Consider the following 44,028-nt stretch of genomic DNA (forward strand, 5'->3'; position numbering starts at 1 on the left):
ATGGCACGAGGGATCCACCTCTTCCCATTCCGAACAGAGAAGTTAAGCCTCGTCACGCCGATGGTACTGCGTAACAGTGGGAGAGTAGGTAGCCGCCGTCTTGAGTGAAGGCGATAGCCGGAAGAGAGGGGAGTCAATCCGAAAGGGTTGACTCCCTTTTTGGGTATATATCCTCTCTGTCTTTTTCTATTTTTAAGTGTACTTCGTTGTTCGGATGGATAAGAAATTGTAATTTTGCGCCATTTGTAATAGCTAAGAACCTCATATGGATACTGAAAAGAAAGAGAATAAAGAAGTAAATAAACTTTCGCTGCTTATCGTAGCGGTTGTAGTATTAGTACTGATTATTGCTGGCGCTGGTTATTATATTTATCATCAAAAGCAGCAAATGACTGATTTGGTGGAAGCTTTTGATCTGGAGAAAGAATCTTTGGAGGATGAATATAATGAGTTGTCTCTTCAATATGAAGGTTATAAGTTTAGCGTAGGCAATGATTCTCTCGTCGCTCTATTATCTACGGAGCAAGCGAAGGTGCAGCGTTTATTGGAAGAGTTGCGTACGGTAAAGGCCACGAATGCCAAGGAAATAGCTCGCTTGAAAAAGGAATTGGATACTTTACGTAAAATCATGCGTAACTATGTTGTCCAGATTGATTCCTTGAATCGTGAGAATGAGCAATTGAAGGTTGAGAAGAAGGAAGCTGTCCAGAAATATCAGAGGGCTACTTCACAGGCAGCTACCTTGAAAAAGGAAAAAGAGAAATTGACGGAAAGAGTAACGTTAGCGAGTCGTTTGGATGCGACGGATATTAACGTGACTCCTGTTAACTCCCGTGGTAAATTGGCTAAGCGTATTAAGAAGATGCAGCAATTCGTCGTGACGTTCAAGATCGCGAAGAATATTACCGCCCCTGTCGGTGAAAAGATGGTATATGTACGGATCATGAAACCAGATGACGATATACTGGTGAAAAGCCGTGCGGATGTATTCGCTTTTGAGGGAAAGGAAATCAATTATTCTATGAAGAAAATGATAGAATATGAAGGTGAGGAGGTAGCTGTGACCCTGTACTGGAATATCGAGGAATTCTTATCTCCGGGTACTTACCGCGTGGATATTTTCTCAGACGGTAATTTGATTGGGCAGAAGAAATTCACCTTGGATGATTAACCCTGAAATTATCTCCCTTTGATTTGTACGGGCGAGTCGTGCCGTAAGTTGAGGAAACGCACCCTTTATTGAATGAGTTCAATTTTATAGTTGCTTTAAACCTATACTTTTGTGTGGGTTTTTATATTTTTGTCGCATAGGGAATAGGATGGCAGTATATAGGTAGGTTAAAACGATATAAAGATGAAGAGAACGATCTTACTATTAACATTTGTAGTCACGGTGAGCTGCATGCACGCTCAGCGAATGTTGACCTTGGAAGAGTGTCGGAATCTGGCGATCCGGAACAATAAGGAGCTACAAATCTCTGGCGAAAAGATTAAGATGGCGGATAATGAGAAAAAAGCCGCTTTTACCAAGTACTTTCCCCAATTATCGGCAAACGGTGCCTATATGTGGAACCAGAAGGATATAAACTTACTGGATATGGGCGCTTTATCCTCATCCTTGAGTTCTTCTTTAGGAGGCTTGGCTCAATTACCGATGATCCAACATTTGATGAGTGGGGTGAACGATATGCAACATTTGGATGTACAGAATATCTGGGTGGGCAATATATTGTTGGTACAGCCTGTATTCATGGGAGGGAAGATCGTTAATTATAATCAGATCACGAAGTTCGCCAAGCAGCTAGCGGAGTCAATGAATAATTTGCGGTTGCAGGACCTGATTTATAAGACAGACGAGACTTATTGGCAAGTCATATCTTTGGTGAATAAGAAGAAATTGGCAGATGCTTATGTGGATTTGCTCCGTAAGATGGATAGTGATGTGACCGCTATGATCCAAGAGGGAATCTTAACCGAGGCGGATGGTCTTTCCGTCAAGGTGAAACTGAATGAGGCGGAGATGGCGCAGACTAAGGTTGAGAATGGCCTGGCGTTAACCCGAATGCTTTTAGCGCAAATTTGTGGCTTGTCCTTGGAGGAGGATTTATCGCTCGCGGACGAGAAACTGGATAATTTCCCGGTAGAGACAACACAAGCCTCGGCCGATTTGAATGAGGCCCTCATGAATCGGAATGAACTGAGAAGTCTGGATCTGGCGGCGAAAATCTATAAGCGAAAAGAACGTATCGTTTTGGCGGAAATGTTGCCCAATGTCGCTTTAGCGGCGAATTACTTCGTCACGAATCCGAATGTCTTTAATGGCTTTAAAAATGATTTCGCGGGTATGTTTAATGTTGGAGTTCTGGTAAAGGTCCCCTTGTCCGGTTGGTGGGAAGGTACTTATAAGCGTAACTCGGCGAAAGCGGAAACTCGCATAAAAACATTGGAATGGCAGGATGCCCGTGAGAAGATTGAGTTGCAGGTTCATCAATCCGTTTATAAGGTGAATGAGGCGGGTAAAAAATGGATCGCTTCTTCCCGTAATATGGAAAAAGCGGAAGAGAACTTGCGGCGTGCGAATCTCGGTTTTGAGGAAGGGGTTATTCCGGCTTTGAACTTGATGGAGGCACAGGCTGCGTGGGTCTCTGCTCGCTCTGGTTTGATTGACGCTCAGATCGAGGTGAAATTGGCAGAGGTTTACCTGAGCAAGGCTTTGGGTAAACTGTCCGTGAAAGAGAAAGAGTAATAACAAATAAAAATATACACAGAGATGAACGAGAACAAGAAGTTTTCTATCAGTAACATGATGTTAGCTTTTATCACGGTATTGGTCGTGATCGGATTGGTAGCCTTGGCGGGTTTCTTCCTGCTTACACCGCCGGATGATATTATAATGGGGCAGGCCGAGGCCACCCAAGTTCGTATCTCCGGTAAGGTTCCCGGACGTATCGCTTCCTATCGTTTTGGCGAGGGTGATCGGGTAAAAGCAGGGGATACGTTAGTCTTTTTAGATACGCCCGAGGTCCTGGCGAAACTGAAACAAGCGGAGGCGGCTCGCACGGCGGCGGAAGCACAGAACGCGAAAGCGATTAAAGGTGCCCGTGAGCAGGAAATCACGGCCGCGTATGAGATGTGGCAAAAGGCGCGAGCCGGATTGATTATCGCCAAGAAATCGTTCGATCGTATCCAGAATTTATATGAGAAAGGGGTGATGTCCGCTCAAAAGAGAGACGAGGTGGAGGCCAATTATAATGCGATGGTGGCGACGGAGAAGGCTGCCCGTTCTCAATATGAGATGGCAAAGGAGGGTGCCCGTAAGGAAGATAAGGCCGCTGCGGCCGCTATGGTCCAACGTGCGGAGGGCGCTATCGCCGAAGTGGAGTCGTATGTGGGCGAGAGCGCCTTGGTGGCTCCGATTGACGGGGAGGTCTCCGAAAAGTTTCCGGAAGTCGGCGAGTTGGTGGGTACAGGTGCCCCGATCATGAGTATCTCTGATTTAGATGATATGTGGATAACTTTCAGTATTCGAGAGGATCTGTTGAGAGACATCCGGATTGGCTCGGAAGTGAATGCTTTCATTCCGGCGTTGGGGGATCAACCGGTGAGACTGAAAGTGTATTATATGAAGGATATGGGCTCGTATGCCGCATGGAAGGCGACAAAGACAAACGGGCAATATGACTCGAAAACTTTCGAGGTGCGTGCCCGTCCGTTAGAGAAAGTCGCTGATCTTCGTCCGGGGATGTCTGTGATCTTAAAGAAAAAAGGAAAAGAGATCTATGACCGATAAAGGCAGTTTGCGTAGAATCTGGCTTATTGCGAGGCGTGAGGCGCACCGGCTGGCGGCTCAGCCGATTTACCTCTTTTGTATGCTGATCGCTCCGGCTATCTGTGTCATTTTCTTTGTGTCGTTGATGCGTGAGGGATTGCCGACCGATCTGCCGATCGCGGTGGTAGATAGAGACAACTCCACTGCTTCACGCGATTTGATTCGCCAGCTGGATGCCTTTGAGCAGACGAAGGTATCTATGAAAACCCGTTCGTTTACCGAGGCTCGCCAGGAAATGCAGAAGGGGAATGTATATGGAATCTTTTACATCCCGTCCGATTTCGCCGCGGACGCCACGTCGGGAAAGCAACCTCGGTTGTCTTTCTATACGAATGGTAGCTATTTGATCGCCGCTTCCCTGCTGTTCCGGGATCTGAAAACGATGTCGGTATTGGCGGGAGCCGCCGTGGGTTTACGGACCGGACAAGCGAAAGGATATACCGAGGCGCAGATCATGGGGCAGCTGCAACCGATCGTGATCGATACGCATCCGATTGGCAATCCGTGGTTGAATTACTCGGTTTATTTGAATAATACGCTTTTGCCGGGTATCATCCAGCTGATGGTGTTTTTGGTGACCGTATTCAGTATCGGTACGGAAATTAAGTATTCGACCTCCCGTAAATGGTTGGAGATGGGAGGAAACTCCATCGCTGTCAGTCTGTTGGGAAAGTTATTGCCACAGACGGCTGTTTTTACGGTCGTAGGCTTTATGTATTGCGCGGTGTTGTACGGATTTAATTCTTTCCCATTAAATAGCGGTTGGTTCCCGATGCTTTGGGCGATGTTCTTGCTGATTATCTCCTCCCAGGCGGTAGGCGTATTCATGATTGGCGTATTACCGACGCTCCGTTTGGGGCTTAGCTTCGCCAGCCTGTTCGGGATGATCTCGTTCTCGATTGTCGGATTCTCGTTTCCGGTACAAGGCATGGATCCTACGTTGCGAGCGTTGGCTTGTTTGTTTCCCCTGCGGCATTATTTCTTGATTTATGTCGATCAAGCCTTGAACGGGCGGGCGCTGTTTTATACGTTGGGCGAGTACGCTTGGTTGTCGGGATTCCTGATCTTGCCGTTCCTTATCGGGCGGAACTTGAAGAGGGCGTTGTCGGATTTCGAATATCTACCGTAAAAACTGTGTGTGATGAGAAGAGAACATCGTTTAAGATATATCCTGAAGGAGGGCCTTCCAGATCTGTTTTATATTTGGAGGGATGAGTTGGAAAACGTGTTTAAAGACGCGGGGGTCCTGATTTTCTTTTTCCTGGTGCCTCTTGTCTATCCGTTGCTTTACTCGTTTATATATACGAACGAGGTCGTGCGCGAGGCGAGGATGGTGGTGGTAGACCCCTGTGATTCCTATTTGAGCCGCGAGTTTACCCGACGTGTTAACGCCACGCCGGACGTGGAAGTAGTGGCTGTTTGCCCGGATATGGCGGAAGCCAAGAAGATGCTGGACGAGAAGAGGGCCTATGGAATTTTGCTCTTTCCTCCGGATTATAGCAAGGACTTGCATGAAGGGCGACAGACCACCGTCTCGTTGTATTGCGATATGAGCGCCTTGTTGTTCTATAAGGCTTTCCTTTTGGCGGCGACAGAGGTGTCGTTGGAGATGGGCAAAGAGCTTCGGGTGCGTAATCACCCGTCGTCTACGGATAAAATGGATCAGATCACGGTAGACCCGATCCCGTATGAATCGGTAGCGTTGTTTAATTCCCAGAATGGCTTTGCCGGTTTCTTGGTGCCGGCTATCTTGATCTTGGTATTGCAACAGACCTTGCTATTGGGTATCGGGATGTTGGGCGGAACGGCACGGGAACGGAACCGTTTCCATAGCCTGGTGCCTGTCTGCCGGCGTTTTAACGGGATCTTGCCTATCGTGTTCGGTAAGTCGCTGACCTATCTTTCGCTGTATGCGGTGGTTTGCGTCTGGGTATTGGCGATTGTTCCCCGATTGTTCTCCTTGCCCCAGGTTGGTGAGCCGCTGACCCTTCTAGGGTTCTTGCTGCCTTACCTGTTCGCCTGTATTTTTATGTCTATGACGCTGTCGGGATTTATGACGAGTCGCGAGTCGCCTATGTTGGTGTTCGTTTTCACCTCTGTCGTCTTGTTGTTTATCTCGGGTGTCTCCTGGCCGGAGGCGGCGATTCCTCCGTTTTGGAAAGCGGTAGGTTATTTGTTTCCCTCCACTCCGGGTATCCAGGGATTTATCCGTATCAATACGTCCGGCGCTTCCTTGCGTGAGGTGGCGCATGAATACGGGGTGTTATGGGCGCAAGCGGGCGTCTATTTTATCTTGGCTTGTATCGTATACCGTTATCAGATCCTGCGCAGCCGTAAGATGATCCTGCGGCGATACCGGTCTATGAAGGTGCGCCGGATGTCGCGATAAAGTGGATAACCGCTCTGTTACGGGTGTCGTAACAGAGCGGTTATGCGGAGAGGGTAGACGCATGATCAGATCTTAACCTTCGGTTTGTACATGTCCTCGGCGGTCAGGCCGCATTCTTTCATCATGCGGATACTGTAAGACAGATCGCTGACGTTGGGTGTCACGTTGTTGCTCCCAAACGTGAATTTAACGCCGGCGGCTTTCGCTTTCAGGATGATCGCTTTATTGGGGATATTGTATAGTTCGTTGATCTCCAGTGCTTTCCCGCTTTTTGCCAATGCCTCGACGAAACGATTCATGCGAGCCTCGGTCCAGAACTCATCAAAACGCTTATCCATCGGAGATGGCAAGAAGCAAGGATTTACGTAGATATCTACCGGCTCTTCCAGCACGGAGCAGATACGATCCACGATCATGTCCATATACTGCTCCTCATTCTCGATCCAAGTCTCTTCCGGAATCCATAGGCGGGTACGGCGGCCTTTATGGTCATTGAACGTCAAAGCGTCCGTAAACACATAGTCGAACTCCTTAATTGTCTCGGGAGAGAACGTGCTGAGCCATTCGCGTCCTTCCGCTTGCATACCCAGGATGAAAGGCTGTGAGCGCATCTCGTTCAGGTAATCCATGACTTGACGGTCGTTCGTGATCGGGAAACCGATGCCGCAGTTGGGCGCGATCGTATAATTGATACCGGTCTTGCGTGATTGCTTGGCGGCGACTTCCTTGGTTAACCCACCCTTTAAGTGCACGTGATAATCCAATACAGGGAAATCCGATTGGTGCAATTTAATGATCTCGTCATTTTGCTCATCGTTCGCCTCCGCCAGTTGCGCATTGATATCGATCGCGGATTCCTCGATTACGTTCACGGCGATATGCTTGACCTGGATCTCACCGCTACCCTCACTCTCCAGGGCGAATGTCCCTTCCGATAATAAGGCATGGGCGTTGGCGTCCGTACGATATGGTGCGGCCGGCTGGATATACTCCACGACTGGCTCGCCGTTTATAGTTACGTCGATCTCCTGACCGGCCACCCGGATATTCATCGTGAACCATTGATCTTCTTTCACGAAGCTTTTGGTCAAATTCCGCACGGAGACAAGACTGCCTGTCATTTTCCACCACACCTTATCCGTCCAGTCGTTATTGATAGCGATACGATATCCTTTCTTCAGCGCCGGGTCGGTATGAAACCAGACGGCTCCTTTGCCTCCCGGAGTAGTACGTAGCTCGAGGGCCAAGTCGAAGTTCTTGTATTTACCATTTTTCAGTACGGCCAGCGCGTCCGCACCTTTCAAGGTCATCATCTCCTCTTGAACGGAGACATCGCCGGTCGTTTTCCATTTGTTACTATCTTTGCCATCGAATAAAGTGCCACTGCCGGAAACACTACAGGCTGTGGTCAGGACAAAGAGAAGGCCCATCGCCAGAATTGATAATTTTTTCATGAGATAAATGATTTAAGTAATAATACATCCCCCAAAGATAACGAAAATTAAAATACGATGTTATTTTTGAAGATTTTAACTTCCATGACGATATAAACCTAAGAATATAGTCTTACTTTTGTAAAAATTCTCAATCAAACTTAATTAATAGTATTATGCAGAACAGACGTAATTTTTTGAAGCAAGCCTCTTTGATGCTTGCGGGTGGGTTGGTAGCCCCGCAGTTATTATCCTCTTGTGGCGGTAAGTCAGGACAAGCTGCCGCTGGGACTGAAGCGGCTAAGAAACATATCGGACTTCAGTTATATTCCTTGCGCGATGATATCAATGATTTGGGTATCCAAAAGGTATTGGATATTGTATCAAAGATGGGATATGTAAACTTGGAGACCGCTGGATATAGTGATGACGGAAAGATTTACGGCGTTGATCCTTCTGAGTTCAAGAAGATGTGTAACGACTTGGGTATGAAACCGACAAGTGCTCACCTCTCTCATTTTATGAGCGATGATATGAACAAGGACTTGTCTTGGTGGAATACAGCCATCGAAGCTCATAAGAAAGCGGGTATGAAATATATGGTTATGCCGGTATCTCCGATTAACGAGAAGGCATCCTTGGATGATTTGAAGAAATACTTTGGTGATTATTTCTATCAGATTGGCTTGGCGGCCGCTGGAGCTGGTATCAAGTTTGGCTATCATAACCATGACTATGAGTTCAAGCAGATAGGAGGACAGACTATTTATGACTTGATGTTGGAAAACTCCAGCCCGGATCATGTGATGTTCGAGATGGACGTATATTGGGTAATGCGCGGAGGCCAGAATCCTGTTGAATACTTGAAGAAATATCCGAACCGTTTCCCGATTCTTCATATCAAGGACGAGAAAGCTATCGGCGCGAGCGGCCAAATGGATTTCAAGCCTATCTTCGAGCAGGCTTATGCGAATGGAATGAAAGATTGGTACGTGGAGGTTGAGCGTTATGATGGCACTCCTCAGGAAGATGTCCAAAAGAGCTATGATTTCTTGAATAAGGCTGATTATGTGAAATAATCCGTCCGGTGATAAAAGAGAGAGGCTACTTGATTATCGGGTAGCCTCTCTTTTATTCTCTTAGTCGGCATACTCCTTTAATCGGGTGGATTTCGCGAGCGCCATGATTCGTCTCCAATCGTTCGCCAGGCTTTTCATATCCGGATATAGTAAATCCGCTCCGGCATCCAATAATATCTGATCGGGGAGAGGTCCGGTGTTTACAGCTATCGTAAAGATCTCGGCCGCCACGGCGGCTTCTACTCCCAGGGGAGCGTTTTCCACGACAAAAGCCTCGTTGGGCTTTGCGTCCGCTTTTCGAAGTCCCATCAAATAAGGTTCGGGATGGGGCTTGCCGTATCTCACGTCGAAAGCCGTAACCATCTTCTCCCGGTTGAAATGTCCCGGATAGGTATGGTTTAGCTTATCGATCAAGCTATGTTGGCCGGAACCGGTCACAACCAATCGCCGCAGCTGGGATGCTTCCACTTCTTTTAGCACCTCCGCGGCACCGGTCATAGGGGTACCGTCATTATAGGTGTTGAATAGATCTGCCTTCTCTTTATAGATCGCTTGTCGCTCTTCGACGGTAGCGTCTCGTTGGAGAGTGCGTTGGTAGAGCTCGTTGATCGTACTTTCTCCGGTACGTCCTTCAAACATATAAAAGTCTTCCAGCCGAGAGGTTAGCTGATGGAGGGTGGCTACCTCATACCATGCCTGTGCATGAAAACGCATAGAGTCATATAATACACCATCCATATCAAAAAGAACCGCTTTAGGAGAAAGGGATTCCTGCCTGTGTTTACGCAAATATCGGATAATCGCTTCTTGAATCATGTTATTACCTCCTTAAAAACCAATAACTACTCCGCGTGTCTCGATCTGATACAAGGCCGGGAGCGATTTACTCAAAGAATGAAATGAGTAATAAAAAAACAATTCAAACAAAAAAACGGTTCTCTCGCAATGAGAAAACCGTTCTTTTAGAGATCATACGTATTATAAACGTACTTTGATCGCCTCGCTTTCTTTTTCGTATCCCGGCTTATTCAACAGGGCGAACATATTCTTCTTATAAGCCTCAACACCCGGTTGATTGAAAGGATTCACACCTAGCATATAACCGCTTATACCGCAAGCTTTCTCGAAGAAATAGAACAACTGACCGATATAGAACGCGCTTACTTTCGGCATCGTAACCTTGATATTCGGAACGCCACCGTCCACGTGAGCCAACTGAGTACCTAATTCAGCCATCTTGTTTACCTCGTCTACGTGCTTGCCTGCCAAGAAGTTCAATCCATCCAAATCGGCCTCGTCTGTAGGAACCAACACGCTGTGATCTGTAGCTTCCACGGAGATAACCGTTTCGAAAATCGTACGTTCACCGTCTTGAATCCATTGCCCCATGGAATGCAAATCGGTTGTCAAATCTACGGATGCGGGGAAAATACCCTTACCGTCTTTCCCTTCGCTCTCTCCGTAAAGCTGTTTCCACCATTCCGCGATATAGTGCAACCTCGGATGGAAGTTGGCCAAGATCTCAATCTTTTTACCGCTCTTATATAGCTCATTACGAGTAGCGGCATAGATAGCGGCCATATTGTCAGCGAAAGGAACGCTTGCGTCTGTGGCTTTTTCCATGGAAACTGCTCCGGCAACTAAGTCGCGGATACTGATACCTGCTACGGCGATCGGAAGCAAACCTACCGGGGTCAAGACAGAGAAACGTCCGCCCACGTTATCCGGGATGATGAACGTCTTGTAACCTTCTTGATCTGCCAAGGTACGCAAAGCGCCTCTCTTGGCGTCCGTGATCGCTACGATACGATGTTTCGCCTCTTCCTTGCCAACCGCGTCTTCCAATTGTTTCTTCAAGATACGGAAAGCCAAGGCAGGCTCTGTAGTCGTACCCGACTTGGAGATATTGATAATACCGAATTGCTTACCTTTCAAGACTTCGCTTAGCTCATAAAGATAATCCTCTCCGATATTGTGTCCGGCGTATACCATAACCGGGTTTTTACGGTCGTTTTGCAACCAGTCGAAGCTATTGTTTAACGCCTCTACTACCGCTTTGGTGCCCAAATAGCTACCACCGATACCAATGGCTACGACTACCTCACATGTGGAACGAAGCACATTCGCCGTATTCTCGATGTCGGCCAACTCCGCGTCCGTAATAGAAGAGGGGAGATGCAACCAACCCAAGAAGTCGTTACCTGCTCCGTTACCGTTGTGCAATGTGGCAATACATTCCATTGCCTTGGCCTCTTGAGCGTAAACCTGTTCTTTAGATACAGCGCCCAGTGCCTTGTCGATGTTTAAACTGATGTTTTTCATATGCGATTTTATTTAAACGTTTCCGTTAATTGACGAATGACCGTTATCGGCGATTTTTTCTCGTACAATATATCATAAACAGCGTCCAATATCGGCATGTTCACTTTATAGTTCTCGTTGATCTCGTGCATACACTTGGTCCCATAATATCCCTCGGCGATCATTTCCATCTCCAGTTGCGCTGTCTTCACGGAATATCCCTTACCGATCATGGTTCCGAAGGTACGGTTACGGCTGAACCGGGAATAAGCGGTAACCAGCAGATCGCCCAGATAGACAGAGTCGGTGATATCCCGCTCCAGCCCGTGTACGGCATCCACGAAATTACGCATCTCCTCGATAGCGTTCGAGATAAATACGGCTTGGAAGTTATCGCCATATTTCATTCCATGGCAAATACCGGCGGCGATAGCGTATACGTTCTTCAGTACGGCGGCGTATTCGATACCGGTCACATCCTTACAGAAGGAATTCTTTAAGTATTGATTCTTGAAAACGGGGGATATCGTACGGACCTTCTCAATGTCGGAACAAGCCAACGTAATGTATGAGAGCCGTTCCAGAGCGATCTCTTCCGCATGACAGGGACCCCCGATAACCGCTATGTTTTCTGTCGGGACCTTGTAATACTCCGCGAAGTAATCCGTGATCAACATATTCTCATCCGGTACGATACCCTTGATCGCCGAGATGATAAACTTGCCTTTCAAAGAGGTCTTCACCTTCTTCAAGTGTTGTTTCAAGAAAGGGGAAGGCGTAGCGAAGATCAGGGTATCCGAGTCCTTGATCGCTTGGTTGATATTGGAGTAAAAGTTTATCTTGTTCGTGTCGAATTTCACGGCGGTGAGGTAACACGGGTTGTGTCCCAACTGCTTGAACTCCTCGATACGATCGGGCCTACGCATGTACCAGTTGATACTGTCTTGAGTTGAAAGTACGATCTTGGCCAAGGCGGTAGCCCAGCTACCACCTCCCATTATCGCGATTTTTCCGGGCAAATCCATCGTATCACGCTTTTATTCTCCTACATGGGCTATCCAAGCTTCTATTTCCTGGGCCGTAGGATTTTGCAGTTCCAACTTATATTTCTTATTAAGCTCACAGAGATCTTGTCTTAATTTGTTCGCGTTCGCGTCTTTCAGCGAGTCAACCGTCAGGTAGCCGGCTTTCTGCAAAGCGGGAACCCACTCCTCTGAAATACCCAAGGCTATGTATTTGTCGGCGTTATCTCTCTTTACGGTTTTCTCCGGACGCATTTGCGGGAAAAGCAATACCTCTTGGATCGTTGTCTGTCCGGTCATCAACATAACCAGACGGTCGATACCGATACCGATACCCGACGTAGGAGGCATACCGAATTGAAGGGCGCGTAAGAAATCCTGGTCGATGAACATCGCCTCGTCATCCCCTTTCTCGCTTAAGCGCAATTGCTCCTTGAAACGTTCCTCTTGGTCGATCGGATCGTTCAACTCGCTGTAAGCGTTCGCTAATTCCTTTCCGTTTACCATCAACTCGAAGCGTTCGGTCAGTCCCGGTTTGCTACGGTGCATCTTGGTCAGCGGACTCATCTCAACCGGATAGTCGATGATGAAGGTCGGCTGGATAAACGTACCCTCGCAAAACTCCCCGAAGATCTCGTCGATCAATTTACCTTTACCCATCGTCTCGTCGATCTCCATCTTCAATTCCTCGCAGATCGCACGGATCTCGTCCTCGCTCTTACCTTCCAGATCGTACCCTGTCTTTTCCTTGATCGCCTCTAGGATCGGCAAACGGCGGAAAGGGGCCTTGAAACTGATTGTCTTACCATCGATCGTGCTCTCGCTCGTACCGTTCACGGCGATGCAGATACGTTCCAGCAGTTTTTCGGTGAAGCTCATCATCCAATTATAGTCCTTGTATTGAACATAAAGCTCCATACAGGTGAACTCCGGGTTGTGCGTACGGTCCATACCCTCGTTGCGGAAGTTCTTACCGATCTCGTATACACCCTCGAATCCACCGACGATCAACCGTTTCAGATACAACTCGGTAGCGATACGTAAATACAGATCGATATCCAAGGAGTTATGATGTGTGATGAACGGACGCGCGCTGGCTCCTCCGGCGATAGATTGCAGGATCGGAGTCTCCACCTCCGTGTATCCGGCCTCATCCAAAGCGGTACGCATGGTCTTGATGATAGCCGCACGTTTCATGAAAATATCTTTTACACCCTCGTTGACTATCAAATCCACGTAACGCTGGCGATAGCGAAGCTCCGGGTCATTGAAACCGTCATAAGCGACACCGTCCTTATATTTGACGACCGGTAGCGGACGAAGTGATTTAGACAGAACTGTCAATTCTTGCGCATGAACGGAAATCTCTCCCATCTGAGTACGGAAAACGAATCCCTTGATCCCGACGAAATCACCGATATCCAGTAATTTCTTGAAAACGACATTGTATGTGTCTTTATTCTCGTCCGGACAGATATCGTCACGAGAGATATAGACCTGTATTCTGCCCTCAGAATCCTGCAGCTCCATGAAAGAGGCCTTTCCCATGATACGACGGCTCATGATACGGCCGGCGATACGTACCGGGCGTGGCTCCGCGTCGTCTTTGAATGTCTCTTTTATTTCTTTGGAAAATGCGTTCGTTACATACTCAGCTGCGGGATAAGGCTCTATCCCCATCTGACGCAACTGCTCCATGCTATTACGTCTTATTATTTCCTGTTCACTCAGTTCTAATAGATTCATTATGCTATTATTTTGTATAATACGGCGCAAAACTACAAAATATTTCTGATTTATGCTGACTTATGTGGTAAAAGGTTGAGGCAAGCCATGCAAAAAGGACAACTGAAATATTTTCGAATGAAAGCCGTGAATATTTTTTGAATATTTTGTGATTTTAATTTGGTTTATAAAATAAACTTATCTACATTCGCGACGTGCAAAGAGGAGTGCGCAGCTTCTTTGCTTTTTTTATCCACAGACAGTTTACAAAATAAACTTGTTTGTGATAGTAGTAACAATAAAAGGAGGATACTAAAATGAGACGAGTTCTATTCACATTGTTTTTATTTATGTTGGTATGTGTTGTTTTTATTTATGTTGGTATGTGGTTGCGTAAAGGCACGTACTATTATCGTAGAGGTTGGTAATATACGCAGTAATCAAGGAAATATCCTGGTCATGGCTCAGGCCGGGAAAGATACGAAGCCTGTTTATGGCATGGCGAAGTCTGAGAAAGGGAAGGTCACGATCCGGTTGGAAAACGTGGATTGGGAAAAAATTTGACTTATCCGTATGCCATGACGAGAACGAGAATTGGCAAATGGATATGCTGGAAGGAAGAGGAAGCGACTTTCAAATTAAAGCTGCATTATCATCCGGTAAATCAATAGAGCCACGGTACGGGTTTTACTACCACCGCTTTGGATTTTGGCGATAGGCTGGGGTAGTATCCAAAAGATATCGGGACAAACGGTCGTCTATAAAGCCCATGTTTCCGATGCGGGAGGAAATATCTGGATATTTTCCCGAGATAAGTAAATATAACAAATAAATAATTAAGTTTATGGAAGACAAGAATTTAACAGAGAAGGAGAGTCTGGAGCTTATAGCCCGGATGATTAAGGAGACGCAAAATAACGTGGCCCGCTATGCGGCGTATCCGCTTTTGATATGGGGATATCTGACAACGTTTATCGCTGTAGTCGTTTGGTTCGCTATTTTTAAATACGAATTTTATCAAATACAATATTTGTGGTGGTCACTGCCGGTCATCGCTTTTCCGTTAACCATTTATTTCAGCAGGAAGAGCGGAAAGAGAGGGGCACAAACGTATATGGATCGGATCACAAATAGGGTTTGGGGCATCTTTGGATGTGTCGGGTTTCTATTATCGTTTTTTGCTTTTTTCCAAGCGGTCGATATCTATTTCTTGATTCCGCTTTTGATGGGAATGGGAGTGGCGATTAGTGGATGTGTAACCAAATACAACCCGATGATCGTATTGGGGATTGTTGGTATTGCCTTGTCCTTTTCGCTTCTGTTTATACACGGTTTGGATCGTTTGTTGATTTTTGCCGCTATCTTTGTGGTCATGATGATTATTCCCGGTCATCTGCTAAATGAAAAAATGAAACAAGAATGTTTAAAGAGCTAGATCCCTTATTGCACTCCCAGCTCCGGTTAGCGGTGATGTCCATTTTACTATCGGTGGAGGAGGCGGAGTTTGTCTATATCAAGGAGAAGACGAACGCTACGGCGGGAAATCTGAGCGTCCAACTGGACAAACTTAGTGAAGCGGGTTATATCGAGATCGAGAAGGGCTTTGTCGGGAAGAAGCCCCGGACGGTTTGCCGGATCACAGACAAAGGATGCTTGGCGATGGAGGAGTATGTGAATACATTAAGGCAATATATCCATATTTAGCTTGTGCCATCGTGATGGCACAAGTCTTCCGCGATCCTATATCCCGGGGGACGGCGAGTAATTCCAATGACTCCAAACCGGCGCTTAAGCCCGGAATTGGATGAGCAACAACCCCAATCCGACAGCGACCCCGGTCGCTATCAATCCCGGCATCATGAAAGAATGGTTCAAGATGTATTTACCGATGCGGGTCGTACCGGTACGGTCGAAGTTGATGGCGGCTACGACGGTCGGGTAGTTGGGGATGAAGAAATAACCGTTTACGGCGGGGAATAAGGCGATCAACATATAGGGCGAGATTCCCAACGCGATCCCTAGCGGCAACAACGAACGAACGGTAGCCGCCTGGCTGAACAATAAAATGGACATTACGAAAAGGGCCAACCCGAATAACCAAGGCATCTGCGTAACCACATGTTCGATCGATCCCTTTAACTCGGTCATATTACCGGAGATAAAAGTATCTCCCATCCAAGCGATACCGAAGATCGCTACCACCGCTTGCATGCCCGCGGAGAAAACAGAACCCTGCGCGGCCTTGATTCCATCCGTTTTGGTGAATAATAGGATGAAAGCGGAGGCTGTCAACATCAAGGCCTCGATGATATGTGACATCTGCATCGGTACCTTTTCCATGTTGACGTCAAAGACCGGACGTAGGGACTCCATCGAACCAAAAATAACGATCGCTATCGTGGCGAGAACAAATATAGCGACCGACAAAGCCGCTTTCACTTGGTTTTCCACGCCTTTTGCCTCGTAATGCTTCGTGCCGAACTCACGGCTCTCGATCCGCTTTAAATACTCCGGATCTTGATCCAATTCTTTACCGACCCTTAACGAATAGATCGCTCCCGCCAATACCCCCGATAAGGTACAAGGAACAGCTATCATAAGGATATCCATCAAGGAAATATGATATCCGGATAACATACTGAGCATCGCTACCGTAGCCGCCGATATCGGACTGGCCGTAATCGCTTGCTGGGAAGCGATCACGGCGATCGCCATCGGACGTTCGGGGCGGATCCTCGTCTCCGTAGCTACCTCGGCGATTACCGGAAGTACCGAGTAAGCCACATGCCCCGTTCCGGCTATGAAGGTAAACAGATAAGTGACGAACGGGCTTAACAGGGTGATTCGTTGGGGATGCTTGCGAAGCAATTTCTCCGCCCACTTAATCATCAGATCAAGTCCGCCGGCGGCTTGCATACAACTGGCCGCCGCTATTACGGCAACGATCATAAGCATGACATCGATAGGAGGGGAAGTGGGCTGGAGCCCGAATCCAAAAGTGAGTATACCGAGTCCGAGACCTCCCAACACGCCCAATCCGATACCCCCGATACGGGCACCTATAATGATGGCGATTAAAACGAACGCTAATTGTAACAACATGCCGCGCGATTCTTTTGATTTAGTTTGTATTGGGAGCAAAAATACTTATTTTTGTTCCGCTATGAATAACAAAAACGCAAAAAACGAATGAAAAGAACAAGTATCTCTATTTTGATCGGTTTGTTTTGCCTTTTCCCCGCATTGTTTTCTCAAGTACGCGGAGAGTTCCTGCTGGAAAAGAATTGGAAGTTCACCCGGGAAGACAGCCCGGAGTTTATCAATCCCGGTTTTGACGACAGCCAATGGCAATCCGTGACCGTTCCGCATGATTGGGCGATTTACGGCCCGTTCAGCGCGCAGAATGATAAGCAAGAGGTCGCCATCGCCCAAGACGGACAAACGGAGGCGATGGAACATGCCGGCCGGACCGGAGGTCTGCCTTTCGTGGGAGTCGGCTGGTACCGGACCGAGTTTGAGGTTCCTCTATTTACGGAGGGGAAGCGTGCCGCGATCCTGTTTGACGGCGCGATGAGCCATGCCCGGGTCTACGTGAACGGGCAGGAGGTGGGTTATTGGCCGTATGGCTATAACGCGTTCCATTTCGATATCACGAGGCAGCTCATCCCGGGGAAAAAGAACACCTTGGCGGTCCGCCTCGAGAACCTGCCGGAATCCTCCCGCTGGTATCCGGGGGCGGGACTCTATCGGAACGTACATGTAATCGTGACGGAAAGCGCCTATATCCCGGTCTGGGGAACTTACGTTACGACCCCGACCGCCACGAAGGCGTTCGCGAAAGTCGACGTACGGACGAAAATCGTACTGCCGGAAGGCGCCGATGCCGGCAAGTATAGCGTGAAAACCAGTGTGTGGAACCCCAACGGGCAAAAGTTGACGGAGCAGACTACGTCCCTCTCGCAGATCAAGTACAATGACAATAGCCTCTCTCAATCGTTTGTCATCCGGACCCCGACGTTATGGTCGCCGGATACGCCCGCCCTGTATTCCGCCGAGACTCGCCTGTATGAGGGCGATCGGCTGAAAGATATCTATACGACCCCGTTCGGTATCCGTTCGATCGAGATCATCCCGGATAAAGGCTTCTTCCTGAATGGTGAGAAGACGGTATTCAAGGGCGTCTGCAATCACCACGACCTGGGCCCGCTGGGCGCCGCCGTCAACGACGCCGCTATCCGCCGTCAGATCCGGATCTTGAAGGATATGGGATGCAACGCGATCCGTACCTCTCATAATATGCCGGCTCCCGAGTTGGTAAAGGCCTGCGACGAGATGGGGATGATGTTGATGGCGGAGAGCTTCGACGAATGGAACAAGGCGAAATGCGCGAACGGCTATCACCTGATTTTCGACGAATGGGTGGAGAAAGACCTCGTGAACCTGATACACCATTACCGGAATAACCCGAGCGTCGTGATGTGGTGCGTCGGTAACGAGGTGCCGAACCAATGGGATGAGAGCGGTTGCAAGATCTCCAAGTCCCTGCAGGATATCTGCCATCGGGAGGACCCGACTCGTCCGGTGACGCAAGGCATGGATGCCCCGGATGCCGTCGTCAATAACAATATGGCGGCGGTCATGGATGTGGCGGGGTTCAATTATCGCCCGTTCCGTTATCAAGTGAATTACAAGAAACTGCCTCAGCGGATAATCCTGGGAAGCGAGACGGCTTCCACGGTCAGCTCGCGCGGGGTGTATAAATTCCCGGTAGAGCGTAAGGCGATGGCCGTCTACGCGGATCACCAAAGCTCCTCGTACGACGTGGAGCATTGCAACTGGTCCAATCTGCCGGAAGATGATTTTATCCAGCATGAGGATCTCCCGTATTGTATCGGGGAATTCGTATGGACAGGCTTTGATTACCTGGGCGAGCCTACTCCTTATTATACGAACTGGCCCAGCCATAGCTCCCTGTTCGGGATTGTCGACCTGGCGGGTATCCCCAAGGATCGTTATTACCTATACCGTAGCCATTGGAACAAAAGCGCCGAGACCTTGCATATCCTGCCGCATTGGACATGGCCGGGACGCGAGGGCGAGGTGACCCCCGTATTCGTCTACACCAATTATCCCTCCGCCGAGTTGTTTATCAACGGAAAGAGCCAGGGCAAACGTACGAAAGACCTGAGCGTCGGCATCGACAGCAGCTATACCGAAGCGGCCCGGAAGCGTTTCGAGCGGCAGAAGCGCTATCGCCTGATGTGGATGGATACCAAATACGAACCGGGGACCTTGAAGGTGATCGCTTACGATGAGGCGGGCAACGCCGTGGCCGAGAAAGAGGTACATACGGCCGGGAAGCCGCATCACATCGAGCTATCCGCCGATCGTAGCCAATTGGCGGCAGACGGGAAAGACCTTTCCTTCATCCAGGTCAGGGTGGTCGACAAGAACGGTAACCTTTGTCCGGACGACACCCGACAGATCCGGTTTCAGGTACGCGGTGCCGGAACCTACCGCGCGGCGGCAAATGGAAACAGCGCCAGTTTGGAGCTCTTCCATCTTCCGGAAATGAAACTGTTTAGCGGCCGACTCACCGCGATCGTGCAGACCGCCGAGGAGCCGGGAACGATCTATTTCGAGGCTTCCGCGCCGGGAGTGAAAGGGGCGACCCTTGAATTGATCAGCAAGTAAGCTCGATGATCCATATAACGCAAGCTGCGCGATTCAAGTCCGGAGACGGCTGCGAATCGCGCGGCCTTTTTTATGCCCGCGAGAGATTCGCCTCGCTGATGCCCTTGTTCTCGCACGAAAACGGACACCGTGTCCGAAATCGGACAGCGCTGGGGGATAGATATTTCCTGAGAATCAGTTGCTTGTATTTTTGGCACGGGGTTTGCCTTTTGGAGGGTAGAGAAATAAAAGCAAACGAAATATGGATAGAGAGATATCGAAAGAGGTCCGGCGGAAGGAGCGGCGGAGGCGGTTGTTGAAGTGGGGGGCGGGGATCGGTATCGCCGTTGTCTTGATAGGCGGGGCGATCGGTTCCATGCAGACCAGCCTGCAACGGAAGGAGCTGGTTTTTTCAACGGTGGATAAAGGGGTGATCGAGGTCTCCGTCAGCGCGTCCGGCAAGGTGGTTCCCGCTTTCGAGGAGATCATCAACTCGCCGATTCACTCCCGTATCGTCGAGGTTTATAAAAAGGGAGGCGATTCCGTGGAGGTAGGTACCCCGATCTTGAAACTGGACTTGCTGAGCGCCGAGACGGATTACAAGAAGCTGCTGGACGAGGAGCAAATGAAACGCCTCCAATTGGATCAACTCCGTATCCGGAACCGCAATAAGCTTTCCGAGATGGAGATGCAATTGAAGGTCTCCCGCATGGAGCTGAGCCGGAAGGAGGTGGAGCTGCGCAACGAGCGTTATCTGGACAGCCTGGGGGCCGGGACGACCGACAAGGTCCGGCAAGTGGAACTGGACTATCGCGTCAGCCTCTTGAAACTGAAAGAGGATGAGCAGAAATATGAGAACGAGAAGTCCCTGACCGCCGCCGATTACAAGGTGAGAGAGCTCGACCTGAACATCTTCCGCAAGAGCCTGGCCGAGACGAGGCGTACCCTGGAAGAGGCCCGGATACGCTCTCCCCGAAAGGCGATCCTGACCTACGTGAACAACGAGGTAGGCGCCCGGGTCTCTCAAGGCAGCCGTGTCGCGATCGTCTCCGACCTCTCCCGTTTCAAGGTAGCGGGAGAGATCGCCGATACGTATGCCGACCGCGTCGCCGCCGGCAGCAAGGCGGTCGTGAAGATCGGCAACGACAAGCTGGACGGGGTGGTCAGCGATGTCACCCCCTTGTCGAAGAACGGCGTGATCTCCTTCACGGTACAATTGGAGGAGGACAACCACCGCCGCCTGCGCTCCGGCCTGAAGACCGACGTATACGTGACGAACGCCGTGAAGGACGACGTGCTGCGCATCGCCAACGCCTCGTTCTACGTCGGGAGAGGCGCGTATGAGCTGTTTGTCGTCGACGGCGACCGGCTGGTCAAGCGGAAGGTGCGGCTGGGCGACAGCAACTTTGAGTACGTGGAGGCCGTCGAGGGCCTGGAGGCGGGCGACGAGGTGGTCGTCTCCGACATGACAAGCTTCAAGGAAAAGAATACACTGAAATTGAGATGAGCTATGTTCAAGCAATATGTTAAGCAAGCCCTCCATACGCTGGGAGAGAACCGTCTGACAAGCGCGGTCTCCATCTTGGGCACGATGCTGTCGGTAGCCATGATCTTGGTCGTCGTGCTACAGTTCCAAATCAACCTGGTCGGTTATAGCCCCGTGTCGAGGCGAGACCGGATGCTCTATCTCTACTCCGTGCACACGCGGTCGAAGGATGGGGGCGAGGATAACAACACGGGCCTTTCCGCCGAGGCGGTACGCGCGTGCCTCTACTCGCTGAAGACACCCGAGGCCGTGACCGCGACGGCGTGGAACAGCCACGTGATCTCCATCCCGGGCAGGCGATTGTTCGAGGAATATACCGTCTGTTACACCGATCCCGCCTTCTGGGAGGTGTTTGACTTCCGGTTCCTGTCCGGCCGGCCTTTTACGGAGGCCGATCTCAACTCCGGCCTGCCCCGCGCGGTCATCTCCGATCAGTTGGCGGGGATCCTGTTCGGCAGCCGGGAGGTGGTCGGTCGCGATATCCTGGTGAACAACGTGATGCCCTGCACGATCGCGGGCGTGGTGGAGCGACCGTCGAGAGCGGCCGGCGAGGCGTTCGCCGATGTATGGATGCCTTATACGGCGAATGCCCTGTACACCCGTTGGGGCGGTTGCGACGGGATCTGCGGCCCTTTCGGGGCGACGATCTTGGCGCGTGAGCGCTCCGACGTCGATGCCCTGTACGCGGAGATCCGGCAAGCGGTAGCCCGCTACAACGCCGGCAAGGCGGATTACCGCCTGACGCCTCCCCGGCCCTTCACCCACCTGGAGCGGGCCTTGGGCTCCGGCAGCCACCGGGTCGGCTGGGGCGAGTACCTGCGAACGACCGGCTGGGTGCTCCTGTTCCTGCTGCTGTTGCCGACCTTGAACCTGACCGGGATCGTGCAGTCCGCCGTACAGAAGCGGCGGGCGGAGATGGGGCTTCGCAAGGCGTTCGGCGCCACCGGCGGGCGCCTGTTCGCGCAGGTGGTCTGCGAGAACCTGATCATCACGTGGATAGGAGGCCTGCTGGGCATCGGCCTGTCGGTCGTGCTGCTCTACGCGGGCCGGTCGTTCTTGCTGACGAGCGATACGGTGATCACGCCGGGCATGCTTTTCCGCCCCTTGCTGTTCGCGGCGGCCCTGTTCTTCACGTTGGTGTTGAACCTGCTGAGCGCGGGATTGCCCGCGCTCCGGATCGCGAGGGAGCGGATCGTGGAATCGCTGAGAGACGCGGATGAGTGAGAACTAACGATTGAAAGGGAATGATATGATTAAGCATCTATTGAGAATCTTATGGAACCAGCGCCGGAGTAACGGCTGGATATTCGCGGAGTTGCTGGTGGTAGCCGGTGTCTTCTGGCTGATGGCCGACCGGTTTTACGTGGATCTGCGGACCTATCGCTCGCCGCTCGGGTTCGATATCGCGAACGTATGGCGTTTCAAGCTGAGCGAGTCGGAAGGGCTCCGCGCCGACTCGCTTCCCGGGCTATCCGGGCCGGAGAAGCTGACCCGCCTGATGACGCGGATACGCGAGTGGCCCGAGGTGGAGGAGGTCTGCGCCACGTATTACTCCTGCCCCTACTCGCGGGGGAATTCCTGGCGGGAGATCGTGCCGCTGGACGGCGACACGAGCCTGACCGCCGGGACGCATTTCCAGATCCGGAACGTCACCCCGGAGTATTTCAGGCTTTTCCGGATCCGGACGCCGGAGGGCCGGCCCGTCGCGGACGAGATCGCCGGCCAGCGCGCCGCGCTGGTCTTGTCCGAGGGGATGGCGGAGCTGTTGTATCACGGCCGGCCGGCCCGCGGGCGGGAGGTGCGGCATAGCCAGATGGCGCGTACCTTCACGGTCGCCTCCGTGTCGACCGCCATCCGCGCCAGCGAGTATGAGGCTCCGGAGCCCTGTTTCTTCCAGTGCCTGGAGGGGGAGTTGTTCAACGAGACGGTCGACCGGCACGGGGCCCGGAACGCGGAGCTTTGCGTCCGGATGAAGAGGCGCTATACGCGAGACGACATGAACCGCTTCCTGAACGAGATGGGAGACCGCCTGGCGGTGGACGGCCTGTTTGTCTATGGCATCAGCGACATCCGCGACTTCCGGGATCACCTCCTGGAGGGCAAGCGGCGCGAGATGAGCCGTACGTCCGCCCTGATGGCCTTCATGCTGGCGAACGTCTTCTTCGGCGTCATCGGCACGTTCTGGCTCCGCGCGCGGAACCGCCGGGGCGAGATCGGCCTGCGGATGGCGCTGGGCGCCTCCGCCGCCGCGACGCGGCGGCACCTCTACCTGGAGGGCCTCTGCCTGTTGGCGCTGACCCTCCCCTGGGTGGCCCTCCTGGCGGTCAACGTGGCGGCGGCCGACCTGCTGGATACCTATCGCCTGCCGCTTACGGCGGGGCGCCTGGCCATCGCCTTCGGCGCGACCTATGCCACGCTGGGCGGCATGATCTGCCTCGGCATCTGGCTGCCGGTGCGCGCCGCGGCGCGGATGTCCCCGGCGGAGGCGTTGCGTTACGAGTAATCAAACAATCAGGCAATCAAACAATCAAACGAATAGAGTCATGATCAAGCTAACGAATTTACAGAAGATCTACCGCACGCGGGAGATCGAGACCGTCGCGCTGGAGAACGTGAACCTGGAGGTGCGGCGCGGCGAGTTCCTCAGCGTCATGGGCCCCTCCGGTTGCGGGAAGTCCACCCTGCTGAACCTCATGGGCCTGCTGGACCTGCCCACCTCCGGCACGGTCGAGATCGACGGGGTGAACACGGCGGGCATGCGCGACAAGGAGCTGGCCGCCTTCCGGAACCGGCGGCTGGGCTTCGTCTTCCAGAGCTTCCACCTGATCAGTTCCCTGAACGTGCTGGACAACGTGGAGCTGCCCCTGCTCTACCGCAAGGTCTCCGCCTCGGAGCGCAGGAAGCGGGCCGAGGCCGTGCTGGAGCAGGTGGGCCTCTCGCACCGCGCGCGCCACTTCCCGACGCAGCTCTCCGGCGGCCAGTGCCAGCGCGTGGCCATCGCCCGCGCCATCGCGGGCGACCCGGAGATCCTCCTCGCCGACGAGCCGACCGGCAACCTGGATTCCAAGATGGGCATCGAGATCATGGAGCTGCTCCACCGCCTCAACCGAGAGGAGGGCCGCACCATCGTGATGGTGACCCACAACGAGGCGCAAGCCCGGCAGACCAGCCGCGTCGTGCGCTTCTTCGACGGCAGGCAGGTACAGTAGGCGGGGATGGGGGAGGGCCCCGCCTCTTGGCATACGCATCATAGCTATGAGGTGTTACTCCTCATAGCTACGATGTGTTACTCCTCATAGCTACGAGGTGTTGCTCCTCATAGCTATGATGCGTGTGCCCGGAGGCGGCGTGTCGCCTTAGGTCGATACCGTGAAGCCGAGCGTGCCGTAGCGGGGCGTCTTGTAATGATGGCCGCTCGGGTTGTATTGCGTCACCACCTCCGCCACCCACTCGCCGGCGGTGAAGGCGAAGCCGGGCGTGAGGCAGAGGCGCTTGCCGGTATTGACGATCACCTCGGAGGGCGGGTAGAAGCGGCTCTCCGAGCCGTCGGGGCGGCGCAGGTAGAGGCCCACGCGGGGGTCGTCGCCCGCCAGCTTCAGCCGCTCGCCGTAGAGGGAGATGGAGTGGTGCTCGCCCGGCGGGAGCTGGTTGTAGGGCTCGTCGCTGTCGGGCGTGCGCGGCACGATGCGGAGGCTCACGTAGGCGGGGTGGGGCTGGGCGCCGCGGTCCAGCTGGAAGGTCTCGTTCTCGGCCCTGAGGTTGGCCACACGCTGCCTCAGCCGCGGCGAGGGGCGCAGGCGCGGGGCGAGGGTGTGTCGCCTGGGGTCGAACTTCTCGTAGAGGCTCTCGAAGGGGCCGTTCACGGTCAGCTCCGTGCGGCCGAAGCCGAAGTCCACGTTATAGCCCTCCTCGATGGCGTCGTAGATCTCCCGCTTGAGGAGGTTGAAGGTGGTGACGAGCGTCTCGGGGCGGTACTCGCACCGTTTCTCCACCACGCGGCGGGCGATGTCGTCGATGTCGAGCGTGCGCTGCCACACGACGCTGCCCTTGCAGCTCTTGTTGCCGGGCAGGTGGCTCTCGTTGACGCGGATGCTTAGCTTGCGGAGCGGCCGGGGCAGTTCCGACTTCGGTAATTCTTTATCCATGGTCTTCTGTCTTTCTTTATGTCTCTTTACTTGAAAAGGGCCATGATCTTGGGCAGGAAGATCATCGACCCGACGATCGCCGCCGTTATCGCCGTCAGCAACACGGCGCCCGCCGCCAGGTCTTTCGTTCGCTTGATCGCCTCGTCGTATCCCGGCGAGACGCGGTCCGCCAGGGCCTCGATCGAGCTGTTCACGGCCTCGGCGGCCAATACCGCCCCGCTCACGATCGCGACGGCGATCCACTCCGCGCGGGAAAGCCCGAGCGCCCCCCCGGCGATAAGCACGCAGACCGCCGCGAGGCAGTGGATCCGCGCGTTAGGCTCCCCCGCGATCAATAGCTTGATCCCGTTGAGCGCGAATTTAAAGCTCTCGGCCCTCCCCCGAGATGTGAAACCCTTCTTCTTCATCTGTTTTGCATAGTCTTGTGATATCTCTTGTCGAGGGGGCAAATATAGCGATTTCCCGCCAATATCCGAAAACGGACACCCTGTCCGTTATCGGACAGGGCGGGCAACGCTATGCGTCGGATTATCAGGTGGATAGGTTTTTGGCATGCCTTTTGCCCGAGGCCGGGTAAACAAACGCATACCGAAATGAGAAGGATCTATATGGCGATAGGCTGCCTGTGGGCGGTCGTCTCGGGCGTATCCGCCCAAGCAGGCACGGACAAGGTCCGCGTCACCCTGCGGGAGGCGATCCGGATCGCCCGGCTTCAATCCGTAGACGCGGCCGTGGCGCTCAATGAGCTGCGCACGGCCTATTGGGAGTATCGTACGCACCGGGCGGATCAGCTGCCGGAGGTGATACTTACGGGGGCCCTGCCCTCCTACAGCAAGCGATACACGAAGTACCAGCAACCGGACGGCTCCTATACCTACGTGCCGGACAACGCCCTGGGCCTGCGAGGCGCGATCTCCATCACCCAGAACATCGCCCTGACCGGAGGCAAGATCGCCCTCAACACCTCCCTGGATTTTACCCGTCAGCTGGGCCGTGGCGCCTACAACGCGTTCATGAGCGTGCCGGTCAGCCTGACGTTGACGCAGCCGATCTTCGGCGTGAACGAGCAGAAATGGAGGCGCCGCGTCGAGCCGGTCCGCTACCAAGAGGCCAAAGCCGCCTATATGGAGCGCGTGGAGGAGGTGACGATCGCTACCATCGCGAACTACTTCGACCTGCTGCTGGCGGAGGATCGCCGCGACATCTGCCGCCAGAACCTGCTGAACGCCCGCAAGCTCTACGACATAGCGGTCGCGAAGCGCGCGATCGGGCACATCTCGGAGAGCGAGCTGATGCGCCTGAGGCAGTCGGCCCTGCAGGCGAAAGGCAAGCTGACCGAGGCTCAGTCCGATTACAACGCGATGATGTTCAAGCTCCGCTCCTTCCTGGGGATGAGCGAGCGGGAGGTGATCGAGCCGGTCCTTCCCGAGGCGCTGGAAGGGATCCGTATGGATTACCGGGCGGTGTTGGAGAAGGCCCTGGAGAACAACTCGTTCTCCAAGAATATCGCGCGCCGCCGGTTGGAAGCGGACCAGGAGGTGGCGACCGCCAAGGGAAACCGCCGCAGCGTGAACCTGTTCGCCTCCGTGGGGTATACCGGCAAGGGCCCCTCCGCGCGAGGCGCCTACCACCCGTTGAAAGACAACCAGATCGTGGAGGTCGGGCTTTCGATCCCTCTCCTGGACTGGGGGAAACGGAAAGGGAAGGTGAAAGTAGCCGAGTCGAACCGGGATGTCGTGCTTTCCAAGATCCGCCGGGAGCAGATGGACTTTAACCAAGATATCTTCCTCTTGGTGGAGCGATTCAATAACCAAGCCGCGCAATTGGAGATAGCCGCCGAGGTGGACGCGTTGGCGGAGAAGCGCTACCGGGCCTCGATCGAGACCTTCATGATCGGGAAGATCGATATCCTGGACCTGAACGACGCCCAGAGCTCGAAGGACGACGCGAGGCAAAAGCATATCCGGGAGCTCTATTACTATTGGCGTTATTTTTACGACATCCGTAGCGTAACGTTGTATGATTTCTTGAATAATCGTACATTAGACGCCGATTTCGAGGAAATCGTGAAACGATAAATGGAGAGAGGTTATATGATACTGATAATCGATGACGACGCGGCGGTCCGTTCCTCGCTTACGTTCCTGCTCAAACGCGCGGGCTTCCGGCCGGAGGCGGTCCCGGGGCCGAGGGAGGCCCTGGCGGTGGTCCGCGCCGCGGCGCCGGAGCTGATCCTGATGGATATGAACTTCACGCGGACCACCGCGGGCGAGGAGGGGATCCAATTGTTGAGGCAGGTGAAGATCTTCCGCCCCGATATCCCCGTGATCCTGATGACCGCCTGGGGATCGATCGCCCTGGCCGTGCAGGGGATGCGGGCCGGCGCCTTCGATTTCATCACGAAGCCTTGGAATAACCTGGTGCTGTTGAAGTCGATCCGGACCGCCTTGGAACTGAGCGAGCAGAGGCGGGAGGCAAACGCGCCCTTGAACCGTTCGGATGCCGACCGCAAATTCCATTTTGACAAGATCGTGGGGCAGAGCGCCGCTTTGATGGAGGTGCTGGGGACGGTCTCGCGTATCGCCCCGACAAACGCCTCGGTCTTGATTACCGGCGAGAGCGGCACGGGTAAGGAGCTGGTCGCGGAAGCGATCCACGCGAACAGTCCCCGGTCGGGAGAGGCTTTCGTGAAGGTAAACCTGGGCGGACTTTCCCAGAGCCTTTTCGAGAGCGAGATGTTCGGGCACAGGAAGGGGGCCTTCACGGACGCGTACATGGATCGGACAGGACGTTTCGAGATGGCGGACAAAGGTACCGTCTTCTTGGATGAGATCGGCGATCTGGAACTCTCCTGCCAGGTAAAGCTGCTTCGGGTGCTGCAAGACCAGACCTTTGAGGTCTTGGGGGATAGCCGCCCCCGGAAGGTGGATGTACGGGTCGTGAGCGCCACGAACCGGGATTTACGCGCGATGGTGGCGGACCGCACGTTCCGCGAGGATCTGTTTTACCGGATCAATCTGATCACGGTGCATCTGCCCGCCCTGCGCGAGCGAAGGGAGGATATCCCGTCGCTGGCCCGGTATTTCGCGGACAGGCAATCGGAGATCAACGGGCTCGCGCGGGTTGAGTTCTCTTCGGATGCCCGGACCTATTTGAGCCGTCTCCCTTTCCCCGGCAATATCCGCGAGTTGAAGAACTTGGTGGAGCGGACGATCCTCGTATCGGGCAAGAGGTTTCTGGATGCCGCCGACTTCGAGGCGCATCGCATGGATACGTCTGCCCCCGGACCGGCGATCCCGCCCTCTTTGGAGGGCCTCACCTTGGATGAACTGGAGAAACGAACCATCTTACGCGCCCTGGAGGCGCATGGGGGTAACTTGTCGCGTGTAGCCGCGGCGCTGGGGATCAGCCGCGCCGCGTTGTACCGGAGGCTGGAGAAATACGGAATCCCGGTCGATAAATAAGAAGAGGCAGGGATGAGGCTGAAAGGACTGTTCTGGATATTGACGACGCTGCTGCTGACGCTATGGGCGGTGGTGACTTACTGGGTCTTCTATACCTCTTCCCTCCGGATGTTTTTCGCGGTAGAGGCCTTGGTCTTGCTTACGGTCATCTATTTGTTTGCCTTTTACCGCCGTATCATGAAGCCCTTGCATATCATCGGCAACGGCATGGAGCTATTGAGGGAGCAAGACTTTGGTTCCCGCCTGGGAAAGGTCGGGCAAGCGGAGGCGGACCGGGTGGTCGACGTGTTTAACAAAATGATGGAGCAGTTGAAGAATGAGCGTTTGCGCCTCCGGGAACAGAATCATTTCCTGGACCTGCTGGTCAACGCCTCCCCGATGGGAGTGATCATCTTGAACCTGGACGAGGAGATCCTGTCCGTGAACCCGGCCGCCTGCAAATTGTTTGGCGCGCGAAGCCCGGAGGATCTGGTGGGGAAACGTTTTCTCCAGCTGGATTCTCCCTTGGCGGAAGAATTGGTGCGGCTCCCGATGTATCAGGCGCAGACCGTCCGGCTGAACGACGCCACCATTTACAAATGTACGCATTCCTCATTCGTGGACCGCGGCTTTCACCACCCGTTTTATTTGATAGAGACATTGACCCAAGAGGTGTTCAAGGCCGAGAAGAAAGCGTACGAGAAGGTGATACGCATGATCTCTCATGAGGTGAATAATACGACCGCGGGTATCACCTCTACCTTGGATACGCTGGAATCCGCTTTCGGCGGGATGGAGGGTATGGAGGAGGTCCGCGAGGTCTTGCGGGTCTCCATGGAACGCTGCTATAGCATGAGCCGGTTTATCACCCATTTCGCCGACGTGGTGCGTATACCCGAACCTCAAAGCCGTCCATGCGAGTTGAACCAAGTGGTGTTCGCCTGCAAACGCTTTATGGAGACGGTCTGCCGGAACCGGGATATCGAGATCGTCATGGATCTGAGCGAGGAATCCCCGGTCGTGAACTTGGATAGTTCCCTGTTCGAGCAGGTCTTGGTCAATATAATCAAGAATGCCGCCGAATCCATCGATCGGGATGGGAAGATCTATATCCGGACGACCGTGCGTCCCACCTGCCTGGAGATCGCCGATACGGGCAAGGGCATCGACAAGGAAACGGAGACGAAGCTGTTCAGCCCGTTCTTCTCCACGAAACCGAACGGGCAGGGCATCGGCCTGATCTTTGTCCGTGAAGTGCTGTTAAAACAGGGTTGCCGATTCTCTCTTCGCTCTTATCCGGATGGATTGACAAGGTTTAAGATTTGGTTCGCTTGAACGTTTCCCCGTTCCCTCGGTCGCTTTATATCATAACCATTGATTCATGAACTCATCCATCTCCCCCGCGTGGGCTTCCAGGCTTTGAAGCAGCTTGAACTGGGCTTTCGTACGGATCAAGTTATGTTTCGGGCTATGGATCTTGTAATAGGTATCGCCGTTGATATAATCGGTTAAGAACCGGACGGTCTGCATATAAGTCAACAGACGGCCGCCGTAAGGCAGCAACTTGATCTCGGTAGGCGTCAAGAACGCCTTGGCCTTTTCCATGTATCCGCGGGTATAGGCTTTGAAGATTTCCATATCGACGTTTACGTTATCCAGGTTCTCATCGTCCTCGGCGCCCGTATTGGCCCCGGTTCGGATAAAGTCGCCGATATCGGAAAGGACGAAGCCCGGCATGACGGTATCCAGGTCGATCACGCAAAGCACCTTGCCGCTGTCAGCGTCGAACATCATATTATTTACTTTCGTATCGCAGTGGTTCGTGCGTTTCTTCAATCGACCTTCCCGGTATAGGCGCTCTTGGACGCACATCGCCTCGGCCCGTTTCTCGATCTCCTCGACCAAATCTTTCACCTCTTCCAACCGGCCTGCCGGATTGGCGGCTACAGCCTCATGGAATTGTCGCAGGCGAAACTCCATATTGTGGAAATCCGGGATGGTCTCGCCCAGCGTACCCTCGGGTATATCGGACAACAGGGTCTGGAAATCACCGAACGCCTTGCCGGCCTCATAAGAAAGCGCAGGGGTCACCTCCTCATAGCTTTTGCTGCGAGGGATGAACAGGCATACCCGCCAATAGCTATCTCCGTCGAAATAATATTTTTTCCCGTCTTTAGTCGGCAGGAAGGTCAGTACCTTACGGTCGATATCCGTTTCCCCTCTTTCCTCCAGCTTCCTGCGGATATGGGTGGTAACCACATGGATGTTATTTTGCAGCATCTCCACATTGGTGAAGATCAAATGGTTGATACGCTGCAGCACGTATTTGATCTCCCCCTTCTCGTTGGTCACCTTCAATGTATCATTAATGTGTCCGTTTCCGAATGGTTCGGCGGAAACTACTTTCTCGTCCAACTGGAATCGATCCAAGATGTTTAGTAATTGTTCGTTCGTTTTTGCCATGATATTTCGTTACGTTAACTCCCGCGAAGATACAAAAAAAGGCCACGACACACATCGCGACCTTTTTTTATTTCTTAAAGAGAGAATGCTTACTTCTTGTTACGGTTACCATAACGGCTCATGAACTTATCAACGCGTCCGGCTGTATCGACCAGCTTGGCCTTACCGGTGTAGAACGGGTGAGACGTGTTGGAGATCTCGACCTTTACCAACGGATAAGTTACGCCGTCAATCTCGATCGTCTCTTTCGCGCTAATGGTAGAACGAGTGATGAATACATCATCGTTTGACATGTCCTTAAATACTACAGGACGATAGTTTCCAGGATGAATACCTTTTTTCATTGTTTTATTATCTATTTTAATTTATACTCTGTATATATTGGGTAACCGGTATTTTGGCTTGCAAAGGTAAGGGTTTGCCACAAACAAACAAACAAAATCGTATTATTTTTTTCAAGCGCGTTGATTTTGTGTTATTTTATATGCTTTGAAGCGTCGTTTGTCGTGAATCTTGATTATCTTTGCGCAAGTTTTTAATCATTAACGTAATAACATAATAACGACTATGGTAAATTACAAAGATTTGGGCTTGGTGAACACAAAGGAAATGTTTGCCAAGGCTATCAAGGGCGGGTATGCTATCCCTGCTTTCAACTTCAATAACATGGAGCAGATGCAGGCTATCATCAAGGCTGCTGTAGAGACGAAATCTCCGGTTATTTTGCAAGTTTCCAAGGGCGCTCGCCAGTACGCAAACGCTACTTTGCTTCGTTACATGGCACAGGGTGCCGTTGAATATGCTAAGGAATTGGGTTGCCCGAATCCTCAGATCGTTCTTCACTTAGACCATGGCGATACGTTTGAGACTTGCAAGAGCTGTATCGACTCCGGCTTCTCTTCCGTAATGATCGACGGTTCTCACCTTCCTTACGAGGAGAACATCGCCTTGACGAAGAAAGTTGTTGAGTACGCCCATCAGTTCGATGTAACTGTGGAAGGCGAGCTGGGTGTATTGGCAGGTGTTGAGGATGAGGTTTCCTCAGACCATCACACGTATACCAATCCTGAGGAAGTTATCGACTTCGCTACTCGTACGGGCTGCGATTCTTTGGCTATCTCGATCGGTACCTCTCACGGCGCTTATAAGTTCACTCCGGCGCAATGTACGATCGACCCGGTTACAGGCAAGATGGTTCCTCCTCCATTGGCATTCGACGTTCTGGACGCTGTTATGGAGAAACTTCCGGGATTCCCCATCGTTCTTCACGGTTCTTCTTCTGTTCCTCAGGAAGAGGTTGAGACTATCAACCAATATGGTGGCGCTTTGAAGGCGGCTATCGGTATTCCTGAAGAGTGGTTGCGTAAGGCAGCTGAGTCTTCTGTATGTAAGATCAATATCGACTCAGACTCTCGCTTGGCGATGACTGCCGCTATCCGCAAGACTTTCGTTGAGAAACCGGCTGAGTTCGATCCTCGCAAATATCTGGGCCCGGCTCGTGATAACATGGAGAAACTTTACAAACACAAGATCATCAACGTTCTTGGTTCTAACGACAAGTTGTAATCGGAACATAAATCTCTGTTTCTATAAAAGAAGGCCATCTCGGGAACGGGATGGCCTTCCTTGCGGTTAGGGGGGAGTCATTGTTAATCTTTTTTGCCTTTCCTCGCGGGCTCAACGCTTTTTGACGCGGATAAATTACTGAAGTTCTTGAGCAGCGTATCCTTTTCCTTTTTAGGAAGAGATTGATATACGATATCGTAGGATTGTTTTACAAGCTCTTTGATCTTGTTGTCGGGTACATCTTGATTAAAGTGAACACTAATCCAGTACTTTTTGTTCATATGCCAACCGGGTGTTATGCCGGAGTATCGAGCCCGTAACTCTCCCGACTCATTGGGGTCGCATTTAATACAACAAAAATCAAATACTTCGATATTCACGAAGCAAAACCATTTACTTCCTACATAAAAGCAAAGAATGTCCCGGCTATATTTATCCGGGATATTTGTAAAGGGCATCTTTTCATAGACACCCTTCAGCGAAAGGCAATAGTCTCTAAATTCTTCAATATTCATGACTTGCGTATGTATGGTCGGTTATAACGATATCCGATAGACGAAGAAACTCAATGGTTGGACGGAGACTTCAGCAACGGGAGCCTCCAGTTCCACCGCTGATTCAATGGGCCTGACTGTTTCCGGTTTGCCCAATGTATTCTTCGCTTCTAAGTCTGAGGCATGTAAGACTGTCAACTTTCCTTTATGCCTTCCGGATGAGATTCCGTTTAGGCTTAACTTGATCTGTTTGCTCTGGATGCCGGTATTGACGATTTTGATGATGAGCTCGTTTGTGCCTTTGTCGAAAGCGGCTGTAGCGAATAGCTCACTTTGCCCGGTAACGGCTTCCTTGTTCATCGTCAGGGGCAGTACGTTTGTTCCGGCATTGTGCCCGTATAATTGTTGTACATAGTAGTTGGGCGTTCTCACGATGTCTAGGTTGTCGAACCAGATTAAGTCCGGACGCCATTGCCACGCATCGACGTGTGCGAGTAAAGGGGCGTATGTGCATAATTCGACCACGTCGGCATTCCGCTCGAGACCGGTCATAAACGCAGCCTCGCATAACGCGGCCAGGAAGCTGTTCTCCCGGTTAGTCGGGTGGCAAGCATATTCTCCGGCGAATACTTTGGGGCCTTGCCGATCATACGAATCATATCGTTTGGCACTATTTAGGAACCATTCCGGCGAGCGATAGAAATGTTCATCCACCAGATCTACCTTTAAGCGTTTCATCTCCGGCCATAGATATTCGAAATCTTTTCCTTCCGAGTTAGGTCCGGAGCTGCCGATGATTTTGATCTCCGGATATCTGGCTCGGATGGCTTTCACGAACGGTTCGAGGCGTTCGGGATATAACGGTCCCCATTGCTCGTTACCGATAGCGATAAATTTCAGGTTAAAAGAAGCCGGATGCCCCATATCTGCACGTACTTTGCCCCATTGGGAGGTAACCGGGCCATTGGCGAATTCGATTAAGTCCAAGGCATCGTCTATATAGGGTTGTAATTTATCTACCGGTACATGTTGGTCCATCCCCTCATTCTCAAACTGGCATGACAGTCCGCAATTCAATACGGGCAGGGGCTCGGCTCCGATATCTTCGCTTAATTGGAAATACTCAAAGAATCCCAAACCGTAAGATTGATAATAGTCAGGGAATTTCTTGTAAGGAAATGTATAATTCCACCGGTTGATATTGATCGGCCGGTTTTCTACGGGGCCTACCGTGTTTTTCCATTGGTAGCGTGTGGCGATGGTTGTCCCTTCAACGATACATCCCCCCGGGAAACGAAAAAAACCCGGCTTTAGATCTTTCAACGCTTGTGCCAGATCGCGGCGTAGGCCGTTCGTGCGATTGTTGAATGTCTTTTCCGGAAAAAGGGAGATATGTTCCAGGTCCAAGGTGCCTGCCGTTTCCATCGTGATGCGTAGGCGTGATTGAGCCTCGGTAGCTTTGGGAGACAAGATAACGGAATATTTCTTCCAGTCTTTTCCGGTTATCTCCAGGTGCCGTGTCTCATAAATATCGTTGTCTCTATTTACCAATTCGATACGTAATTTGATCGGGTTATGGGTCTCGGTACGGGCATATAAGGAAAAGTCGTAATTTTCATCAGCCTTTATACCGATACCTTTGAAGCCTTCGTTCTCCAGACCGGTTCCGGTGATTTGCCCGGCATAAGTCAGGCGCGCGTAATGGGGGTTCTTGTCGAAACAGGGATTCTTTTCAACTATACTTACATCGCCGAAAGGTTCCCAACCTCCCCATGGATTCTCAAACTCGAAGGAGCGGTTCTTGATTAGCTCCGCGTACAATCCTCCATCTGCCCCGAAATTGATATCCTCGAAGAAGATTCCATACATGGTTGACTGGATAGGCGAACCTATTTTCTGTACATCGATGTCAAACTCATGGACAGGTACGATGTCTTGCGCGGCCATACAATTTACTCCTGCACTGAAGAGGAATAAAGCCGCGGTTTTTTTCAGGTTCCTTCTTTTCATAATTCTGCTTTTCAGTAAATAAAGATTTAAACAATCAAATTCGCTATCATCTGTATAAACAAGATCAGGAATACCATCGCTATCGGATAAACTGTCGCGTAAGCCACGCTTGGGGCCGGGCTGTCTGTCATGGAATCCGCGGCGGCAAGTCCCGGAGTACTGGTCATACCGCCGGCGATTGTCCCGACTAAATCAAGAATGTTGATCTTAAAGAAATAATATCCGGCTGACACAGCTACGATCATAGGGATTATCGTTATAGCGATACCGACTCCGAATAAAGTTAAACCGCTCGATTGGAAAGTGGAAACTAGGTTTACACCGGCCGATGTCCCTACCTCGGAGAGGAATAGCAATAATCCCAATTGGCGAAGTAAGTTATTGGCGGAACCGGACATAGACCAGATGATCGGGCCTGTTTTCCCGATGGCGCTTAATACCAAGGCAACGATAAGGATACCGCCGGTCAGTCCCGGAGAGAATGAGAAGGAATCCGAGAAGGATATATTTAATTTCCCAAACAATACGCCTAATACGATACCCATGGCGATCGGGAGAAAGTCCGTATCCGAAAGACGTTTCTCATCATTGCCGATGAATTGGGCGAGTTCGTTTACGCTTTCTTTCTCGCCGGCGACCATCAATTTATCTCCAAACTTCAACACTAAATTAGGCTCCGGGGAAAGGTCGATTCCGCTTCGGCGTACACGGGTTACCGTACAGCCGAAAGTTCCTTGTAAATTTAAATGTCCCAGCGATTTATTGATAATGCCCTTATTGGTCAGTAACAAGGATTGCAAAGTCTGTCCGCCACTTAACGGCAAATCGCCCTCGATACGCTCTCCCAACAATAATGTCAGTTGCTCCAGGGCCTTGTCATTACCCACGGCCTTCAATAAATCACCCTCGTGAAGCGTGGTATGGGGAGTCGGCATAGAAATGAGATTATCGTGCTTGATACGGGAGACTACCGCCCCGGTCATGGCCCGTACCTGCAATTGTGCCAAACTCTTTCCGCAGATATTTTTATTCGTGATTTTAAACGCGGCGGTATGTAACGTGGGATATTGGCTTTTCCGTTGGACTTCCAGTGTTTTAGCCTCAGTTATCAGATCCTTGCGAAGCATCTTGGGCAATAGTTTCACGAAAAGGATCACGCCGATTACGCCGAACGGATAAGCGATACCATAGGCGATGGATGCGGCGGAGGATTGCGTGGAGTCGATCGCTACCGCCAAACCGGGCGTACTCGTCAATGCCCCGGCGATCAGACCGACGATACTCGGGGTATCGATATCCAAGATATACTTGAATAAGACGCCTGTCAGGCATGCCGAACCGACAATTAATAACGTCAGGATAATGAGCGTCTTGCCTTTGGAACGGAAGGAATCGAAAAATCCGGGACCCGCCTGGATACCAATGGTGAAGATAAATAATACCAGCCCCATATTTCCTAATTCCTTCGGTATGATAACCCCGAAATGGCCGAATAGCAAGGCGATGAAAATAACTGCCGATACGTCTAGCGAAAGGCCCTTGATCTGTATCCGGCCTAGCATGAATCCAAATGCTATGATCAGAAACAGGGCAAAATAAGAAGACTGAAGTAATGTCTCAAACATGTTAGATCGTTTTGATGTGAAGTTACCGGAAGCGCGAAGTTAAACTTTTTAGTCCATTCGGGCAATGGCTTGGCCGGATTTCTGTACCTTTGTGCCGCATTTTAGAAAAAAGATAAAACAAAGCGTATAAGCGTGAGACGATATTTTATATATCTGGGATATAACGGAAAGAATTTTCAAGGTTGGCAGATCCAGCCGAATGGTATGACGGTGCAGCAATCGGTGGAGGAGGCCTTAGCCATCTTGATGCGTAAGCCTGTGCCTATCGTGGGGGCTGGCCGTACCGATTCCGGGGTGCATGCCCGCTTAATGATCGCCCACTTTGATTGGGAGGAACCGATTGAGGATTTGGCTTTCCTCACGGAGAAATTAAATAGGCTTCTACCGAAGGATATCGCGGTCTATAAGATCGTGCCGGTCGTACCGGAAGCGCATGCTCGTTTCGACGCCACTTCACGGACCTATAAGTATTATATCACGACAAAGAAAGACCCGTTTAATTATGAGTTGGTCTATAAGATTCCCGGTCGTCTGGATTTCGAAGCGATGAACGAGGCGTGTAAGGTTTTATTCGATTATATTGATTTTACGAGTTTCAGTAAGTTGCATACGGATGTAAAGACGAATAATTGCCAGATCCAACATGCGGGTTGGACGCAAGAAGGGGAGGTCTGGGTGTTTACGATCCGTGCCGACCGTTTCTTGCGCAATATGGTACGTGCGATCGTGGGTACTTTACTGGAAGTAGGAAAAGGACGTTTGACGATAGACGGCTTCCGAGACGTGATTGAGGCAAAGGATCGTTGCAAGGCCGGAACCTCCGTGCCGGGACACGCCCTCTTCTTGGTAGATGTTACCTATCCGGAGGAACTTTTCCGGATTCTTCCATGAAAAAAACTTAAAGAACAAGTTGATCGATTTATCCCTTGTGTTGTTAGGAATGATATTCCTATATTTGGGGGCGAAATAGAAAATTAGAGAATGAGACGAGTTATAGTTACGTTGTTGATCTGTGTCTTCGCGTTGGGAATGAACGCGCAGGATATGGCAAATGTGTTCACGGCGATGCCGGACCAATACATCCCTCAATTGGAGCACGCTTGGCGAAAGGATTTGGTGGATCTTTATACTTCGGGAAAAGAATCCCGGCTGAAAAATACGATGAATGGCTTCTCTACCTTGCAAAAGCTAACGAACGATTACCTTTTGCTACAGACTACGGAGCGTAGCACGGTAGAGATGAAATTACTCCCTTTAGTGAACAATACCTACGTGGTTTGTATGATCTCTACGGTAAACGGCCCGGTTCCGGATAGCCGCATCGAGTTTTTTACGACCGATTGGGAGCCTTTGGAAACATCCGATCTGTTCACGCGGCCAACATCCGATTGGTACATCAAGCAAGGAATGGATAAGAAAGACGAAGCCTATCAAGAGGCCGTCTCACATTTGGATATGGATTTAATTCAATATCGATTGAGTCCGGACGATCAGACTTTGACCGCCATTTATACGACTCCTCAATACCTGAGCCAAGAGGCTCGCGAGAAAATAGCGCCGTACCTCAGCGAGCCGAAAGTCTATACGTGGCAGAAATATCATTTTCAGTAATTCTTTCCTGATCCATCCATTCCGATAGTTCATAAGGTAGTACCGCAACCGGCTTTGCGGTATCACTGTGAAGAATCGTTCTATCTCGCTCTCCTTGCCCCAGCTCGATTCATAGACTCGCTTGTTAGTCTCACAAAGCTAACTGTAACATTCTAAGTCTTCCATTACAAATAAGCGGGTGGCGGATAAAGCTTTTTCCAAATAAGTTAATTCTCCATGATATGTTTTTCATCCTTTGTCGTCTTGATTATAGAAATGGAACTTGAGACGTTTAAAAAAACCGTACTACCCCTCCGGCAGAAGATGTTGAAATTCTCCCGGAGACTGGTTGAGGACACAGCCGAAGCTGAGGATGTGGTGCAAGAGGCATTCATAAAGCTTTGGTATATCCGGGAAAAACTGGATGCCTACCAGAGTGTGGAGGCGCTGGCTATGCAGGTCACGAAAAATCTCTCATTGGATAAGATAAAGTCGCGAAAGCCGCAGGGATCGGAGTTGGAGAGCGTTACATTGGTATCGGACGTGGTCAGCCCAGACGAACGACTGGAGCAAAGGGATGCCGTCGAGTGCATACGACGCTTGATCGCCCAGTTGCCCACTTTGCAGCAAACCATTATTCGGATGAAGGATGTGGAGGGCTATGAGTTAGCCGAGATCGCGGAGATTACGGCTACACCGGTCGAGAATGTCCGGGTGAATCTCTCAAGGGCTCGGAAAAAGATACGGGAACAGTTTTTACAATTAAATAAGCAAGAAAAATGGACATAGACGAGTTATTAAACCGATATTTTGAAGGAGAGACCTCTTCGGAAGAGGAGCGGGAACTTCGAGCCTTCTTTACTTCGGGGAATGTCCCGGACAGATGGGCGGTCTATACGCCTATGTTTGCCTATTTGGAGAGAGAGAGTCGGAAAAAGCGACAGCCGGATGAGGCATTGATCCCGATTGATGAGGATATCCTTTCTATGCCGGATGCGGAAGAGGTGGAGGAGAAGAAGGCGTTCACCTTACGATCCGTATTGTATCTGGTATCCGGTATCGCCGCCGGTTTCTTGCTGCTTTTGGGGCTTAATCACCTGTTGAATCCGGTAGATCCCTGTTTTTGCTCGGATAATTATGTCGTTATAAACGGTCGTTGTTATACGGATATTCATAAAGTCCGTTCCATGGCGATGGAAGCTTTGCAGGAGGTGGCCACTCCTGCCGGCGAGTATTTCCCGGAAGCGGATCGTGACGAGACCGACCGTGTGCTTATAGATAACCAACTGGACGAGCTTCGTTCTTTATTTGATGATAATGAATAATAAAAACACTGTGAATATGAGACGGTTCAAATACATGTTATGGCTGCTGGTGGCGGTATTTTGCCTAATGCCTTGTGGAGTCTCGGCTGCCGAGGCACAGAGAGACTTGAGGATTCAGGAAGTCTTTCAACGATACGGCAAAAAACGTAATGTCACGATGGTGGAGTTGTCCAACGAGATGTTGGAGACGTATGGCATGACTCATTACAAGAGTATTACGATCAAGAATGATCCGGAAGCCCTGCGGTTTACCCGTCAATGTCTGGAAGCGGACCAAAAAGGGGCTCGGAAGATCAAGGAGGTGACAGACGATGGAGGGGTAGTCTCCGCTTATTACCAGTTGAAGGGGGTGGAAGCTGATATCAACCGCTTTGTCCTTTTTAAAGTCAGTAAGAAGGGGGTAATAACCTTGGTGTACATCGAGGGAGATTTGGATAGTGATGATTTGATCACGCTATTATTTACGAAGAAAGATTTATAAACAAACAAAACAGATAGAAAGATGAAAAGAATGCTTTTGGTCTTAATGGCTTGCTTCCCGGCAATAGGGTTGATGGCCGCTGAGGTTGAGTCTTTGACAAGGGATACGATTATCACCCTTGAGAAAAAGCGTATTGAGGTGAAAGATAATGGCGATCGCGTGAAAGTCAGGGTGTATGAGGTAGATGAGGATGGAGATTCCGTGGATGACGAGTTGATCTTCGAAGGACATTACCGGAACGGACAAAGCTATGAGCGCCGTAAACACGTGAAGTCTATTCATATCCCCGTGCCTACTTGGGATAAAGACCTCAATCCGCATTGGGCCGGTTTTGGAATGGGCTTCGCGAACTTCGCGGATGGGAGTTTGCATGTAAATGATGTAGACGGAGTCTCCCTTCGTAGTGGGAACTCATTGGAATATAATTTGAATGTATTGGAAAAAGCGTTCCCGTTCTCCCGGTATCGTTGGGCGGTGGTGATCGGTGCCGGCATGCGTTGGAGCCGTTACCGCATAGATACGAATGAGTATTTCAAGGAGATAGACGGTGTTACGGCTTTGCGTCCGGCTCCTGAGGGTGTTACGTTGAAAGCGAGTAAGTTGAATATCACGAGTCTGACTCTTCCGTTGTTGTTGGAATGGCAGCCTAAAAAGCGTTCGAGTGAATTCTTTTTGTCCGCGGGTGTAGTCGGTGTGGTCAAGACTTGCTCATCCTCGAAGATCGTTTATGATGATGCTTCCGGTAAGAAACATAAGGAGAAGATGGACTCTGGCATGAATATCCGTCCGGTAACCTTGGATTTCTTATTTCAAGCCGGTTGGGACTGGATCGGCCTGTACGCCAAGTATTCGCCGATCGATCTCTTTGAAAATGGCAAAGGCCCGAAAGTACATCCGGTTTCTATCGGTTTACAATTGCATTTGTAGATCGTTGAGGTTTCGCGGGATTAAAAATGTTGTAGATTAAAGAATGTGTGTTATTTCTTCATTTTGATGTGTAATTTTTCTACGCTACTTGTTATCTTTGTAAAAGCTGATTGAATAGGATTCGTTTATGGACACAAGAAAGATAGAGGATGTCCCTTTCGAGGAAGTACATGAGATACAAAGATATGGGACTTATTTCTCGGAGAAGAGCTTCTGGAAGAAGATAGAGCGAGTAGCGAAGAAAGTGGGGGCGACGGTATTGCGTCCTGTCTTCACGCTGTATTATATATTGCAGGATGGAGAGGTGCCACTTCAACATAAGGCTTATATAGTCGGGGCTTTAGGGTACTTTATACTGCCTTTCGACTTGATCCCGGAGAGCCTATTGCCCCTTATCGGCTTCACGGACGATGTGGCGGTAATGACTTTTGTACTGAAAATGGTAAAGGATTGCGTCACGCCGGAGATCCGGAGAAAAGCGGATCAGAAAATACTGGATCTATTCCCTGATCCGGCTTGATGGGGCGTTAAAGCAACGGTCGAATATCAGGGAGTTCCTCGCTTCCCCTTGTCATTTCCGGAAGGAGGATTAAGGGGGTCTCCGGGAATTTGGCCTTCAGATACTCCAAGGTATTCGCCTCGATCAATGGGTCGATGCTCGGATATTGGTTGTAGACAATGGCTTTTACCTCGATGCCGTACCGCTCGCAAGCGTACAAGCTAAGCAAAGTATGATTGATACTTCCCAGCTTGCCGGACGTGACTAGTATCAAGGGATACGCCTGTTCCTTCACATAATCGATCGTAAGGGATTCCATGTCGTTCGGAACCATTAGGCCTCCGGCTCCTTCCAGTAGTACATACTCATAGGTCTCTCGCAATCGCCGGGTGGCTTGGGTGATCGTGTCTAAATCGATACGTCTTCCATCTTTCGCCGCCGCCATATGCGGAGAGCAGGGATAGGTGAAGATATAAGGGCAAGTCAGCCCTTGCGCATCCTCGTCGGTAAAGGGGATTCCTTGGATTTGGCGGTGTGCCTCGATATCCTCCGATACGTTCTCGCATCCGGTCTGTATCATCTTCTGGGTGATCACTCTCTTTCCGGCTTTCGCCAAAGCCTTGGCGATCATACCGGTGGCCACGGTCTTTCCGACGTTCGTGTCTATGCCGGAGATAAATAAGACGTTTTCTTTCGTTTGATTACTCATTGTTCTGTTGTTAAAATAGTTAGTTGAATTGGTTTACACCTTTCTTGCGGCCATGCCGGAGAGGTTTACGCTTTCTCCCATTCCATACTGTTCCGCTTGACATCTCGGTAGGATGGGGCAGCAGGAATCCGGTCTCGCCGTCCGGCACGGCACATGGCAAAGATATTCCATTATTTCCATTGTTGCGCACCTTTTTTAGGATAAACCCTCTTCTTCCACATCTTTTTCATCAGAAGCATTTCACCTGCTTCCGTAAACCGGGGCGTTTCGGCACACCGCGGTATCTTACACAGATCGAAATTGGGGCGAGAACAGGCGAATATCCCCTGCGACTCTCACAACTCGCCGAGCGACCAAATAACGTGATTACGGAATCAGAAAACCAACTTGCCCATAATTGGGTAGGTTGGCTTTTGTTGTTAGTCATAGTCTCAAATGGCTATTCCCATGTGAAAGTATAAACTATTGTTTCCGTTTCATTATAAGGAGGAACTCTATATGTATCTCCCACAGTACAGCTTTTCACATAGCCATCATCATCAAATGTATATGTAAAATTAGTGACACCTTCACCTTCAAAAGTTTCGCGATATTGTTTATCAGGCAATTGATTAGTATTTATGCCTACTAACTCAGGATGAGCATAAAATATCCAACCCTCTTCGTAGCCTGCGACCCTCTCCCAAACTTCATTGTGCGCAACGGGGCACCACCCTTTACATGTCTTTCCACTATATACGTATTTATATGTTTCAGACGATGATTGCAAATTTGTCAACTGTCCCTCTTTCCAAAAGAATGAATTCTGCCTCAACAGTGTCAATAGACCGGAATCATTGTATTCATAGGTACAAGAAGAGGTGGAAGAGTAGTTAAAAGAAGAGGTCTTGACATGCTTGTTTGCAAAAACATGCTTTACTGTACCATCCTCTCCCATCGCGATAAGGTTACCATCACCCCAAGAGTAGTTGGTGTGGTAAAGAGTTTCTCCATTTTCTTTAATCTCATAAGTAGAAATAACTCTTCCTTTACTATCGTATTCAAATTTAATCGCTTCAATGTCTCCATCATCTTCTTTTATTTTGATTTCCACCAATTTTCGAGTGTTGGTTAAAATACCAATATCATCTTTTGTTTCATCATCATCACTACAAGAAATAAAGTTCACACACATTACCACAGCCAACAAAGCCATTCCGATTAATCTAAATGTTTTCATTAATTAACGATCTATATATGCTTTCCAAATTCCCCGAAGAAAGTAGATTAATAAAATAAGGTGTGGGAACTATATTAGTTTTATCCTGTTTCTTTGGCTTCTCGCATTGCCTTTGGTACGGATAAAACAATAGCAACCCACACCAATATTGACAATATCTAAGAGCCTTATGCATATAAGGTAGGTATATGTCAAAAAGTGTGGTGCTACTGCTATCATCTTCATTCCAATTATACAAATTTGCGAGATTTGATAACAGAAGATAATCTCAATAACACCTTTCGTTAATATGTCCTTCCAGAGTATCTAAATCCCCAGAATTGCTGCAAACTTAGCAAATTTATTTGAATAGTGACATAAAAATGCTGAAAATTGCGGTTCTAAGTGTTCCAAAACATATCTGTAGTAGATAATTAGTATCGATTTCTCTTCTTCGCAACTACGAGGATCCCCAATTACTCAATATAGATGGGACAATGCAGGTAGTTCTTGTTAATCTTATAGATAAAGATCAGTTTCGGGTACCTGCCCAATA

41 protein-coding genes, 1 rRNA gene and 1 pseudogene are annotated in these 44,028 nt (G+C 50.7%); 27 read left to right on the top strand and 16 right to left on the bottom strand.

The genetic code is table 11. From position 1 onward, the window contains the following. The 6 genes from rrf to G7Y39_RS08770 all read left to right on the top strand — a co-directional run. Positions 1-101 (top strand): 5S ribosomal RNA (gene rrf / locus G7Y39_RS08745); the annotation flags it as partial. A 164-nt stretch (positions 102-265) separates the two neighbouring features. Next, positions 266-1,171 carry a hypothetical protein gene (locus G7Y39_RS08750; RefSeq protein WP_165156994.1) on the top strand — a complete coding sequence of 302 codons (906 nt, stop codon included), beginning with the start codon at positions 266-268 and terminating at the stop codon, positions 1,169-1,171. 183 nt (positions 1,172-1,354) lie between these two features. Then, entirely contained in the window at positions 1,355-2,746 is a 1,392-nt protein-coding gene (locus G7Y39_RS08755; RefSeq protein WP_165156996.1) for a TolC family protein, read from the top strand. A gap of 24 nt (positions 2,747-2,770) precedes the next feature. Further along, entirely contained in the window at positions 2,771-3,790 is a 1,020-nt protein-coding gene (locus G7Y39_RS08760; RefSeq protein ID WP_165156998.1) for an HlyD family secretion protein, read from the top strand. Then, on the top strand, positions 3,780-4,958 hold the full coding sequence (locus G7Y39_RS08765; protein WP_165157000.1) for an ABC transporter permease: 1,179 nt from the start codon (positions 3,780-3,782) through the stop codon (positions 4,956-4,958). Before G7Y39_RS08760 ends, G7Y39_RS08765 begins: the two co-directional genes overlap by 11 nt. Before the next feature lie 12 nt (positions 4,959-4,970). Further along, the gene (locus tag G7Y39_RS08770) at positions 4,971-6,218 is read left to right on the top strand and encodes an ABC transporter permease (protein WP_165157002.1); all 1,248 of its coding nucleotides are present in this window, start codon (positions 4,971-4,973) and stop codon (positions 6,216-6,218) included. A 65-nt stretch (positions 6,219-6,283) separates the two neighbouring features. On the opposite strand, the gene G7Y39_RS08775 is transcribed toward G7Y39_RS08770, so the two are convergent. After that, the gene (locus G7Y39_RS08775; RefSeq protein ID WP_165157004.1) at positions 6,284-7,672 is read right to left on the bottom strand and encodes a DUF1080 domain-containing protein; all 1,389 of its coding nucleotides are present in this window, start codon (positions 7,670-7,672) and stop codon (positions 6,284-6,286) included. Positions 7,673-7,827: 155 nt separating this feature from the next. On the opposite strand from G7Y39_RS08775, the gene G7Y39_RS08780 reads away from it, so the two are divergent. Continuing rightward, on the top strand, positions 7,828-8,730 hold the full coding sequence (locus G7Y39_RS08780) for a sugar phosphate isomerase/epimerase (RefSeq protein WP_165157006.1): 903 nt from the start codon (positions 7,828-7,830) through the stop codon (positions 8,728-8,730). 60 nt (positions 8,731-8,790) lie between these two features. Here the strand turns inward: G7Y39_RS08780 and G7Y39_RS08785 are convergent, their stop codons facing one another. From G7Y39_RS08785 to lysS, 4 genes are all read right to left on the bottom strand, one after another. Then, positions 8,791-9,546: an HAD hydrolase-like protein gene (locus tag G7Y39_RS08785; RefSeq protein ID WP_165157008.1), complete on the bottom strand. Its 756-nt coding sequence runs from the start codon at positions 9,544-9,546 to the stop codon at positions 8,791-8,793. Positions 9,547-9,708: 162 nt separating this feature from the next. Continuing rightward, positions 9,709-11,052: a glucose-6-phosphate isomerase gene (locus tag G7Y39_RS08790; RefSeq protein ID WP_165157010.1), complete on the bottom strand. Its 1,344-nt coding sequence runs from the start codon at positions 11,050-11,052 to the stop codon at positions 9,709-9,711. Between the two features lie 8 nt (positions 11,053-11,060). Further along, positions 11,061-12,056 carry an NAD(P)H-dependent glycerol-3-phosphate dehydrogenase gene (locus G7Y39_RS08795; protein WP_165157012.1) on the bottom strand — a complete coding sequence of 332 codons (996 nt, stop codon included), beginning with the start codon at positions 12,054-12,056 and terminating at the stop codon, positions 11,061-11,063. Positions 12,057-12,068: 12 nt separating this feature from the next. After that, a complete protein-coding gene (lysS, locus tag G7Y39_RS08800) occupies positions 12,069-13,799 on the bottom strand; it encodes a lysine--tRNA ligase (protein ID WP_165157014.1) in 1,731 nt (576 codons plus the stop codon). 339 nt (positions 13,800-14,138) lie between these two features. Here lysS and G7Y39_RS13685 point away from each other — a divergent pair, with 339 nt between their 5' ends. The 3 genes from G7Y39_RS13685 (at position 14,139) to G7Y39_RS08815 (ending at position 15,482) form a co-directional block, all read left to right on the top strand. Continuing rightward, positions 14,139-14,342 (top strand): hypothetical protein, encoded by a 204-nt coding sequence (locus G7Y39_RS13685; RefSeq protein ID WP_241159990.1) that lies wholly within the window; start codon positions 14,139-14,141, stop codon positions 14,340-14,342. 280 nt (positions 14,343-14,622) lie between these two features. Next, positions 14,623-15,213 carry a hypothetical protein gene (locus tag G7Y39_RS08810; RefSeq protein ID WP_165157016.1) on the top strand — a complete coding sequence of 197 codons (591 nt, stop codon included), beginning with the start codon at positions 14,623-14,625 and terminating at the stop codon, positions 15,211-15,213. After that, positions 15,198-15,482: a transcriptional regulator gene (locus tag G7Y39_RS08815; RefSeq protein WP_165157018.1), complete on the top strand. Its 285-nt coding sequence runs from the start codon at positions 15,198-15,200 to the stop codon at positions 15,480-15,482. The genes G7Y39_RS08810 and G7Y39_RS08815 overlap by 16 nt, the downstream gene beginning before the upstream one ends. 84 nt (positions 15,483-15,566) lie before the next feature. Here the strand turns inward: G7Y39_RS08815 and G7Y39_RS08820 are convergent, their stop codons facing one another. Then, on the bottom strand, positions 15,567-16,880 hold the full coding sequence (locus tag G7Y39_RS08820; protein ID WP_165157020.1) for an anaerobic C4-dicarboxylate transporter family protein: 1,314 nt from the start codon (positions 16,878-16,880) through the stop codon (positions 15,567-15,569). 87 nt (positions 16,881-16,967) lie between these two features. On the opposite strand from G7Y39_RS08820, the gene galB reads away from it, so the two are divergent. From galB to G7Y39_RS08845, 5 genes are all read left to right on the top strand, one after another. Further along, positions 16,968-19,472, top strand: coding sequence for a beta-galactosidase GalB (galB, locus tag G7Y39_RS08825; RefSeq protein WP_165157022.1), 2,505 nt, complete (start codon positions 16,968-16,970; stop codon positions 19,470-19,472). 241 nt (positions 19,473-19,713) lie between these two features. Then, the gene (locus tag G7Y39_RS08830) at positions 19,714-20,958 is read left to right on the top strand and encodes an efflux RND transporter periplasmic adaptor subunit (RefSeq protein ID WP_165157024.1); all 1,245 of its coding nucleotides are present in this window, start codon (positions 19,714-19,716) and stop codon (positions 20,956-20,958) included. A gap of 3 nt (positions 20,959-20,961) precedes the next feature. After that, entirely contained in the window at positions 20,962-22,221 is a 1,260-nt protein-coding gene (locus G7Y39_RS08835) for an ABC transporter permease (protein ID WP_165157026.1), read from the top strand. Between the two features lie 25 nt (positions 22,222-22,246). Then, positions 22,247-23,500 (top strand): ABC transporter permease, encoded by a 1,254-nt coding sequence (locus G7Y39_RS08840; protein ID WP_165157028.1) that lies wholly within the window; start codon positions 22,247-22,249, stop codon positions 23,498-23,500. A gap of 40 nt (positions 23,501-23,540) precedes the next feature. Next, positions 23,541-24,206 carry an ABC transporter ATP-binding protein gene (locus G7Y39_RS08845; RefSeq protein ID WP_165157030.1) on the top strand — a complete coding sequence of 222 codons (666 nt, stop codon included), beginning with the start codon at positions 23,541-23,543 and terminating at the stop codon, positions 24,204-24,206. 147 nt (positions 24,207-24,353) lie between these two features. Here the strand turns inward: G7Y39_RS08845 and G7Y39_RS08850 are convergent, their stop codons facing one another. Together G7Y39_RS08850 and G7Y39_RS08855 are read right to left on the bottom strand one after the other, a co-directional pair. Then, the gene (locus tag G7Y39_RS08850) at positions 24,354-25,142 is read right to left on the bottom strand and encodes a DNA-binding domain-containing protein (protein WP_165157032.1); all 789 of its coding nucleotides are present in this window, start codon (positions 25,140-25,142) and stop codon (positions 24,354-24,356) included. A 26-nt stretch (positions 25,143-25,168) separates the two neighbouring features. Beyond that, positions 25,169-25,549, bottom strand: a complete 381-nt coding sequence (locus G7Y39_RS08855; protein ID WP_165157034.1) for a diacylglycerol kinase family protein — start codon at positions 25,547-25,549, stop codon at positions 25,169-25,171. Positions 25,550-25,735: 186 nt separating this feature from the next. On the opposite strand from G7Y39_RS08855, the gene G7Y39_RS08860 reads away from it, so the two are divergent. The 3 genes from G7Y39_RS08860 to G7Y39_RS08870 are packed head-to-tail and all read left to right on the top strand — an operon-like array spanning position 25,736 to position 29,920. Further along, entirely contained in the window at positions 25,736-27,220 is a 1,485-nt protein-coding gene (locus G7Y39_RS08860) for a TolC family protein (protein ID WP_165157036.1), read from the top strand. A 15-nt stretch (positions 27,221-27,235) separates the two neighbouring features. Further along, on the top strand, positions 27,236-28,606 hold the full coding sequence (locus G7Y39_RS08865) for a sigma-54 dependent transcriptional regulator (protein ID WP_165157038.1): 1,371 nt from the start codon (positions 27,236-27,238) through the stop codon (positions 28,604-28,606). Between the two features lie 12 nt (positions 28,607-28,618). Continuing rightward, entirely contained in the window at positions 28,619-29,920 is a 1,302-nt protein-coding gene (locus G7Y39_RS08870) for a PAS domain-containing sensor histidine kinase (RefSeq protein ID WP_165157040.1), read from the top strand. Between the two features lie 30 nt (positions 29,921-29,950). Here the strand turns inward: G7Y39_RS08870 and G7Y39_RS08875 are convergent, their stop codons facing one another. Both G7Y39_RS08875 and G7Y39_RS08880 read right to left on the bottom strand, forming a co-directional pair. Further along, positions 29,951-31,048, bottom strand: coding sequence for a phosphotransferase enzyme family protein (locus G7Y39_RS08875; protein WP_165157042.1), 1,098 nt, complete (start codon positions 31,046-31,048; stop codon positions 29,951-29,953). 89 nt (positions 31,049-31,137) lie between these two features. Then, entirely contained in the window at positions 31,138-31,392 is a 255-nt protein-coding gene (locus tag G7Y39_RS08880) for a type B 50S ribosomal protein L31 (RefSeq protein WP_165157043.1), read from the bottom strand. 223 nt (positions 31,393-31,615) lie between these two features. On the opposite strand from G7Y39_RS08880, the gene G7Y39_RS08885 reads away from it, so the two are divergent. Next, complete coding sequence (locus G7Y39_RS08885) at positions 31,616-32,614, top strand: class II fructose-bisphosphate aldolase (RefSeq protein ID WP_165157045.1); 999 nt, start codon at positions 31,616-31,618, stop codon at positions 32,612-32,614. Between the two features lie 83 nt (positions 32,615-32,697). Here the strand turns inward: G7Y39_RS08885 and G7Y39_RS08890 are convergent, their stop codons facing one another. Genes G7Y39_RS08890 through G7Y39_RS08900 form a run of 3 tightly spaced genes read right to left on the bottom strand, consistent with a single transcriptional unit; the run spans position 32,698 to position 36,743 of the window. Then, positions 32,698-33,129, bottom strand: coding sequence for an MmcQ/YjbR family DNA-binding protein (locus tag G7Y39_RS08890; protein ID WP_165157047.1), 432 nt, complete (start codon positions 33,127-33,129; stop codon positions 32,698-32,700). 21 nt (positions 33,130-33,150) lie between these two features. Beyond that, positions 33,151-35,118: an alpha-L-arabinofuranosidase C-terminal domain-containing protein gene (locus G7Y39_RS08895; protein WP_165157049.1), complete on the bottom strand. Its 1,968-nt coding sequence runs from the start codon at positions 35,116-35,118 to the stop codon at positions 33,151-33,153. Positions 35,119-35,144: 26 nt separating this feature from the next. Then, a complete protein-coding gene (locus G7Y39_RS08900; protein ID WP_165157051.1) occupies positions 35,145-36,743 on the bottom strand; it encodes an aspartate:alanine exchanger family transporter in 1,599 nt (532 codons plus the stop codon). A gap of 132 nt (positions 36,744-36,875) precedes the next feature. Between G7Y39_RS08900 and truA the strand changes: the two genes are divergently transcribed. The 8 genes and pseudogenes from truA (at position 36,876) to G7Y39_RS08940 (ending at position 41,586) form a co-directional block, all read left to right on the top strand. Continuing rightward, on the top strand, positions 36,876-37,634 hold the full coding sequence (truA, locus tag G7Y39_RS08905) for a tRNA pseudouridine(38-40) synthase TruA (RefSeq protein WP_165157053.1): 759 nt from the start codon (positions 36,876-36,878) through the stop codon (positions 37,632-37,634). After that, positions 37,624-37,713: pseudogene (locus G7Y39_RS13690) on the top strand (EamA family transporter); the annotation flags it as partial. The gene truA and the pseudogene G7Y39_RS13690, both read left to right, overlap by 11 nt. 11 nt (positions 37,714-37,724) lie before the next feature. Then, positions 37,725-38,354 (top strand): DUF3256 family protein, encoded by a 630-nt coding sequence (locus G7Y39_RS08915; protein WP_165157055.1) that lies wholly within the window; start codon positions 37,725-37,727, stop codon positions 38,352-38,354. Positions 38,355-38,570: 216 nt separating this feature from the next. Continuing rightward, positions 38,571-39,122, top strand: coding sequence for an RNA polymerase sigma factor (locus tag G7Y39_RS08920; RefSeq protein ID WP_206225155.1), 552 nt, complete (start codon positions 38,571-38,573; stop codon positions 39,120-39,122). Continuing rightward, a complete protein-coding gene (locus tag G7Y39_RS08925; protein WP_165157057.1) occupies positions 39,113-39,658 on the top strand; it encodes a hypothetical protein in 546 nt (181 codons plus the stop codon). The genes G7Y39_RS08920 and G7Y39_RS08925 overlap by 10 nt, the downstream gene beginning before the upstream one ends. A 16-nt stretch (positions 39,659-39,674) precedes the next feature. Further along, positions 39,675-40,139, top strand: coding sequence for a DUF4252 domain-containing protein (locus G7Y39_RS08930; RefSeq protein ID WP_165157059.1), 465 nt, complete (start codon positions 39,675-39,677; stop codon positions 40,137-40,139). Between the two features lie 21 nt (positions 40,140-40,160). After that, positions 40,161-41,066, top strand: coding sequence for an outer membrane beta-barrel protein (locus tag G7Y39_RS08935; RefSeq protein ID WP_165157061.1), 906 nt, complete (start codon positions 40,161-40,163; stop codon positions 41,064-41,066). 127 nt (positions 41,067-41,193) lie between these two features. Further along, entirely contained in the window at positions 41,194-41,586 is a 393-nt protein-coding gene (locus G7Y39_RS08940; RefSeq protein ID WP_165157063.1) for a YkvA family protein, read from the top strand. 7 nt (positions 41,587-41,593) lie between these two features. Here the strand turns inward: G7Y39_RS08940 and bioD are convergent, their stop codons facing one another. The 3 genes from bioD to G7Y39_RS08955 all read right to left on the bottom strand — a co-directional run bounded on the left by bioD (position 41,594) and on the right by G7Y39_RS08955 (position 43,493). Then, the gene (gene bioD / locus G7Y39_RS08945) at positions 41,594-42,274 is read right to left on the bottom strand and encodes a dethiobiotin synthase (protein WP_165157064.1); all 681 of its coding nucleotides are present in this window, start codon (positions 42,272-42,274) and stop codon (positions 41,594-41,596) included. A gap of 33 nt (positions 42,275-42,307) precedes the next feature. Then, positions 42,308-42,454, bottom strand: coding sequence for a hypothetical protein (locus tag G7Y39_RS08950; protein ID WP_165157066.1), 147 nt, complete (start codon positions 42,452-42,454; stop codon positions 42,308-42,310). 259 nt (positions 42,455-42,713) lie between these two features. Next, positions 42,714-43,493 (bottom strand): DUF4595 domain-containing protein, encoded by a 780-nt coding sequence (locus G7Y39_RS08955; RefSeq protein WP_165157070.1) that lies wholly within the window; start codon positions 43,491-43,493, stop codon positions 42,714-42,716. Between the last annotated feature and the right edge of the window lie 535 nt (positions 43,494-44,028).

This window comes from Parabacteroides sp. ZJ-118 (assembly GCF_011038785.1).
Classification (GTDB): domain Bacteria; phylum Bacteroidota; class Bacteroidia; order Bacteroidales; family Tannerellaceae; genus Parabacteroides.

Excerpts from the sequence above, each read along its gene's own strand:
- G7Y39_RS08780 (WP_165157006.1), top strand. The coding sequence starts at position 7,828 with ATGCAGAACAGACGTAATTTTTTGAAGCAAGCCTCTTTGATGCTTGCG.
- G7Y39_RS08830 (WP_165157024.1), top strand. The coding sequence starts at position 19,714 with ATGGATAGAGAGATATCGAAAGAGGTCCGGCGGAAGGAGCGGCGGAGG.
- G7Y39_RS08865 (WP_165157038.1), top strand. The coding sequence starts at position 27,236 with ATGATACTGATAATCGATGACGACGCGGCGGTCCGTTCCTCGCTTACG.
- G7Y39_RS08785 (WP_165157008.1), bottom strand. The coding sequence starts at position 9,546 with ATGATTCAAGAAGCGATTATCCGATATTTGCGTAAACACAGGCAGGAA.
- G7Y39_RS08885 (WP_165157045.1), top strand. The coding sequence starts at position 31,616 with ATGGTAAATTACAAAGATTTGGGCTTGGTGAACACAAAGGAAATGTTT.
- G7Y39_RS08880 (WP_165157043.1), bottom strand. The coding sequence starts at position 31,392 with ATGAAAAAAGGTATTCATCCTGGAAACTATCGTCCTGTAGTATTTAAG.
- G7Y39_RS08775 (WP_165157004.1), bottom strand. The coding sequence starts at position 7,672 with ATGAAAAAATTATCAATTCTGGCGATGGGCCTTCTCTTTGTCCTGACC.
- G7Y39_RS08795 (WP_165157012.1), bottom strand. The coding sequence starts at position 12,056 with ATGGATTTGCCCGGAAAAATCGCGATAATGGGAGGTGGTAGCTGGGCT.
- G7Y39_RS08950 (WP_165157066.1), bottom strand. The coding sequence starts at position 42,454 with ATGGAAATAATGGAATATCTTTGCCATGTGCCGTGCCGGACGGCGAGA.
- galB (WP_165157022.1), top strand. The coding sequence starts at position 16,968 with ATGAAAAGAACAAGTATCTCTATTTTGATCGGTTTGTTTTGCCTTTTC.
- G7Y39_RS08770 (WP_165157002.1), top strand. The coding sequence starts at position 4,971 with ATGAGAAGAGAACATCGTTTAAGATATATCCTGAAGGAGGGCCTTCCA.
- lysS (WP_165157014.1), bottom strand. The coding sequence starts at position 13,799 with ATGAATCTATTAGAACTGAGTGAACAGGAAATAATAAGACGTAATAGC.
- G7Y39_RS08940 (WP_165157063.1), top strand. The coding sequence starts at position 41,194 with ATGGACACAAGAAAGATAGAGGATGTCCCTTTCGAGGAAGTACATGAG.
- G7Y39_RS08895 (WP_165157049.1), bottom strand. The coding sequence starts at position 35,118 with ATGAAAAGAAGGAACCTGAAAAAAACCGCGGCTTTATTCCTCTTCAGT.
- G7Y39_RS08845 (WP_165157030.1), top strand. The coding sequence starts at position 23,541 with ATGATCAAGCTAACGAATTTACAGAAGATCTACCGCACGCGGGAGATC.
- G7Y39_RS08755 (WP_165156996.1), top strand. The coding sequence starts at position 1,355 with ATGAAGAGAACGATCTTACTATTAACATTTGTAGTCACGGTGAGCTGC.
- G7Y39_RS08790 (WP_165157010.1), bottom strand. The coding sequence starts at position 11,052 with ATGAAAAACATCAGTTTAAACATCGACAAGGCACTGGGCGCTGTATCT.
- G7Y39_RS08760 (WP_165156998.1), top strand. The coding sequence starts at position 2,771 with ATGAACGAGAACAAGAAGTTTTCTATCAGTAACATGATGTTAGCTTTT.
- G7Y39_RS08835 (WP_165157026.1), top strand. The coding sequence starts at position 20,962 with ATGTTCAAGCAATATGTTAAGCAAGCCCTCCATACGCTGGGAGAGAAC.
- G7Y39_RS08955 (WP_165157070.1), bottom strand. The coding sequence starts at position 43,493 with ATGAAAACATTTAGATTAATCGGAATGGCTTTGTTGGCTGTGGTAATG.
- G7Y39_RS08860 (WP_165157036.1), top strand. The coding sequence starts at position 25,736 with ATGAGAAGGATCTATATGGCGATAGGCTGCCTGTGGGCGGTCGTCTCG.
- G7Y39_RS08900 (WP_165157051.1), bottom strand. The coding sequence starts at position 36,743 with ATGTTTGAGACATTACTTCAGTCTTCTTATTTTGCCCTGTTTCTGATC.
- G7Y39_RS08870 (WP_165157040.1), top strand. The coding sequence starts at position 28,619 with ATGAGGCTGAAAGGACTGTTCTGGATATTGACGACGCTGCTGCTGACG.
- bioD (WP_165157064.1), bottom strand. The coding sequence starts at position 42,274 with ATGAGTAATCAAACGAAAGAAAACGTCTTATTTATCTCCGGCATAGAC.
- G7Y39_RS08810 (WP_165157016.1), top strand. The coding sequence starts at position 14,623 with ATGGAAGACAAGAATTTAACAGAGAAGGAGAGTCTGGAGCTTATAGCC.
- G7Y39_RS08855 (WP_165157034.1), bottom strand. The coding sequence starts at position 25,549 with ATGAAGAAGAAGGGTTTCACATCTCGGGGGAGGGCCGAGAGCTTTAAA.
- G7Y39_RS08815 (WP_165157018.1), top strand. The coding sequence starts at position 15,198 with ATGTTTAAAGAGCTAGATCCCTTATTGCACTCCCAGCTCCGGTTAGCG.
- G7Y39_RS08840 (WP_165157028.1), top strand. The coding sequence starts at position 22,247 with ATGATTAAGCATCTATTGAGAATCTTATGGAACCAGCGCCGGAGTAAC.
- G7Y39_RS08820 (WP_165157020.1), bottom strand. The coding sequence starts at position 16,880 with ATGTTGTTACAATTAGCGTTCGTTTTAATCGCCATCATTATAGGTGCC.
- G7Y39_RS08930 (WP_165157059.1), top strand. The coding sequence starts at position 39,675 with ATGAGACGGTTCAAATACATGTTATGGCTGCTGGTGGCGGTATTTTGC.
- G7Y39_RS08915 (WP_165157055.1), top strand. The coding sequence starts at position 37,725 with ATGAGACGAGTTATAGTTACGTTGTTGATCTGTGTCTTCGCGTTGGGA.
- G7Y39_RS08925 (WP_165157057.1), top strand. The coding sequence starts at position 39,113 with ATGGACATAGACGAGTTATTAAACCGATATTTTGAAGGAGAGACCTCT.
- G7Y39_RS08765 (WP_165157000.1), top strand. The coding sequence starts at position 3,780 with ATGACCGATAAAGGCAGTTTGCGTAGAATCTGGCTTATTGCGAGGCGT.
- G7Y39_RS08850 (WP_165157032.1), bottom strand. The coding sequence starts at position 25,142 with ATGGATAAAGAATTACCGAAGTCGGAACTGCCCCGGCCGCTCCGCAAG.
- G7Y39_RS08750 (WP_165156994.1), top strand. The coding sequence starts at position 266 with ATGGATACTGAAAAGAAAGAGAATAAAGAAGTAAATAAACTTTCGCTG.
- G7Y39_RS08920 (WP_206225155.1), top strand. The coding sequence starts at position 38,571 with ATGATATGTTTTTCATCCTTTGTCGTCTTGATTATAGAAATGGAACTT.
- G7Y39_RS08875 (WP_165157042.1), bottom strand. The coding sequence starts at position 31,048 with ATGGCAAAAACGAACGAACAATTACTAAACATCTTGGATCGATTCCAG.
- G7Y39_RS08935 (WP_165157061.1), top strand. The coding sequence starts at position 40,161 with ATGAAAAGAATGCTTTTGGTCTTAATGGCTTGCTTCCCGGCAATAGGG.
- G7Y39_RS08890 (WP_165157047.1), bottom strand. The coding sequence starts at position 33,129 with ATGAATATTGAAGAATTTAGAGACTATTGCCTTTCGCTGAAGGGTGTC.